The sequence below is a fragment of the Micromonospora sp. KC723 genome (assembly GCF_004348595.1).
Taxonomy (GTDB): Bacteria; Actinomycetota; Actinomycetes; order Mycobacteriales; family Micromonosporaceae; genus Micromonospora.
Window position 1 is genome coordinate 1 of record NZ_SMKD01000020.1, and the last position, 56,910, is coordinate 56,910.

The following is a 56,910-nucleotide window of genomic DNA, read 5'->3' on the forward strand; positions in this document are numbered from 1 at the left end:
CGCCCGCCCCATCCGCCTCCGAGCGGCGCAAACCGCGGTGTCCCGCGTCTGGATACCGCGACACGAGGCAGTCGACGACGGCGGGCAGCGCCGCGGGCTTCGGGCCGACAGGACCGGCCCGCTGTTTTCCGGTGGGGGAGAATGGCGGGCATGCTCCGACCGCCTCGCGCGCTCCTGTTGGACTTCGGTGGCGTCCTGGCCGACGCCCCACCCCAACCACCGGCCCCGCCGGACCTCGTCCGACGGCTGTCCGACGTGGTCGCCGGCGCGGTGCCCGACGAGCGGATCGCCGCGGACCTCGAAGCCGGGCACCGGGCGTACGCCCGGTGGCGCGACACCGAGGGCAGATCGGCCGAGCCCGTCGAGCTGTCACACGGGCGGGTGTGGGCGGAGTTCGTGACCCGGACCTGGCCCCGGCAGGCCCGGGAGGCGGTGGAACGGGAGGCGACGCCGCTGGCGTACGCCTGGAACTGGCGCCCGGAGTGGGCGCTGCGGCCCGGGATCTCCGAGGCCCTGCACGCCGCCGCCGAGGCCGGCCTGCCCATGGCGGTGGTCAGCAACGCGCTCTGCGGCGCCGCGCACCGGGACTTCCTCGCCGCCGCCGGACTGTCCGACCTGTTCGCGGCCGAGTTCTACAGCGACGAAGCCGGCCTGCGCAAACCCAACCCGAGGTTGGCGCTGCTGGCCGCCGACGCCGTCGGCGTCCCCATCGGCAGGTGCTGGTTCGTCGGCGACAGCCTCCACCGTGACATCGCCTGCGCCCGCCGTGCCGGAGCGCAGGCGGCGATCCTGATGCGTTCCCCACGCACCGACCGGGAACCCGCCCACGCCGAGGCCGAACCCGACGCGCGGATCGAGGACGGCCACGGCCTGCTCGCCCTGCTCCGGCAGAGCTGGGGCGCCACCGACCGGCCGTGACGGCGGACCGTGGGATCCCAGCGTCAGGACGCATGATCAGGATTCCTCGGTCACGGCGTCCTCCACCGGGGATCCGGCCGGCGGTTGGGCGCGGTCCTGGATGCCGACGGGCGCCGGTGACGTGGTGGGGCGTGACGGGCCCCGGTCCGCCGACCCTCGGTGCTCACCGCAGCAGTGACCGCTCGGTGGGTGCCAGCCGCAGTCGTTGCGCCGTCCCAACCCAGCGCGTAAGGGCGGGCAGCACCTCCTCGGACCAGCGTTCCGAGCGTTGTAGGCGATCCAGGTACTCGTCGGACCGACCTTCGTCGGCGAACCGCGCGAACCACACGAAGACCTCCTCGCCGGCCCGGACGGGCAGCGCCGGGAAGGTGTTCGGAAAGTGCGCCGACTGTAGATACGCCAGTGGCGCACCGCCGCTCTCGGCCAGCACGGGCCGGACCCGCCGCTCGAAGAACTCGACGAAGGTGGTGTCGAACGGGCCGACACCGTGCCAGATGGTGGCGAGCAGGAGCGACGGCGGGGACACCGATGCCGAGTCGCGGGCTGGCCGGGCGTCGACCGGCACCGGGAACCCGCCCCGCGTCGAGGCGGGCCGCAGCAGCAGGACGTCATCCGAGTCGATCATTGTCGCGTTCGCCTCGTCTCGATGCGCCTGCCAGACCGGCCCGCCGTAGAAGCTTGCCAGCGCCTCCGCTCGGCGCGGCATGTCGTCGAAGCCACGGAGCCAGACGAACCGGTCGGGGTCGTCCAGGTCGCGGAACTGCCCCAGGACGGTCATGCCCGCCGCCTCCTGGGGCTCGACGAACTCCCGGTCGAACAGGTCGATCAGCACGTCGCGTCGTCCCGGACGCAGTGTGTACTGCCGCAGCTCCACGATCGGACACCGTACGGTTACCACAGATTCTCCTCGATAAACGCCGAAACAATTCTTGTTACAGCAGTGGTCGCGGTCCGGTACGGCGGGCGTCGGAAGGCCGCTCCGCCGACTAGCTCCTCAACGTCTGACGGAGTACGTCGGCGATGGACGTGGCCGCCAACTCCCGCCGCATGGCCTGCTCGACCCGGCCGTAGGCCGCGCTCAGGGCGGGCCGGATACCCCGGCCGACCGGGCACTCCAGATTGGGCTCGGTGTGGTGCAGGCCGAATGGCGGCTGCGCCCCGACCGCTTCGTACACCTGGCGCAGGGTGATCTCCTCGGGCGCGCGGGCCAGGCTCCAGCCTGCGCCGGCACCGTGGCGGACCGTCACCAGCCCAGCCCGCCGCAGGTCACCGAGGCTGCGCCGGACGATCACAGGGTTCGTGTTCACGCTGGCGGCGACCTGATCCGAGGTCAGCACCTCCTGACCGCGTCGCTGCGCCAGCGCCAGCCACGCCAGCACATGCGTCGCGATGGTCAACCGACTGTTCGCCGCCATCACCCCTCCTTGCCGTAACATCTTCTGTTGCAGCCAGGTGGCGGTCAAGGGAGTGTTTCGGGACAAGGCTCGAGGTGCCGACCGAACCCGACCGACCGGCGGCAGGTCTCCAATCGGCGCCTCCGGGTGGCCAGGATCGGGGCGTCGACGTCGTGACGGCGCGAGGACCCGCCCTGACCATCTCCTTTCAGGCGAGACGGCCAGACCGGGAAGTGGTTGTGCGCCCGGCAGGATTCGAACCTGCGGCCTTGGGATTAGAAGTCCCCTGCTCTATCCGCTGAGCTACGGGCGCGCACCATGCATGTCGCGCCAAGAGGGTACCGCCGCGCCGCGAGCCCGCGCGGGAACGGGTGGCTGTGCCGGCGCGTGGTCGGCGTCGCGCCGCCGCCACCCGGTCACCCCGCGTTCCGGGCCGGTCGGTGGTGTGGCCGTCGCCGGAGGCGTCGGCGGGCCGACCCGTACCCTCGGGTGCGTGCTGCTGGAACCGGACGCCGAGAACGAGGTCGCGCCAGCTCCTCGGGCGGGCGATCCTGCCGCTGCGCCCGCTCGGGGACGGTCCGGCCGGCACCGCGTTCTTCTTCCGGCATGGGGCCGTGGAGTTCCTGCTCACCGCCGACGCCCTGACGTACCCGGAGGCTGTCGAGGTCGGGTTGCGGCCGAGCGTGACCGAGCCGGCCGGGGTGGCCGGCGACGCGCTGCTCCTGCCCGCCGGGCGGTGGGCGCACCGGCCCGGCGTCGGGGTGGCGGCGCTGCCCACCGGCGGGCTGCACGAGCGGGCGGCAACCGAGGGCTGGCGCTGGCGTACCCAACCGGTGCCCGCCACGGTCGCGGCCGACGCGGCCGACGTGGCCCGGATCGGCGTGGAGGAGATCTCGGCCGTGGTGCTCGCGCTCGGCGTGCGCGACGACGGATCCCGCCCGCTGGAGGTGGCGGTCGAGCGGGCGGTCCGCGCGGGCGGCGGGCTGCGCCTGACCGGTGGGCTGCCGGTCGGGTACGTCGGCGCGCCGGTCTTCGCGATCCGGCCCGACCAGGCGGGCGAGGTGGGGCTGCGCTGCCTGGGTGTGGTGCTGCCCGGCGAGGACGGCCATCCGGTGGCCACCTTCGACCGGATCATGATGGACCTGCCGGCGGCGGGCTGACTCAACCGGCCGGGGCCGGACTGCCCTCGTCGGCCGGAGACCGGTGGCCCGGCACCACGGTCCGTGTCGCGGTGGTCGGGCCACCGGTCTCCGTCGGGCCCGCGCCGAGAAACGCCTCTGCCCACCGGCCGACCTCGGCGAAGACCTTCTCGCGGACGGCGGGGCCGGAGAGCGTCAGGTCGTGCATGCCGCCGTCGAAGCGGGCCAGGGTGACGTGCCGGCCGAGCCGGGGCGCCCAGCGGACCATGTGCTCCACGTCGAGCACGGCGTCGGCCAGCGCCGCCGAGTCGTGCCAACGGGTGCCCTTGAAGCTGCGGGTCGAGCAGGCCAGCAGCACCGGCACCGGAATGTCCAACCCGGTGCGCAGTTGCCGCTGGGCGGTGCGGATCGCGTCCAACCAGCCGAGCCGGACCGGGAACCCGCCGAGTGGCTTCCACGCCAGGTCGTACGTCCAGGCGCCCCGGTGCGCGGCGTGCAGGCTCTCGCCGTACACCGTCCTCAGGCCCAGGGGGAGAACCCGGTGCGGCGCGCGGCGGCCCAGCCGGGAGACGGCGGCCGCGAGGGGTCGACGGAGCAGCCAGGGGACGTTGAGATCGAAGAAGGGGCTGTTGAGGACCAGCCCGTCGACCAGGCCGGCGTCGCGTCGGGCGTGCGCCCAGAGCGAGACGATCAGCCCGCCGGTGGAGTGGCCCATGACCAGCAGTGTGTCGTGGCCGTCGTCCGCCCGGATGATCTTCGCGGCGGTGTCCAGTTCCGGGAAGTAGTCGCTGAGGTCGCGGCAGAAGTTCGGGGTCTGGTGCGGCAACAGGCTGCGGCCGTATTTCCGCAGGTCGAGGGCGTAGAAGTCCCAGCCGCGCGCGGCGAAGAAGTCGGCCACGTGGGTCTGGAAGAAGTAGTCGACGTACCCGTGCACGTAGAGCACGGCCCGTCCGGTGGGCCGTTCGGCGCGCCGTCGCACCAGGGTGGCGACCACCGCGCCCTCGTCGTCCGCGCCCAGGTCGATCGTCTGCCGCTCGTACGGCGGCCCCAGCACGTCCTGTTCCACGGAGCCGACGGTACGCCCGCGACATACCCGGTGGTAGCCCCGCGGCGGCCCGCCTGCGCGGGTTGCGGCCTGCCGCGGTGTCCCCGGTCGTGGACACAGGGACGTGGACCTGTTCGCCGACGTCGAGGGCACGGCCGCGGCGGCGGTGCGGCAGGGCGTGGGTCGTCGCCACGGCCACTGCGCACACCGCCGGTGCGCGGACCGGTCAGGCGGTCTCGGCGTCGACCCGGGTGAGGTCGGCGTCGGCCGCCTGGTCCGGGCCGGGCTGGCCCATCTCCCGTACGTGCTTGTTGTGCCGGGGCTCCTGCCGGGTCTTGGCGTCGTTGAGCCGGCGGCGCAGGTCGTCACGGACGTCGTTGAGCGCCGCGCGGAGATCCTCCTCGCCGGAGGTGGTGACGATCTTCTGCCGGCCGGCGATCCAGCACTCCAGGGTCACCTTCTGCCCGCGTGCCTCCCGGTCCTTCACCGACACCTCCAACTCGGTGGCGTCGGCGTGGAACGCGGCCAGGCGCGCGTCCAGGGTCGCGAACTGTGCCACGATCCAGTTCCGGTCGCCCTGGGAGAAGCCGGCGCCGACGCGCAGGCACTCGGCAACGGTCGCCGGGTTCGTCACCGCGCTCATCGCCGCCCCTCCCGCTCGGTGCGGACGGAGCCGGTCGTACGCGGGTCGAGAGTCATCGTCGCTGACCTTTCTCATCGGATCCGGCACCGGGGCGCCCGATCGACGTGCCGTGCTGGCCGCGTCGGCATCGACGGGGCACTCTGGTTGATCAACTCCATACCCCGGCGGCTCCCACCTCACTCCGGCGAGGCCGCAGCCGATCTGCTCGTTCCCGGCCCGAGCAGCCGGGTCGGCTGCCCTAGCAGACGGAACGATGATCAGGTTCTTGTCCACAGGCGGTGCCCGTCGTCCACAGCGCGGGCCGTCGGTCTCCCCCGGGACGGTCGACCGGGCCAGGCTGGGCCCCGAGTCGACTCGCCCACGGCAGGCCCTGGACCCCGGGAGGGGACAATGTTTGACACCTATGTAACGATTGTCGGGAACGTGCTGACCGCGCCCGAGTGGCGTCGTACGACGCAGAGCAACACCCTGGTCGCCAACTTCAAGGTCGCCTCGACCGCCCGTCGCCTCGACCGGGACAGCGGCCGGTGGGTGGACGGCAACAGCCTGCGGGTCCGGGTCAACTGCTGGCGCAGGCTGGCCGAGGGGGTCGCCGCCTCGGTGATGGTCGGTGACCCGGTGGTGGTGGCGGGTCGCCTCTACACCCGCGACTGGACCGACGAGGCCGGCAACCACCGCACGCTCTACGAGCTGGAGGCGGTCGCGGTCGGGCACGACCTGTCCCGGGGGCGGGCCCGCTTCCTGCGCAACCGGCCCACCACGGCGACCAGCGTCGTCGAGGACGCCGAGACCGCCGCCCGGGTGCACGGCGAGCCGGCGGAGCCCGTACCGCACGGGCAGGCCCCGAACCTGCCGGACGACCGCCCCTTCGAGGAGGGGCCCGAGTTCTCCGGTTTCACCGCGCCCCAGTCCGGCTACGAGTCGACCGGCTACGAGTCGACCGGCCGGGCCGACGAGTCGGGCGTCGGCGAGCCACCCGGGGGCCACGGCCCGTTCGCCGGTGGTACCGCCGACCTGCCCCGACGCCTTCCGGGGGCAGCCGGACCAGATTTGTCGGCCGCCGGCCCCGGGAAGCCGGCCGGCGCCACGGACGACCGCCCCACCGACGACGAACTCGCCCCGGAACCGGGCGGTGGGGACGACGACGAGGCCGACGGCGGGGCCGGCGAGCTGGATCCGGCACCGGACGAGACCTCCGTCACCCCGCCCGGCCGGGGCCGCCGGGGCCGGGGGCGGGTGCCGGTGCCGGCCTGAGCCGACCACCGGGGGCCCGGTGACCTGCGGCGGAAAGTGGCTGCGGTCCGGCCGGGCCGACGTACGAACGGGGGCGGGGTGGCGACGGCGATGTGGCCACCCCGCGTACGGCTAGGCTGGCCGGCCGGAGGTGGTGACAGGTGCGTCAGGCGACCGCCGTGGCGAACGCGGCCGGGCTGGTGGTGGGGTACGCCCTGGACGCCCTCGTCGGCGACCCGGCCCGCTGGCACCCGGTCGCCGGGTTCGGCCGGGCGGCCGGAGCCCTGGAACGGCGGATCCACCGACCGCGCCGCCGCGCCGGCGCGGTCTTCACCTCGCTCGCCGTGGGCGCGCCGGTCCTCCTCGGCGCCGCCGCCACGGTGGCCACCCGCCGGCGTCCGCTGGCCCGGGCCCTGCTCGTCGCGGCGGGCACCTGGACCGTCCTCGGTGGGCGTACGCTGCGCCGCGAGGCCGACCTGATGGGGGCCGCCCTGCGCGGTGGCGACCTGCCGGCGGCCCGACGCCGGCTGAGCCACCTCTGCGGGCGTGACCCGTCCACCCTCGACGAGCCGGAGCTGGCCCGGGCCACCGTCGAGTCGGTCGCCGAGAACACCTCCGACGCCGTGGTGGCGCCCCTGCTCTGGGGTGCGGCCGCCGGGCTTCCCGGCCTGCTCGGCTACCGCGCCGCCAACACCCTCGACGCCATGGTGGGCCACCGCTCACCCCGGTACGCCCGGTTCGGCACCCCCGCGGCCCGCCTCGACGACGTGCTCAACCTGCTTCCCGCCCGGTTGACCGGCCTGCTCACCATCGCCGTGGCTCCGCTCGCCGGCGGGGACCGGAACCGGGCCTGGCGGGTCTGGCGACGCGACCGCAACGACCATCCCAGCCCCAACGCGGGGCAGTGCGAGGCGGCGATGGCCGGTGCCCTCGGTGTCCGGCTCGGTGGCCGCAACGTCTACTTCGGCCGATCCGAGGTGCGTCCCTACCTCGGTGACGGTCCCCGCCCCGAGGCGCGGCACCTCCGGCGGGCCGCCCGGGTCTCCGGCGCGGTCGGACTCGCCGCCCTGGCGATCGCGGCGTCCTGGCCGGTCACCGGAGGCCTGCTGGCCGGCACGGCGGCGCGGCGAGTGCTGCGCCGGCTCCGCGCGGAGGCCACCGTCCCGGACGGCCCGGGAGGCATCGCGCGCGCCCCGGCCGGCGGGCACGCCCCCGCAACCGGCGGAACGGTCGCGGGCCGGGGGAGGGGCCGGTGAGCGGGGGGCTGCTCGTCGCGGGCACCACCTCCGACGCGGGCAAGAGCGTGCTGACCGCCGGCATCTGCCGGTGGCTGCACCGGCGCGGGGTGAAGGTGGCCCCGTTCAAGGCACAGAACATGTCGAACAACTCCGCGGTGGTGGTCGGCTCCGACGGCCGGGGCGGCGAGATCGGTCGGGCCCAGGCGATGCAGGCGGCGGCCTGCGGGATCGCGCCGGACCTGCGGTTCAACCCGGTGCTGCTGAAGCCGGGCAGCGACCTGGCCAGCCAGGTGGTGCTGCTCGGCGAAGCCGTCGACACGGTCACCGCCGGCAACTTCCGGCACCTGCGCCCGCGCCTCGCCGAGACCGCGTACGCGGCACTGGCCGAGCTGCGCGCGGCGTACGACGTGGTGGTCTGCGAGGGCGCGGGCAGCCCGGCCGAGATCAACCTGCGGGCCGGCGACTACGTCAACATGGGGCTGGCCCGGCACGCCGGCCTGCCCACGATCGTGGTCGGTGACATCGACCGGGGCGGGGTGTTCGCCGCCATGTTCGGCACGGTCGCCCTGCTCGATCCCGCTGACCAGGCGCTCGTCGCCGGATTTGTGATCAACAAGTTCCGGGGTGACCTCGGCCTGCTGAGCCCGGGGCTGGACATGCTGCACCGGGTCACCGGCCGGCCCACGTACGGGGTGCTGCCCTGGCACCTCGACCTCTGGCTCGACGCCGAGGACTCCCTGGCGTACGGGCGGGTGCTCGGCCGGCCGGCCGCCCCGTACGGCACCGACTGGCTCGACGTCGCCGTGGTCCGGCTCCCCCGGATCAGCAACGCCACCGACGTCGAGGCGCTCGCCACCGAGCCCGGTGTCCGGGTCCGGCTGACCGTCGAACCCGCCGAACTGGCCGCCGCCGACCTGGTCGTGCTGCCCGGTTCCAAGTCCACCGTCGCCGACCTGGCCTGGCTTCGGGAGACCGGCCTGGCCGACGCGGTCACCGCGCACGCGGCGGCCGGCCGGCCGCTGCTGGGCATCTGCGGCGGCTTCCAGATGCTCGCCCGGGCCGTCCATGACCCGGTGGAGAGCCGCCGGGGCACCGTCCCCGGGTTGGGTCTGCTCCCCGTCGAGATCACCTTCGATCCGCGCAAGACCGTCCGGCGGTCCGCCGGCGCGGCTGACGGCGTCCCGGTACGCGGCTACGAGATCCACCACGGGTACGTCTCGACCGCCGATCCCGCCCTGCCGCCGCTGCTCAGGTACGCCGACGGCACGGGTGAGGGCGCCCGGCTGGGCGCGGTGTACGGCACCCACTGGCACGGCGCGTTCGAGTCCGACGAGTTCCGTCGTCGTTTCCTCACCGAGGCGGCCCGCACGGCCGGCCGGCACGGTTTCCGGGTGGCGCCCGACACCATCTTCGCCGCCGCCCGCGAACGCTCCCTGGACCTGCTCGGCGACCTGGTCGAGGAACACCTGGACACCGACGCGCTGTGGCGGCTGATCCAGTCCGGGGCCCCCGCCGACCTGCCGGTCATCCCACCCGGCGCGCCCCCCACGACCTGACGGCCGGGTCTCCGGTCGACCGGGCGGCGGTCGGGTCAGCTGCGGACGTCGGCGGGGCCGTCGTTGAGCGGCAGACCCGCCTCCCGCCAGGCCTGCACCCCGCCGACCATGTCGGTGGCGTTGCGCAGCCCCAGCGCCTGCAGGCTCGCGGCGGCCAGGCTGGAGCTGTATCCGTGCCGGCACACCACGACGATCTCCCGGTCGTAGCCGGTCGCCTCCGGGATGCGCCACTCGCTGGCCGGATCGAGCCGCCACTCCAGCACGTTCCGGTCGATGACGATCGCGCCGGGCAGTTCACCCTGCTCACGGCGCTGCGCCTCGGTGCGGGTGTCGACCAGCAGGGCGCCGGCCCGCACCGCCTCGGCCGTCTCCTGCGGGCTCAGCCGGCGCAGCCCGGCCCGAGCCTGTTCCAGCAGAGCGTCCACACCTGGACTCATCACGTCATTGAGCACGTCCAGATCATGCCCGTCCCCGGTGCCTCCGATCCGGCGAACGCCCGTCCCGACGGTGGAACCAGGCTCACGGGGGACACCCACTAGCGTCACGTCCGTGACGGTGGTGGTGGTCGAGGCGTACGCGACGCTGGCCCGGCGGGTGCTGGCCCGGCCGGCGCGGCTGGGGCGTACCCGACTGGTGGCGGTCGACGGGCCGAGCGGCGCAGGCAAGAGCCACTTCACCGCGTGCCTCGCGGACGCCCTCGCCGCGTCGGCCGGGGGGAGGCGGCCACCGGTGGTGCACACCGACGACCTGCTCGACGGCTGGGACGACCAGTTCACCTTCTGGTCCCGCTTGGAGGCGGGCGTGCTGGCCCCGTTGCGGGCCGGCCGGCCGGGGGCGTACCAGCGCTACAGCTGGGCGCGGCGGGCTTTCCTGCCCGGGGCGGTGCCGGTGCCGGTCGCGCCGGTGCTGCTGCTGGAAGGGGTGAGCGCGGCGCGGGCGGCCATCCGCGCGGAGCTGAGCCTGGCGGTCTTCGTCACCGCGCCCGCCGACCTGCGCCTGACCCGGGCGGTGGCGCGCGACGGCCCGGGCATCCTGCCCGAGCTGCGCCGCTGGCACGCCGGAGAGCGCGCCCACTTCGCCGCGGACGCCACCGCCGGCCACGCGGACGTGCTGGTCGACGGCGCACCCCGACTGCCGCACGACGCCGACCGCTACTACCTGCGCCTGAGCGGACCGGTGCCGGACTGGGCGGGTACGCACCGGTAAGGCCGGCATACCATGCCGGTCATGACCACTCCGATCATGTCCGAGTCCGAGATCCGGGCCGCCGTCGCGCGTGCGCTGCCCGGCGTCCGAGCCGACCTGGAACGCCTCGTCCGCATCCCCGGCATCGCCTTCGAGGGCTTTGACCACTCGCACGTGGAGCGTTCCGCCGAGGCCGTCGCCGAGCTGCTACGCGGGTGCGGCCTCGACACGAAGATCGTGCGGTCCGGCGGCCAGCCGGCGGTGATCGGGACGAAGCCGGCCCCGCCGGGTGCGCCCACCGTCATGCTCTACGCCCACCACGACGTGCAGCCGGTCGGAGACCTGGCGCTGTGGGAGTCCGACCCGTTCGAGCCGGTCGAGCGGGACGGCCGCCTGTACGGCCGGGGCGCCGCCGACGACAAGGCCGGCATCATGGCGCACGTCGCCGCGCTGCGCGCCTTCGGCGACCAACTCCCGGTCGGTGTGGTCCTGTTCGTCGAGGGCGAGGAGGAGTACGGGTCCGACTCGCTGGAGCGGCTGCTCGCCACGCACCGCGACGAGATCGCCTCCGACGTGATCGTCATCGCCGACTCCGCCAACTGGGACGTCGGTGTGCCGGCGCTGACCACCTCGCTGCGCGGCATCGTCAACTGCTTCGTCGAGGTGCGTACCCTCGACCACGCCGTGCACAGCGGCATGTTCGGCGGTGCCGTGCCGGACGCGCTGACCGCGCTGGTCCGGCTGCTGTCGACGTTGCACGACGACGCCGGTGACGTGAGCGTCGAGGGCCTGGTCGGCGGGGAGGAGGCCAGCGTCGACTACCCCGAGGACCGGTTCCGCGCCGAGGCCGGGCTGGTGGAGGGCGTGTCGCTCGTCGGCACCGGGCGGATCACCGACCGGCTGTGGAGCAAACCGGCCCTGGCGATCCTCGGCGTCGACGCCCCCGCCACCGCCGAGGCCCCGAACGCGCTGGTCCCGGTGGCCAAGGCCAAGCTCAGCGTACGGCTGGCGCCGGGTGACGACCCGAAGCGGGCGTACGACGCGCTCCGCGCCCACCTGGAGCGGCACGCCCCGTGGGGCGCCCGGGTCACGACGACCTTCGAGCACGACGGCGCACCGTGCGTCATCGACGCCACCGGTCCGGTGTTCGACGCCGCCCGGTCGGCGTTCCGCACCGCCTGGGACGGCACCGACCCGGTCGACATCGGTGTCGGCGGCTCGATCCCGTTCATCGCCACCTTCCGGGAGATGTTCCCCGAGGCGGCGATCCTGGTCACCGGTGTGGAGGACCCGCACGCCCAGGCGCACGGCCCGAACGAGAGCCTGCATCTCGGCGAGTTCGCCCGGGTGTGCCTGGCCGAGGCGCTACTGCTGGCGAGGGTCGCCGAAGCCGGCCGGCGCGCCGGTTGAGCCGGCTGCCCGGCACGGTCGGGGTGTGGTGGGCATCCTGGTCGGGCGGAGCGGGTGTGGTCGGTGTCGGCCGGACGGGGCGTCAGAGCGTCCGGCCACCCCAGGTCGCGGAACCGTAACGTCGCGGCGGATGTCGGAGTTTGCGGTGTGTCGGGCGCGCGGCTGTTATAGCCTCTCGAACATGCGTACGAACGAGGTGATGGTGCGGCTCGAAGCCGCCGTCAGTGCTCTGGGGGACGTCGACGTCTCCGCGTGGCCCGAGGACACGCTCAAGGACCAGCTCGGCGAGCTTTCCGCGGCGCTGGTCGCCCTCGACGCGGTGCTCTCCCGGGTCGCCGACGGGGTGCGCGCCCGTGGCCTGCGGATCGAGGAGCCCGTCTCCGCCTGACCCCGGCCCGCGCTGGCGTCGCGACCGACGGCCCGGGTACGGCAATACCCGGGTGGAGTCGGGGGTGGCTGGCAGGATGAGGGCCGTGCGGTTCCTCGACCTGGCAGCCACCTCCGCAGCCGTTGCCGCCACCAGCGGGCGACGAGCCAAGGTCGAGCTGCTCGCCGCCGCTCTTAGGTCGCTGGTCCCGTCCGAGGTGCCGGCCGGCGCCGGCTACCTCGCCGGTGAGCTGCGCCAGCGGCAGACCGGCGTGGGCTGGGCCGGTTTGCGCGATCTGCCGCCCCCGGCGACCGAGCCGACCCTGAGCGTCGCGGCCGTCGACGCGGCGGTGGAGGAGATCGCCGCGGTGCGCGGGCCCGGCTCGCAGGCCCGCCGCCGGGAGCTGCTCCGCGCGCTGTTCGCCGCCGCCACGGCCGAGGAACAGCGACTGCTGGTCGGGCTGTTCCGCGGCGAACTGCGCCAGGGCGCGCAGGCGGGGTTGCTCGCGGACGCCGTCGCCCGGGCGGCGGACGTGCCGGTCGCCGCCGTCCGGCGCGCCCTGCTGCTCGCCGGCGACCTGCGCGCCGTCGCGGTGGCCGCGCTCACCGGGGGCGCGGCCGCGCTGGCGGGGTTCGGGCTTCGGGTGGGCCGTCCGCTGGCCCCGATGCTGGCGCAGAGCGCACCGACCGTCGACGCGGCGTTGGAGGCCACCGGCGTCCCGGCGGTGGTCGACGTCAAACTGGACGGCATCCGCATCCAGGTGCACCGTTCGGGTGACGACATCGCCGTCTTCACCCGCAGCCTCGACGAGATCACCACCCGGGTCCCTGAGGTGGTCGCGGCCGTCCGTGCGCTACCGGCACGCGAGCTGGTGCTCGACGGCGAGGCGCTCGGGCTGGACGCGGCCGGCCGTCCGCTGCCGTTCCAGCAGACCTCCAGCCGGGCCGCCCGCCGCGCCACGCCCAGCACCACCGGTGGCACGCCGGTGGCTCCGGCGGTGCTCGCCGCCGCGCGGACCACAGGCGACGCGGTGCTCACGCCGTACTTCTTCGACCTGTTGCACCTCGACGGGGCAGATCTGATCCACCGGCCGGGCCGGGAGCGGTGGGCGGCGCTGGCCGGCACGGTCGACGAGTCGCTGCTGGTGGGGCGGATGGAGGTCGACGACGCCGAGCAGGCCGGCGCGGCCTTCGCGGCGGCGCTCGACGCCGGCCAGGAGGGTGTCGTGGTGAAGGCGCCGGACGCTCCCTACGACGCGGGGCGGCGCGGCGCGGCCTGGGTCAAGGTCAAGCCCCGGCACACCCTCGACCTGGTGGTGCTCGCGGTGGAGTGGGGCGGCGGCCGTCGGGAGGGCTGGCTGTCGAACCTCCATCTCGGCGCGCGCGACCCGCGCACGGGGAACTTCGTGATGCTCGGCAAGACGTTCAAGGGCCTCACCGACGAGCTGCTGCGCTGGCAGACCGAGCGGTTTCTCGCCCTTGCCGTCGAACGCGGCGACTGGGTGGTGCGGGTCCGGCCCGAGCAGGTGGTCGAGATCGCCTTCGACGGGGTGCAGACCAGCTCACGCTACCCGGGCGGGCTGGCGCTGCGCTTCGCCCGCGTGGTGCGCTACCGGGAGGACAAGACCGCCGCCGAGGCCGACACCATCGACATGGTCCGGGCCATCCACGCCGGCCGGGCCGGCGGCTGACGGGCCCGCGCCGTCAGGCCGGCGTGGCCGGTTCGGCGGCCCGGTCGACCGGGCCCTTCGGCCGCTCCGGGCCGGTCGCGCGGTGGGCCTCCCGGCGCGCCACCCAGGCGTAGCCGACCAGCGTCATCCCCGCGAAGATCCACCACTGGACGACGTAGCCGAGGTTCTGCCAGTTGTTGGCGTGCCCGATCGGCACCGCCTTGAAGGTCGGGTCGTGCGCCGGGGTCTGCTCGTCGAGCAGCAGGTACGCCCCGTGCACCGGGTAGGGCAGCTCCGCGGCGAGCTTGCCGACGGTGACCCGGCGGGTCTCCAACCGGCCGTCGCGCCGATCCACCCCGCTGCCGCCGGTCTCCGTGGGGTGCACCCGGCCGACCACGGTCACCTCGCCGGTGGGCACGGCGGGCACCTGCGGCGCGGTCATCGCCCCGCCGCCCCGCGCGGGCGGGATCCAGCCCTGGTCGACCAGCACGGCGGTGCCGTCGGCCAGGAGCAGCGGGACGATCACCTCGAAGCCGACGGTGCGGTCCACGGTCCGGCCACGGACCAGGACCACGTTTGCCGGGTCGTACCGGCCGGTGACGGTGACCCGACTCCACTCGTTCTCCTCGGCGGGGGCCGGGCCGGCCGTGCCGGCGCCGCCGGTGGGGGCCGGCACCCGGTCGCGCAGCGGCGCGGCGGCCCCCCGGCTGCCGGCGTCGATGCGTTCGTTGACCGCGGTGCGCTCCCGGTAGCGGTCCAACTGCCAGTTGCCGAGCAGCACCATCACCGCGGCGGCGACCAGGGTCAGCGCGAGAATGCCCAGCCAGCGGGGGGTCAGCAGGAACCGGTACACAGCACGAGGCTACCCGTACCGCCGCCGCCACCGGTCGCGGCGGCTCCGGGCGCCGTCCGCCCGGAGGCCGTCACCGGTCGGTCCGGGCGGGTATGGTCACGCGAGCGGATCGCCGGGTGGGTTCCTCCCGGTTGTCCGTGTGCCACTTCCTGTCGCCTGCGAGGAGTCGATGATGACCGCGGTGCCGCGCCTCGTGCTCAGCGCGCCGTCCTCCGGACACGGCACGAACGCTCTTGCCGTCGGGTTGCTCGCCGCTCTCGTCGAGCGGGGCGTCGAGGTAGCCGGTTTCAAGGTCGGGCCGGACCACGTCGACGCCGCCTACCTGGGGATGGCGGCCGGCCGGCCCGGGCGGAACCTGGACCCCCGGCTGGTCGGGGTCGACCGGCTCGGGCCGCTCTTCGCCCACGGCGCCGCCGGCGCGGGCCTGGCGGTGATCCAGGGCACGATGGGCCTCTACGATTCGGTCTCCGGCCACCCCGACGAGGATTCGACCGCGGCCGTCGCCACCGCGCTGCGCAGCCCGGTGGTGCTGGTGGTGGACGTGGCCGCGATGGGCCAGTCGGTGGCCGCCCTGGTGCACGGCTTCCGGTCGTACGACGAGCAGCTCTGGCTGGGTGGGGTGATCCTCACCCAGGTGGCCTCCCCGCGGCACGAGACGATGCTCCGCGAGGCGCTTGACGACATCGACGTACCGGTCTACGGCGCGCTGCGCCGCCACGAGCTGCCGCCGGTGCTGCCCGCCCGCCGGCACGGGGTGCTGCCGGTGGTCCGGCGTGACCCCGAGGCCGCCCGGGCGGTGCGTCGACTCGGCGAGGCGGTCGCCGCCACCGTCGAGCTGGATCGGCTGCTCGCCCTGGGCCGGTCCGCGCCGCCCCTGTCGGTCCCGCCCTGGTCGCCCGCGATCGGGGTGCCGGGGCTCGGCGACAGCGCTCCGGCCGGGTCCGCCACCGGCGACACCGCGACCGGGTCCGCCCCGGTGGTGGCGCTGGCCGGTGGGCCGGGCGGCGGCTACAGCTACGCGGAGACGGCCGAGCTGCTGGGTGCCGCCGGCGCCGAGGTGGTCATCCTCGATCCGCTGCGCGACGAGTCGTTGCCGGCCGGTACCCGGGCGTTGGTGGTCGGCGCGGGCCTGCCCGAGGCGTGCGCCGGGGACCTGTCCGCCAACCGGCGGCTCTGCATCGCGGTGGCCGAGCTGGCCCGCACCGGCCGTCCGGTGGTGGCCGAGGGCACCGGTCTGCTCTGGCTCTCCCGGGAGCTGGACGGCCTGCCGATGTGCGGGGTGCTGGACGCGACCGGCGTGACCCGCGACGGCCTGGTCGTGGGCTACCGGGAGGCGACCGCCCGGACGGGCAGCGTGGTCGCCGAGGCGGGCACGGCGGTGCGGGGTTACAAGCAGCACGCGGCGGTGCTCACTCCCCGCGCCGGCGAGCACCCGGCGTGGAGCTGGGGCGGTGGCGCGCCGGAGGGCTTCGTCTGGCGGGGCGTGCACGCCTCGCAGCTCGGCCTGCACTGGGCGGCGGATCCCACGGTGGCGGTCCGGCTGGTCGCGGCGGCCCGGCACGCCCAGGGCGTCGGGGCGCCGGCGTGATCGGGCAGGTGGCGGTGCGCCGCTTTCCGGCGCTGACGGTTTCCACCCCCCGGACGGAGGTTCGCCAGCTCGTCGCGGCCGACGCGGAGGCGGTGGACGAGGTGTTCGCCGACCGGCAGACCCAGCGGTGGCTGCCGCTGGCCGACTCCGCCGGGCGGATCGACGGGCTGGCCTGGTGCACCGACCTGGCCCGGCAGCGGCGGGACAGCGGCGACGGCGACCACTACGCGGTGCTGCGCCGGGAGGACGGCCGGGTGGTCGGCTGTCTGTGGACCCGGCGCACCGACTGGGGTGCCCGGCTCACCGAGGTGTCGTACGCCCTCGCGCCGCACGCCCGGGGGTTCGGCCTGGCGGCCGAGGCGGTGGACGCGCTGGCCATCGCGCTGATCCTGGAGCACGGCTTCCAGCGGGTGGAGTTGCGGGTGGCGCCGGGCAACACGGCGTCGCGCCGGGTGGCCGAGAAGGCTGGGTTCAGCTACGAGGGCCTGTTGCGCAACGCGGGGTTCGTCCGTGGCGCCCGGGTCGACCTGGAGCTGTGGTCCCTGGTCACCGCGGACCTGCACTGAACGTGCCGGTCGGCGCCCGGCCCGGCCCGGCGGGCGAGCCGGGGTGTGTGGAGGGCTCCGCGCCGGGAACCGCACCATCCCCGGGGCGGAGCCCCCGACCACTCCCCGGTCACCCCACGATCTGGTCCGACGGCGGGCTGAACTGGCGGACCGGGGTGCCCTTCAGGGCGGCCTTGAGCGTGTTGGCCACCGCGTGGATGGGAATCTGGGACTGCCCGTCACCCACGGCGTTGAACGGGTTGTCCGGGTCGGCGATGAAGCTGGCCGCCGCGAGTTCCGGGGTGTAGCCGACGAACCAGGCCGACCGGGTGCTGTCCGTGGTGCCGGTCTTGCCGGCGACCGGACGGCCCACCGTGCCCCGGACGCTGTCGGCGGTCGACCAACCGCCGCAGCTTCCCCTGGCCGGTGTGTCGCCGGTCGGGCACCGGGCGGCGTCGGTGGCGGCTCGGGCCGCGTCGGCGTTCACCACCTGCCGGCACCGTGGCTTGGCCACCTCGCGTTCGATCCCGCTGGCGGTCCGGTAGGTGGCGGGCGTGCCGTCCCGCTTGGTGATCGAGTTGACCGGGATCGCCTCGCAGTACCGCCCGTCGGCGGCGACCGCGGCGTACGCGTTGGCCATCTCCAGCGGGGTGGCGTCGGAGACGCCCAGGGTGAACGCGCCCCACTTCTTGGCCTTGGCCGGCGAGGCGTGCTCGCGGTCCACGTCGGTTCGCCAGCGCAGCCCGAGCTGTTCGGCCATGCGCACCGCCCGGTCCGCGCCGACCTGCTCCTCCAGCCAGACGAAGTACGTGTTCACCGACTTGCCGAAGCCGGACCACATGGTCTGCCGCCCGGTCATCGCGCCGCTGGCGTTCGAGGGCGACCAGCCGTCGTACACCTCGGAGTGGTAGCGGTGCGGCGAGTCGAACGCGGTCGACAGCGGCATGCCGGCGTCGAGGGCGGCGAGCATCGGGAACATCTTGAACGTCGAGCCCGCCTGGTAGCCGGGCAGGCTGCCGCCGCCGAGCAGGGGCGCGACGGTGTTCGGGTAGTTGGCCTTGACCTTCGGGCCGGCCTCCGGATTGGAGCTGGGGCCGTTCTCACTGAGGTCGAGTGAGTAGTTCCGGTTGACCGCCATCGCCTTGATCCGGCCGGTGCCCGGTTCGGCGACCACGATGCCGTTGGCGAACGGGCTGCCGACGTTGTCCTTGGCGCCGACGTTCTCCTCGGCCGCCGCCTGGACCTTCGGGTCGAGGGCCAGCACGATGCGGTAGCCGCCGCGGCGTAGTTTGTCCATCCGCTCCAGCCGGTTCTGGCCGAAGGCGGGTTGGGCGCTCCACCAGTTCTTCACGTAGTCGCAGTAGAAGCCCCAGGTGGTGTACTTGGGGTTGATGGAGGCGCAGTCGTTGGCCGGGGTGGTGACCTTGGTCCGGATGGGTTCGGCCCTGGCCGCCGCGGCGGCGTCGGGGGACAGGTAGCCGAGCTGAGCCATCCGGTCGAGCACGTAGTTGCGCCGTCCGGTGGCCGCCTTCTTGTCGGAGGTGATCGGGTCGTACTCGGACGGGGACTTGACCAGCCCGGCGAGGGTGGCCGCTTCGACGGGGGTGAGGGTGGCCGGGGTCTTCGAGAAGAAGATCTGCGCGGCGGCGTAGATGCCGTACGCCCGGTGCCCGAAGTATGCCGAGTTGAGGTAACGCTCCAGGATCTCGTCCTTGGTCAGTTCCTTCTCGATGTCCAGCGCCATGCGCATCTCCCTGATCTTGCGGATGCTGGTCTGCTGGGTGGCCTCCTGGACCTCCTTCGGGGTGGTGGCGCTGTCCCGCAGCGCCATCCGGACGTACTGCATGGTGATGGTGGAGGCGCCCTGGGAGACGCCGCTGGAGCGGGCGTTGGCCACGAAGGCGCGGGCGACACCCTTCGGGTCGACGCCGCGGTGCTGGTGGAAGCGGTTGTCCTCGGCGGCGATGATCGCCTGCTGGATGGTCGGCGACATGTCCGACAGCTTCGTGTACTGCCGGTACTCCTCGTAGAACATGGTCAGGATCGTCTTGCCGTCGGGGGCGTAGAGGTACGACGTCTCGGCCGGCATGGCGGTGCGCAGGATGTCGGTCTTGTGTTCCATGGCGTGTGCGGTGGCCTTGGCGCCCAGGCCGGTGGCGGCGGCCAGTGGGTAGGCCAGCGCGGCGACGACGAGGCCGGTGATCAGACCGGCACGAAGGAGTGGGAGGGAACGACCAGCGGCGGCAAGGGGTCGGTTGCTCACGGGGTTAAGTTATGACATTTCCGATTCGCGTATGAGAAGAACTCATGAACGGGGTCCGGTGGTGACGCGGCCCACGGTGGGATCGGCTGTCCAGTGGAGCGGCTTCCCGGCAGGATTCCGGACATGCGTGGGCAACTGATCGGCGCGGAGCCGACCACCCGGGACCAGCCGGCCGCCGACACCGGCCCGGGGCGCGGCACGGCCACGGTCGAACCCGACCTCGCCCACCACGGCGACGCCGAGGCCACCCCCGGCCTGGTGGACCTGGCGGTCAACGTCCGGCGGGACGAGATGCCCGACTGGCTGGCCGACCCGGTCACCGCGGCCCTGGCCGACCTGGCCACGTACCCCGACCCCCGGCCGGCCCGCGCGGCCGTCGCCGCCCGGCACGGCCGTCCCCCGGAGGAGGTGCTGCTCACCGCAGGTGCCGCCGAGGGCTTCGTGCTGATCGCCCGCGCCCTGACCGGGGTACGCCGACCGGTGGTGGTGCACCCGCAGTTCACCGAGCCGGAGGCGGCGCTGCGGGCCGCCGGGCACACCGTCGAACGGGTGTTGCTCGACCCGGCCGAGGGCTTCCGCCTCGACCCGGCACGGGTGCCCGCCGACGCCGACCTGGTGATAATCGGCAACCCGACCAATCCCACCTCGGTGTTGCATCCCGCCGCCGACCTGGCCGCGCTGGCCCGGCCCGGTCGGGTCCTCGTGGTCGACGAGGCGTTCGCCGACACGACCCTCGCCCCGGGCGTCGACGGCGAGCCGGAGTCGCTCGCCGGCCGGCGTGACCTGCCCGGACTGGTCGTGGTCCGCAGTCTCACCAAGACCTGGGGACTGGCCGGCCTGCGGATCGGCTACCTGCTCGGTGAGGCCGCGCTGCTGGCGCGCCTCGCGGCCGGGCAACCGCTCTGGGCCGTCTCCACTCCGGCGCTCGCCGCCGCCGCCGCGATCGCCACGCCGGCCGCGGTCGCGGCCGAGCGCGCCATCGCCGCCCGACTCGCCGCCGACCGCGACCACCTGGTGGCACGCCTGGCGGCCCTGCCCGGGGTACGCGTCGCGGGCCGCCCGGCCAGCGCCTTCGTCCTGATCCACCTGTCCGGCGCGGACCGGGTACGCGAGACGCTGCGCGAGCGGGGCTGGGCGGTGCGCCGCGGCGACACCTTCCCCGGGCTGGGCCCCGACTGGCTGCGGGTGGCCGTCCGCGACCCGGCGACCTCCGACGCGTTCACCCGGGTACTGGGCGAGATCCTGGAGGCATGATGTTGGAGACCACCATCGCGGCGATCCGGCCGCTCGACGAGCCGGCGATGGCCGCCGCCCGGGACCTCCAGGCACGGCTGACCAAGCCGGCCGGTTCCCTCGGGGCCCTGGAAGACCTTTCCGTACGCCTCGCCGGGCTGGCCGGGGCCTGCCCGCCACCGCTGCCCGAGCCGGCCGCGGTCGCGATCTTCGCCGGCGACCACGGCGTGCACGCCCAGGGGGTGACTCCCTGGCCGCAGGAGGTCACCGCCCAGATGATCGGCAACTTCCTGGCCGGCGGGGCCGTGGTCAACGCCTTCGCCCGGCAGGCCGGCGCCTCGGTCACCGTGGTCGACGTCGGCGTCGCCACCGCACTGCCGGTCGACACCGCCGGGTCGCCGGCCGGGCCGCGACTGGTGGCCGCGAACGTCCGTCGCGGCACCCGGGACATGGCCGTCACCGCCGCCCTCACCCGGGACGAGGTCCGGGCGGCGGTGGAGACCGGCGTCCGGGTCGCCGCCGAACTGGTCGACTCCGGTGCCGGCATCCTGCTCACCGGTGACATGGGCATCGCGAACACCACCCCGTCCGCCGCGCTGGTCGCCACCTTCACCGGCGTCGACCCGGCCGGGGTCACCGGGCGCGGCACCGGCGTCGACGACGAGACGTACCAGCGCAAGATCGACGTGGTGCGGGCCGCGCTGCGCCGGCACCGGCCCGACCCGGGCGACCCGCTGGGTGTGCTGGCCGCCGTCGGTGGTCTGGAGCACGCCGCGTTGGTCGGCCTGATCCTGGGTGGCGCCGCCCGCCGCGTCCCGGTGCTGCTGGACGGCGTGATCGCGGCCAGCGCGGCGCTCGCCGCGGCGGCCCTGGCCCCGGACGCCGTCGGCGCGATGGTGGCCGGGCACCGGTCGGCCGAGCCGGGCGCGACCGTCGCGCTGCGCCACCTCGGGCTGCACCCGTTGATCGACCTCGGGCTCCGGCTCGGTGAGGGCACCGGGGCGCTGCTGGCGCTGCCGGTGGTCACCGGCGCGGTGCGGGTGCTGCACGAGGTCGCCACCTTCGACGCGGCGGGGGTCTCGGAGAAGTGACCGCCAGTCCCTATCCCCTCGGGTTGCGGCTGACCGGCCGGCGGGTGGTCGTGGTGGGCGGGGGAGCCGTCGCCACCCGGCGGGTGCCGGCGCTGCTCGACGCGGGTGCCGACGTGTTCCTCGTCGCGCCGGAGCTGACCCCCGCCCTGCGCGCGTACGTCGACGCCGGCCGGCTGCACTGGGCACCCCGCCGCTTCACCCCGGACGACCTCGACGGGGCCTGGCTGGTCCAGGTCGCGGTGGACGACCGGCTCGCCGCGGCGGCGGTCAGCGCCGCCGCCGCCGAGCGGCGCGTCTTCTGCGTACGCGCCGACGACCGCGTCGCGGCCACCGCCTGGACCCCGGCGGTGACCCGGCACGGCCCGGTCACCGTGGCCGTGTTCGGCGGTGGGGATCCGCGCCGGGCGATGACCGTCCGCGACGCGGTACGCGACCTGCTGACTGTCCGTACCGGCCTGGCCGCGACGGCGGCCACCGGGGCCGAACCCGGGCGGGTGGCGCTGGTGGGGGCCGGCCCCGGCGACCCCGAGTTGATCACCGTCAAGGGTTGGCGGCTGCTCACCGAGGCGGACGTGGTGGTGGCTGACCGGCTGGTACCGGGGCTGCTGCTGGACGAGTTGCGCCCCGACGTCGAGCTGGTCGACGCCTCGAAGATCCCGTACGGGCCGTCCCGTGCCCAGGAGGAGATCAACCGCATTCTGGTGGACCGGGCCCTGGCGGGGAAGTTCGTGGTCCGGCTCAAGGGCGGCGATCCGTACGTCTTCGGCCGCGGCGGTGAGGAGTTGCTGGCCTGTGCCGCCGCCGGCGTACCGGTCACCGTGGTCCCCGGCGTGACCAGCGCGATCGCCGTGCCGGCGGTGGCCGGTGTCCCGGTCACCCACCGGGCGGTGGCGCACGAGTTCACCGTCGTCTCCGGGCACGTCGCCCCGGACTCGCCGGACTCGCTGGTGCGTTGGGAGGCCCTGGCCGGTCTGCGCGGCACCCTCGTGGTGCTGATGGGCCTGAAGAACCTGGCGGCGATCACGGAGACCCTCACCCGCCACGGCAAGGACCCGTCGACCCCCGTGGCGGTGATCCAGGAGGGCACCACCGGCACCCAGCGCAGCCTGCGGTCGACCCTCGGCGTCGTGGCGGCGGACGTGGTCGAGGCGGGTCTGCGTCCGCCGGCCATCGTGGTGATCGGGGCCGTGGTGGGCGCGCTCGACGCCTGACCCTGTCACTCGGTCGACTTGGTCGACTCCGGAGGCGGCAGGTGGCGGTGTAGTCGCCGGGGGACCGCTACGCGGCAACCAGGGGGCCTCGCCGGGGGTGGACGCGCGACGGCGGCCGGAGACGGGTGTCTCCGGCCGCCGTCGGTCAGGTCACTGCTTGAGCATGTTGTCCAGCAGCAGGGCGCAGCGGATCAGACCGAGGTGGCTGTACGCCTGCGGGTGGTTGCCCAGGCCTCGCTCGGCGAGCGGGTCGTACTGCTCGGGGAGCAGTCCCGTCGGGCCGGCGGTGTCGACCATCTGTGTGAACAGCTCCTCCGCGTCGGTGCGGCGACCGGTGCGCAGGTACGCCTCGACCAGCCACGCCGTGCAGATGTGGAAGCCGCCCTCCCGACCGGGCAGGCCGTCGTCCCAGTGGTACCGGTAGACGACCGGGCCGCTGCGCAGGTCCGCCTCGATCCGCAGCACCGTGGAGAGGAAGCGCGGGTCGTCGCCCGGAAGCAGCCCGGACAGGCCGATCCAGAGCGAGGAGGCGTCCATGTCCTCGTCGCCGTACGCGACGCTGTACGCCTCGACCTCCTCGTGCCAGCCGTTCTCCAGCACGTTGGCGCCGATCCGGTCCCGCAACTCCACCCACTCGGGCCGGTCCTCGCCGCCGTGCCGGCGCACCACGTGCAGCGCCCGGTCCACGGTCATCCACAGCATCACCTTGGAGAAGACGTGGTGCCGGGGCGGCAGGCGGGCTTCCCAGATGCCGTGGTCGGGCTCGTGCCAGCGGCGGCGGACCGCCTCGACCATGTTCTCCAGCACCCGCCACTCGTCCTCGCGGACCGAGCCGCGGGCGTCGGCCACGGCGGCGATCAGGTCGGCGACCGGCCCGAACACGTCGAGCTGAAGCTGGTGGTTGGCCAGGTTCCCGACCCGGACCGGCCGGGAGCCGGCGTACCCGGGCAGGGTGTCGATGACCGCCTCGGCGCCCAGCTCGTAGCCGTCGACCGTGTAGAGCGGGTGCAGCCGCTCCGGGTGCCCGCCGGTGCGCTCGATGACGCCGTCGACCCAGCGCAGCAGCCCCTCGGCCTCCTCGGTGGAGCCGAGGTCGACCAGCGCGCGGGCGGTCATCGCCGCGTCGCGCAGCCAGCAGTACCGGTAGTCCCAGTTCCGGACGCCGCCCAGTTCCTCGGGCAGCGAGGTGGTGGCGGCAGCGAGGATCGAACCGGTGGGCTGGTGGCAGAGCCCGCGCAGGGTGAGCGCGCTGCGGGCGACCAGTTCGCGTTCGGTGTTCGGCAGCCGCAGCGAGGCCACCCAGTCCTTCCACGGCTGCTCGGCCGCGGCCTGCCGCTCGTGGACCGGCACCAGGTGGTGCTCCAGGCTGTGCGTGCCGAAGCGTAGCTCCAGCACGACCTGCCCACCGGCGGCGCGCAGGTCGACCACGGCACGCGCCGTCTCGTACCCGCCGTCGTTGCCGACCTCCCACTCCACGCCGGGGGCGTACAGCGACACCGGCTCGTTGGAGCCGAGCACCAGCAGGCCGTCGTCCATCGGCTGGAGCTGGACCTGGACCTGCCCGAACTCGGGGCGCGGGGCGAACTCGATCCGGGCCCGCCCGGTGCCGGTGAGCACGCGGACCAGGGTGGAGTCGCCGCTGACCACGGCCGTGCCGTCCGGGGTGGTCTCGGCGGCCGGCAGGTCCAGCCAGTCGGTGACGGTGAGGCCGGACCAGCGGGTCTCGACGGTCATCGTGCCGTTGCGGTAGCGCTGCCCGAGCGGGATGCCGCCCTTCTCCGGCCCGACGGTGAAGTGGCCGGCCGGACTGCCGCCGACCAGGTCGGCGAAGATCGCCGCCGAGTCGGGTTTGGGGTGGCAGAGCCAGGTGACCTTGGCGTCGGGGGTGAGCAGGGCGACCGTACGGCCGTTGGCCAGCATCGAGTGCCGTTCGATCGGTACGGCCCGCTCGCCGAAGAGCCAGTGCCGGCGGGTCTCCAGCAGCAGGCCGAGCGCCCGGGCGGCGTCGAGCGGCTCGGCGACCCGGAAGTGCGCCTGGGTGTCCCCGGGGCCGATCTTGATGCCGATGTCGGGGCCGTGCAGGTTGCCGAAGGCGTTCTCGTCGGTGACGTCGTCACCGATGAACAGCACCGCGCTGGCCGACAGCTGGGTACGCAGCTGGTCGACGGCGGTGCCCTTGTGGGTGGCGACCACCGACAGCTCGATGACCTCCTTACCCTGGGTGACCGTGACGTCCGGCCAGGTGGCGGGGCCGTTGCGGACCGCCTCGACGGCTGCCGCGGCGACCTGCGGGTCCACCCCGCGGGTGTGCACGGCGACGCTGGCCGGTTTGCGTTCCAGCCGTACGCCGGGGTGGGCGATGGCGATCTCGCGCAGCGCGTCGCGCAGCCGGGTGCGGACGGCGACCAGCTCGGGGGAGAGCCGTTCGACGAAGCCGATGTCGAACTCGGAGCCGTGGCTGCCGACCAGGTGCACCTCGCTGGGCAGCCGGGACAGCGCGGCGAGGTCTCGCAGCGCGCGACCGGAGACCACCGCGACGGTGGTCTGTGGCAGCGCGGCCAGGGCGCGGACCGCGGCCACCGACTCCGGCAGCGGCACGGCCTTGCTCGGGTCGGCGACGATCGGCGCGAGCGTGCCGTCGTAGTCGCAGGCGACCAAGAGCTGCGGCACCCGGGCGATGCGCCCGATGGCCGCCCGCAGCTCGGGATCCATCGTCCCCGCGGGCGGGGTCACGATGTCGGTGGGCGCGTTCACTCGGCCTCCGCCCCGGGCGTGCCGAGTTCGGTCAGGAACGATTTCGCCCAGTGCCCCACGTCGTGGGTGCGTAGATGACGTTGCATGATCCGCATGCGTCGACGGGCCTCCGGCTTCTCCACGTGCACGGCCCGCAGGAGAGCGTCCTTGACGGCGTCGGGGTCGTGGGGGTTGCACAGGAACGCCTGGCGCAGCTCGGTGGCGGCGCCGGCGAACTCACTGAGCACGAGCGCGCCGCCCTGGTCGGCGCGCGATGCCACGTACTCCTTGGCCACCAGATTCATTCCGTCTCGCAGCGGGGTAACCATCATCACGTCGGCCGCGACGTACAGCGCGGCCAGTTCGGAGCGACTGTACGACTGATGCAGATAATGCACCGCAGGCACGCCGACTCGACCGAATTCGCCGTTAATCCGACCAACCTCTCGTTCTACCTTGACGCGAAGTGCCTGGTAGTGCTCCACACGCTCCCGGCTGGGGGTGGCGACCTGCACCATAACCGCGTCGGGAACTGTCAACTTTCCGTCAGCGAGAAGTTCGCGGAAGGCCTTGAGCCGAAGCTCGATGCCCTTGGTGTAATCCAGCCGGTCGACGCCCAGGATGATCGTCTTCGGGTTGCCGAGTTCCTCGCGGATCTGCTTGGCCCGGGCCTGGATCGCCGGGTCCTCGGCCAGCCGTTCCATCTCCCTGGTGTCGATGGAGATGGGGAAGGCGCCCGCCTTCACCTGGCGGCCGTCCACCTGGATCATCTGGCCCTCGTAGCGCAGGCCGAGCAGGTGCCGGGCCAGCCGGACGAAGTTCTGCGCGGCCAGCCGCTGCTGGAACCCGACCAGATCGGCCCCGAGCAGGCCGCGCAGGATCTCGGTGCGGAACGGCATCTGCATGAACAGCTCGATCGGCGGGAACGGGATGTGCAGGAAGAAACCGATCTTCAGGTCGGGTCGCAGCTCGCGCAGCATCGCCGGGACCAACTGGAGCTGGTAGTCCTGCACCCAGACCGTCGCGCCCTCGGCCGCGACGTCCGCCGCGGCCTCCGCGAAGCGGGCGTTGACCAGGCGGTACGCCTCGCGCCAGCGGCGCTTGTAGGCCGGTGTCTCGACCGCGTCGTGGTAGAGCGGCCAGATGGTGGCGTTGGACTGGCCCTCGTAGTACCGCTCCAGTTCCTCGGCGCTCAGCGGCACCGGGTGCAGCCGGATGCCCTCCAGGTCGAACGGCTCCGGCGCGGCGCCGGTGCCGCCGGCCCAACCGACCCAGGTGCCCTGGTGCTCGGCGAGGACGGGGTGCAGCGCGGTGACCAGCCCACCAGGGCTGCGTCGCCACTGCCGTCCCTCGGGTGTGCTCACCTCGTCGACCGGCAGTCGGTTCGCCACTACGACAAAGGAGCTACGGACGGTCACGATCGGCCACCTCCGGGTGCTGACGGGTCCACCGCGATGAGCGTACTGAGCGTAGCTGCGGCGTCTTGGCCCCCGTGCCGGACTCACCTACCCGTCCCAGAACCGCCGAACCCTAATCGTGATCTTGTTGACACTCCTGCTCCCGGGCTCCGGAGCGGCGGGGTGATGTGGGCGCGGCGGGCCGTACCTGTCAGGATTGGCGACGGCGTGCGCGCGGCCGGCCCCGGCCGGCGGCGGGCGGCGGTCGCCGCCCGCGCCCGCGCCCCACAAGCTCGCGACCGCAACCGACGGAGGTAGCCCGCACCGTGGCCCAGTTCATCTACGTCCTGGAAAAGGCGCGCAAGGCGCACGGCGACAAGGTCGTGCTCGACAACGTGACGCTGAACTTCCTGCCGGGGGCCAAGATCGGTGTGGTCGGTCCGAACGGCGCCGGTAAGTCCAGCCTTCTCAAGATCATGGCAGGGGTCGACCGGCCGAGCAACGGTGAGGCCCGGCTCATGCCCGGTTACACCGTCGGCATGCTCGCCCAGGAGCCCCCGCTCAACGACGCCAAGACCGTCCTCGGCAACGTCGAGGAGGCGGTCGCCGAGACCAAGGCCAAGCTGGAGCGGTTCAACAAGATCGCCGAGCAGATGGCGACCGACTACTCCGACGAGCTGATGGAGGAGATGGGCCGGCTCCAGGAGGAGCTGGACCACGCCGACGCCTGGGACATCGACTCCAAGCTCGAACTGGCGATGGACGCGCTGCGCTGCCCGCCGCCGGACGCCGACGTCACCCAACTCTCCGGTGGTGAGCGCCGCCGGGTCGCCCTCTGCAAGCTCCTGCTCGAGGCGCCCGACCTGCTGCTGCTCGACGAGCCCACCAACCACCTGGACGCGGAGAGCGTGCAGTGGTTGGAGCAGCACCTGGCAAAGTACGCCGGCACCGTCATGGCGATCACCCACGACCGGTACTTCCTCGACAACGTGGCCAACTGGATCCTGGAGCTGGACCGCGGCCGGACCTACCCGTACGAGGGCAACTACTCCACCTACCTGGAGAAGAAGGCCGCCCGGCTGGCCGTCGAGGGACGCCGCGACGCCAAGATGAAGAAGCGGCTCACCGAGGAGCTGGAGTGGGTCCGCTCCAACGCCAAGGCCCGCCAGACCAAGTCCAAGGCTCGTCTCGACCGCTACGACGAGATGGCCGCCGAGGCGGAGAAGACCCGGAAGCTGGACTTCGAGGAGATCCAGATCCCGCCGGGCCCGCGCCTGGGCAACACGGTCATCGAGGCGCAGAACCTCAGCAAGGGCTTCGGCGACCGGCTGCTGATCGACAACCTGTCGTTCTCGCTGCCGCGCAACGGCATCGTCGGCATCATCGGCCCGAACGGCGTCGGCAAGACCACCCTCTTCAAGACCATCGTCGGGCTGGAGCAGCCGACCGCCGGCCAGGTCCGCGTCGGCGACACCGTCTCGCTGTCGTACGTCGACCAGAACCGGCAGGGCCTCGACGGCGACAAGACGGTCTGGGAGGTCGTCTCCGACGGCCTCGACTACCTGATGGTCGGCAAGGTCGAGATGCCGTCGCGGGCGTACATCGCCGCGTTCGGTTTCAAGGGCCCGGACCAGCAGAAGCCGACCAAGGTGCTCTCCGGCGGCGAGCGCAACCGGCTCAACCTGGCGCTGACCCTGAAGATCGGCGGCAACGTGATCCTGCTCGACGAGCCGACCAACGACCTGGACGTGGAGACCCTCTCCAGCCTGGAGAACGCGTTGCTGGAGTTCCCCGGCTGCGCCGTGGTCATCTCCCACGACCGGATGTTCCTCGACCGGGTCGCCACGCACATCCTGGCCTGGGAGGGCGACGACGAGAACCCGGCCAAGTGGTTCTGGTTCGAGGGCAACTTCGAGGCGTACGAGAAGAACAAGATCGACCGGCTCGGCGCGGAGGCGGCCCGCCCGCACCGGGTGACCTACCGCAAGCTCACCCGCGACTGAGCATGGCGGACCGGTTCGTCTACCACTGCACGCTGCGCTGGTCCGACCTGGACGCGTACGGCCACGTCAACAACGCCCGCTTCCTCACTCTCTACGAGGAGGCCCGGGTGGCGATGATGTTCGCCGGCGGCCGGGCGTGGGGCGTCGACTCGTTCGCCGACGGGGTGGTCATCCGCCGGCACGAGGTCGACTACCTGCGTCCGATCGACTACGCCCTGGGTCGGGCCACCGCGGAGACGGCCCCGACCGTCCGTATCGAACTGTGGGTGGAGCAGATCCGCGCCGGCTCGTTCACCGTCGCCTACGAGCTGTACGACGGCGACGTGCTGGCCAGCACCGCCCGTTCCGTGCTGGTGCCGTTCGACCTGGTGGCGAAGCGGCCCCGGCGGATCAGCGACGAGGAGCGGGCCTTCCTGCTGTCGTACGCGCCCATCGGCGGGCCGGGGTGAGCGGGGCGGCGGTGACGCCGGGCCACGGTCTGGACGGGGTGCCCGACGCCGGCGCCTTCCTGGCCCGGCTGGTCCGCTTCGACCCGACCACCGTGGTCCGGCTCCGACCGGTCGACGGAGCCGGGCGGACGGCGTTGTGGGCTCGGCTGCCGTGGGACGTGCTGGTGGCCCGTACGGTCGCCGGCAGTGCCCCCGGCGACGTCACCGTCGTCGCCGCCGACCTGCTGGCCCGGCTGGAGTCGGCCGACGCCACGCTGCCGCCCCGGCGGGACGACCGGTGGCGCTGGCCGCTGCCGCCGGTGACGAGCCGCACGGTGGAGGAGGTGCCGGTCGGGGAGTTGCGCCGGATCGCCGAGGCGGCGGCGGGCACCCTGCGCAGCGCGGCGGCGCACGGGATCGGGGGGCGTGCGGTGGGGCAGCGGATGCTGCGCGACGCGTTGCTGGACCATGTCGCGGTCGTGGTGACCCCCGACGACGCGCCGGGTGAGCCGGTCGAGGTGAGCCAGCGGTTGGTGCAGGGGGTGGTCCGGATGGGTTTCCTCGGGCCGGTCGGCGCGGCCGGCGCGGTCCAGGTCCGGGTGGCCGGTCGGTGGGTCGGACTGGTCGGACCGTACGGAGCGGCATGGTCGCGGAAGGTCTCCGAACTTGCCATCCAACCGCGCAAGGATCACCCGAAAGTATGACCCACGGTCATTCTTCTAGGTTGGGGCTGCCGTTGGGGGGGTGTCTCAGGCCGGCTATCCGGGTACCGTCCATCCTCGGATCCAACGCACCGTAGGCGTCCGGATCCGCTGGGGAGTGAGGTGCGCGAGCGATGCCGTGGTGGTCATGGCGCCCGGGTTCCGCCGCAGGTGGCGACCAGGAAACTCGAAGCGGGATCACAGTGGACAGCACCGTCCGGGTTGGGCCTCCGTCCCCCCGGCAGCCGGGTGACGACTGCACGGCCAACGACCGGCCGGGGATCGGCGACAGGCCTCCCGCGGTCGCGCCGGTCACCCTGCGCCGGGTCTGCGACGCGCTCGACCTGCTCGACGTGCGCTACCTGGCCGACGGTGACGGCAACCTGCTGGCCATGTGGGAACGGCACGCGGTGCTGGTCACTCTGGAGGGCCCGGAGGACGAGATCCTGGTGATGCGCGCCCGTCCACACGCCACCGTCCCCCCGGACTGGGCGGACCGGGCCTACCGGGTGGTCAACGAGTGGAACCACACCCGCCGGTTCTGCAAGGCCTACGTCGGCGACCCGACCGAGCGCGGCCAGCTACCCATCTACGCCGAGCTCCAGGTGCCGCTCGGCGCCGGCACCCACGACGCGCTCCTGGTGGAGATGCTCGACTGTGGGGCGGCCGTCGCGACCACCTTCGTCGACTGGCTGCACGACGAGGGCGCGCTGCTGTAGGCCCGCCGGGCGGCGGGTGCGGGCCGCCAGCCGGCACGGCTAGCCGGCCGGGTCCTCCATGACGTTGACCATGAAGTAGGCCGCCCGCTCCAGGTAGTCCCAGAGCGCCCCGGCGATCTCCGGCGGCAGGTCCAGCCGGTCCACCGCGCGTCGCATGTGGTGCAGCCACGCGTCCCGCTCGGCGGCGCCGATCCGGTACGGCGCATGCCGCATCCGCAGCCGCGGATGCCCACGCTGGGACGAGTAGGTGTGCGGGCCACCCCAGTACTGCATGAGGAAGAGGGTCAGCCGGTCGGCGGCCGGCCCGAGGTCCTCCTCGGGGTACATCGGGCGCAGCAGGGGGTCGGTGGCGACGCCGGCGTAGAACTCGTCGACCAGCTTGCGGAAGGTGGGCTCGCCGCCGACCGCTTCGAAGAAGGTCGTCGACGGCTCGGTACGGTCGGACTCACCTGCGGGGTTCACCGTTCCATCCTGCCAGGCGTCCGGAGCCGGTGGTCGCCGCCCACCACATGGGGGCCACGATCACGTCACCGCGGGGCCGCGGCGGTCCGTTCGTCGGGCCGGCCGTCCGGGGCGGGCCGGCCGGCGGCGGGGTGGGCCCCGACGGCAGCGCGGGACGCGTCCCGGTCGGTCGCCTCGCCGGCGTTGGCCCGGCTGGCCTCCGCCACCGCCGCCTCGACGGTCGCCCCGTCCGGCCAGCGTAGTGCCGCGACGAGCATCAGCAGGACACCGGCGGCGCTCCACACGCCGACCACCACGGGAATGGAGAACCGGTCGGCGAACAGGCCGGTGACCAGTACGGCGGCCCCCTGGATCACCTGCATCCCGGTGGCCATCACCCCGAAGGCGCGGGCCCGGAACCCGTTGGGCAGGGCGCGGACGAAGAGCCCGTTGGCGGTCGGCAGCACCCCCGCGACGGCGAAGCCGCAGGCGGCGGCGAGCAGGGCCACCACCAGCGGCGGCGGGTCGAGCAGCGCGGGTACCAGCACCAGCGGAGCGGCCACCGCCAGGGGGCGCATCAGGGCGAGCCGGCGGACCGGCGCGACCGCCCGCCCGACCAGCAGTCCACCCAGGATGAAGCCGACCGGGCCGGCCGCCATGATCAGGGCCTGCGCCGGGCCGCTGCCCAGCCGGGCGTCGGCCCGCTCGCCGGCCCAGGCGGCGGCGAGCCCCTCGGGGACGATGGAGAAGAGCATGGCGCTGAAGACCAGCACGGCGATCGCCCGCAGGACGGGGTTGCCGAAGACGATGCGGAACCCCTCGGCGGTCTCGCGGAGCAGGTGACTGCGGTGGGCGGCACTCATCGCCGGGGCCCGGTCGCGGACGCCCCACCGGACCAGTACGGCCGATGCGGCGAAGGTCGCCGCGTTGGCCAGCAGCGCGACGGTCGGGTTCACCGCGGCCACGGCGGCCCCGAGCAGGTAACCGACGACCTGAGCGGCCTGGCCGGCGCTGGCGTTCAGCGACAACGCGACGACCAGCCGGTCGCCGCTGAGGATGGTCGGCATCAGCGCCGACCTGGCCGCCTGGCTGGGCGGGTTGGCGAGCGTGGTGGCGAAGAGCAGGGCGAGGATCAACCAGACCGGTGCGTGCGGCACCGCGATCAGCGCCATCAGCGTCATCCGGACCAGGTCGCAGACCACCATCACCCGGCGGTACGGGTAGCGCTCGGCCAGTGCCGCGAGCAGTGGCCCGCCGGCGAGCCAGGGCAGGTAGCTGACCGCGAACGCGGCGGCGGAGAGGGCGATCGACTCGCTCTCCCGGTAGACCAGGACGGTGACCGCGGCCTTCGCGAGGTAGTCGCCGACCCAGGACAGGAGGCTGGCGGCGAAGATCGCTCGATACTCGGGCTGGCCGAACACCTCACGGAAGGTTGCCGGAACGTCCGGAGAGGCTTGCTCGTCGGACACCGTCGCCTCCATCGGACCCGCCGACGGCCACTCGTGACGGCCTGGCGGGGCCTCGTCGTCAGATCTACGGATCAGCGAGGAAATGGTCACGCTCCGGCGGGAGCGCGTGCTCCGGATTCTGCCCGATCGTCTGAGAACTGGCTAGGGCGAACGGATTGATCGTCGCATCTCCGACTGAACGAACGGACGATACCCGAGGGGCCTTGTGGTCGGGAACCCCCGGAATTCGGATCATCGGCTCCGGCCGGCGCGGAAGCGCCCACATCGTCGCTGGTGGTCGCCGGGATCCCCGGTCAGGTGGCGCCGCCCTGGCCGGTGGGCGGGGCGGCCCCGCCGGCCGGACCGCCGCCGGGCGGCGCCGCCATCGGCAGGCCCGGGTAGAGCCGGGCGGCGGCGATCCTCGCGGTGATACCCGAGTTCTCCAGCGCCTCGGCGAGCCGGCGGCGCAGCTCCCGGCCGACGGCGAACTGACCGTCCGCCGTCGTCTTGACCACCGTCCTGATCACCGCGCCGTCGACCGTCATCTGCTCCACGCCCAGCACCTCCGGCGGCTCGACGATCTCCGGCGCCAGCTCCGGGTCCATGGCCACCGAGGCCGCGGCGGTACGCAGCACGGCGGTGGCCTCCTCGGTGCCGGCGAACCCGATCGGCAGGTCCACCACCACCAGCGCCCAGCCCTGGCTCTTGTTCCCGACCCGGACGATCTCGCCGTTGCGGATGTACCAGAGCACCCCACGCCCGTCACGGACCGTGGTGACCCGCAACCCCACCGCCTCGACCACGCCGGTGGCCTCGCCCAGGTCGACCGTGTCGCCCACGCCGTACTGGTCCTCGATGAGCATGAACAGGCCGGCGAGTAGATCCTTCACCAGGCTCTGCGCGCCGAAGCCCAGGGCCACGCCCGCGATGCCCGCGCTGGCCAGCAGCGGGGCGAGGTCGAAACTGAACTCCTTGAGCACCATCAGCAGCGCGATGCCGAAGACGAAGGCGGTGACCATGCTGCGCAGCACCGAACCGATCGCCTCGGCGCGCTGCCGGCGCCGCTCCGGGACGAACTGCTCCGGGTTGACCGCCGCGGACGGGATGCGCTCCCGCAGCGGTCGCAGCAGGGTGGGCACCGTGCTCTCACTGGTGGAGCGGACCAGTCGGTTGATGGTGCGGTGCAACGCCCACCGGGCGACGAGCGCCAGCAACAGGATCAGGACGATCCGCAGCGGCTTGAGCAGGATCCAGTAGCTGCCCTCGGCGAACCAGGTCGATCCGGTCACGTCCAACACACCCTTGCACATGAGATCGTCGAGACAGCTCTGCGACGGGGACGGGTCGATGATCGGCTCGGCGAGGATCGTCAGATCGGAGGTGCGCACCCTGCTTTCGTACCCCACGGCGAAGTGGGGCCGGCCGCCGACCCGCCGGCCGCCCCGGGTCGCCGTCCGGCCCATGAGCCGTCGGTGCGCCGGGTGACGTGGACAACTGGCGGCCGACGAGGGCTGTCGACCGACAGGCAACGGCAGGGTTCGACCACGCCGGACGGGCGATCCGTCCCGGTGCGGGTGATCCGCTTACCAGAAGCGAGATTAGTAGGTGCAATCCGGGGTCTTATCAGGGACGATTGGCGCAACGGACGTCGGTGATCCCGCCGGCGTCGGTCGAGGTCACCCTGTGTCCGGGGCCCGACCGGCGTGGCCAGCGGTGGGAGCGGCTGGACCGGGAGGGTGAGCACGATGCCTGACATACGACCCACGGTGGGCTCCGGCGCGCTGGTTCTCAACGCCACCTACGAGCCGCTGTGTGTCGTGTCGGTGCGTCGCGCCGCGATCCTCGTGCTGTCCGCCAAGGCGGTCTGCGTCGCCGACGGCGAGGGTGTCCTGCACAGCGCCCGAAGTGCCCTGCCGGTCCCGTCGGTGGTCCGGCTCACCCGCTTCGTCCGGGTTCCGTATCGCACCCACGTCGGGCTCTCCCGGCGGGCCATCTTCGCCCGCGACGGCGGGCGGTGCGCGTACTGCCGGGGGCCTGCGGAGACCATCGACCATGTCTTCCCGCGCAGCCGGGGCGGCCGGCACGCGTGGGAGAACGTGGTCGCCGCCTGCGCCCGGTGCAACCACACCAAGGGCGACAAGACCCCCGCCGAACTGGGCTGGCGGTTGCACAGCATGCCCGCCGCACCCAAGGGGACGGCCTGGCGGGTGCTCGGCCACCGCGCCCCCGACCCCCGCTGGGCGGACTGGCTCGACCTGCGGGAGTCGCTGCGCGAGACCGAGGCGGCCTGAGCCGGCCTGCTCACCCGTCGCTGGCGCGGACCAGCGAGGCGTACACCACCACGTTGTCGGCGTAGCCGGTGTCTCCACCCACCCAGCGGCCACCACAGGTGATCAACCGGAGGTTGGGGCGGCTGAAGTCGCCGTAGACCTCGTCCACCGGCAGCTTCTCCTTGCCGTGCCGCTGCACCTGGTCGACCTCGAAGACGGCCACCTTCCCGTCCTCGCGGGTCACCTCGACCTCGTCGCCGTCGCGCAGGTTCCGCAACCCGTGGAAGACGGCCGGCCCGGTGTTGGTGTCGACGTGGCCGACGATCACCGTCGGGCCGTACTGGCCGGGCGTGGGGCTCTGGTCGTACCAGCCCGCCTCCTGCGCGCGGGCGGCATCCGGCACCCCGATGCTGCCGTCCGGGGCGATGCCGACGTGGTGCACCGGTGCCCGCACGTCGATGCGGTCGATCGCGATCCTGGTCGGCGGGCTCGCCGGTAGCACCGGGAACCCTCTCGGCGGCGGGCGCAGTCCGGCGATGAACCGGTCCGGCAGCAGACTGAGGCCGGTCACCCGTTCGACGCCGAGCAACGCGACGATCAGCACCATCAGTCCGGCGACCAGCACGACCGGCAGCCCCGGTCCCGCGGCGACACTCCGCGCCGGGCGGGCCGGGCGGCGGGTCGCCGGCCGTACCTGAGCCGCGTGCGCGACCGGGTCGGTGGTGGTCACGCTGGCGGTGACGGCGTGGCCGGCCACCCGGCGCAGGCGGCCGGCCACGCGGGCCACCAGCTGGGCGACGGCCCGGACCCGGGGTGACCGTGGCGGGCGCGAACGTGCGCGGGCCATGGCGGCGTGGGGTCAGGAGCCGTTCCCGGCCCGACGGCGGCTACCGCCGAACACCCCGAGGCCGGCCACCACGGCGACCGCGACCAGGCCGCCGACCAGCAGCAGCGAGCCGGCCCCGCGGTCGTCCGCGGTGCCGCCGCCCCCGGTCGCGGGGCCCTTGCTCGGCTGGGCCATGTTCAGCACGGTGAGCACCGTCGAGGCGGTGTTGCCGTTGGCGCAGCGCAGGTCGACCGGATAGTCGCCCGCCTCCTTGCCGCTCGGGACGGTGGCCGCCCCGGTCAGGAAGCCGTTGTCCGGTCGCAGCACCACCCGGCCGAACGCGTCGGACTGCACGGTGGCCTGCTGGTTGTTGGCCTTGTCGCAGCTGGCCCGGATGTTCACCCGGCTGCCGGCCTGCGCGGTGTTCGGCGTGACCTCGACGAAGGTGTTCTCGCCCGCGCGGGCCGGTGTCGCCCCGATCAGCACGAACGCCACGACCAGCGCCAGTACGACGGAAAAGGCACGATGGTGCCCGATGAGCCCCCGCATGATTCTCCCCTCCCGGCACGTTCGCCGGAATCCTGCGACGGGTGTCCGCGCCTGCATTCCCGCTGCCGGGACGGCAAACCCGCGGTTGCCCGCGTCAGGGGTGCCGCTCGCGGGCCTTCCGGCCGGTCAGCGACGCCGGGTGGGGGCGGTACCGCCGCGGGACGGCAGCGGAGTGACCGGGTGCCAGCCCAGCGGGGTGGACAGCACCATGGTGCTGGACGGCTGCCCGTACGGGGCGAGCCGGTCGATGACGGCCTCGAAGCCCTCCATCGAGCCGGCGGCGACCTTCAGCACGCTGCACGCGTCGCCGGTGATCCGGTGGATCTCGCGGATCTCCGGCCAGCCGGCCACCTCCGGGTCGTGCAGGATGCAGCGTGGCCCGTAACAGGACATCCTGATCAATGCGAGCACGCCGCGGCCGACCCGGGTCAGGTCGACGTGGGCGTGATACCCGAGGATCACCCCGGTCTCCTCCAGCCGGCGCACCCGCTCGGCCACCGCCGGCGGCGACAGGTGCACCCGCCGGGACAGCTCGCTGTACGACAGCCGTGCGTCGGCCTGCAACTCCCGCAGCAGGGCCCAGTCCATCTCGTCCACGTTCCGGACCTTACCTTCCGCAGGCGAAACGGCAGTGACACCTTCAGGGCAGAAGGTGATCGGATCAGAGCGCCGTGGAATCTGCATTCCGTCCACCGTGCGTGTCGCGGGAACATGTCGTATCCGGCCACGGAGGTGACGAGACGTGAAGCAGACGGACCGGCGGGCGACGACGCTCACCGCGGCGGTACGCCCGGCCACCCCGCAGCAGCGGGCCGTACGCGCGGCCCGCAACGGCGGCGAGCCGACCCTGGAGTTCGCCGACCGGGTGCCGTACGACACGTACGTGCACGCCAGCACGCTGCACCGGTTGCAGCAGCCGCTCAGCGACGACCCGGGCGAGATGTCCTTCCTGATGGTCAGCCAGATCATGGAGCTCTACTTCGGACTGACCTGCCACGAACTGCGTCAGGCCCAGCGGGACCTGCGCGCCGACCGGGTCTGGGCCGCCCTGGCCCCGCTGCGTCGGGCCGCGCTGCACCTGGAGGGGCTCAACGCCGCCTGGCGTGGGCTGCGCTGGATGACCCCGGCCGACTTCAACCGGTTCCGCAACCTCCTCGGCGAGGGCTCCGGCTTCCAGTCGGCGATGTACCGGCGGCTGGAGTTCCTGCTCGGCCTGCGCGACCCGGCCCTGATCCGCCCGTTCCGCCGCCAACCGCAGGTGTACGACGAGCTGCGCGCCACCCTCGCCGCGCCGAGCCTCTGGGACGACGTGGTCGCCCTGCTCGCCCGGCACGGCCACGACCTCCCCGCCGAAGTGTTCGACCGGGACGTCTCCGTCGAGCACCACCCGCACCCGGCGGTGGAGGCGGCCTGGCTGGCGGTCTACGACGACGACGGGCCCGACAACCACCTCCGCCTGCTCGGGGAGGCGCTGACCGAGGTGGCAGAGCAGTTCGGCGACTGGCGGTGGAACCACGTCAAGGCCGTCCAGCGCACCATGGGCGCCAAGGTCGGCAGCGGTGGCTCCGCCGGCCTGGCCTGGTTGCAGCGCAGCATGGCCCGGGTGGTCTTTCCGGAGCTCTGGTCGGCCCGGACGGCGATGTGAGCGGGGGAGAGGACGTGCGCAGCGACGAGCAGGAGGCCCACCGCCTCGACAAGGCCGACCCCGGCCACCGCCACCTCTTCCTCGTGCCGCCGGCCGACGGTGGCCGTTACCCGGAGGCCGCCTACCTGGCCGGCAACTCGCTCGGCCTGCAACCCCGGGCCACCCGCCGCGAACTCCTCGCCGACCTGGACGCGTGGCGTCGGCTGGGCGTCGAGGGACACCTGGCGGCCGAGCGGCCGTGGCTGACGTACCACGAGCTGTTGACCGCGCCGGCCGCGCGACTGGTCGGCGCGTCACCCGCGGAGACCGTGGTGATGAACTCCCTCACGGTCAACCTGCACCTGCTGATGGTGAGCTTCTACCGGCCGGCCGCACAGCGGACCCGGATCGTCGTCGAGGACGCCGCGTTCCCCTCCGACAGTTACGCGGTGCGCAGCCAGGCCCGCTTCCACGGCCTCGACCCGGACACCACCGTGGTCCGGCTGGCTCCCCGCCCCGGCGAGGAGACCCTGCGGACGCGGGACGTCACCGACTTCCTCGCGGCCGAGGGCGACACGGTCGCGCTGGTGCTGCTCGGTGGCGTCAACTACCTCACCGGCGAGCTGATGGACATCCCTGCGATCACCGCCGCGGGCCGGGCCGCCGGCGCGGTCGTCGGCTGGGATCTGGCACACGCCGTCGGCAACGTGCCGCTGGCGTTGCACGACTGGGACGTCGACTTCGCCGCCTGGTGTTCGTACAAGTACCTCAACTCGGGGCCGGGAGCCCTCGCCGGCGTCTTCGTCCACCAACGCCACCTCGGCGACCCGGACCTGCCCCGGTTCGAGGGCTGGTGGAGCACCGAGGCGACCACCCGGTTCGAGATGGCCCCGGTCTCCCGGCCGCCGGCGACCGCCGAGGCGTGGCAGATCTCCAACCCGCCGATATTCGCGATGGGTCCGGTGCGTACCTCGCTGGAGCTGTTCGACTCCGTCGGCATGCCGGCGCTGCGGGCGCGCAGCGTCCGGCTCACCGGTTACCTGCACCGGCTGATCGACGAGGTGACCGCCGACCGGCCGCTGACCGTCATCACCCCACGCGACCCCGACCGGCGTGGCTGCCAGCTCTCGGTGCGCGTCGGCGCGGGCAGCGCCGCCGAGCTGACCAAGCGGCTGCGCCACGAGCACGGCGTGGTCGCCGACGCCCGGGAACCGGACATCGTCCGCTTCGCCCCGGTGCCGCTCTACTCGACGTACCACGACTGCTGGCGGGTCGCCGAGGCGCTGGCCGCGACCGTGGAGACGACCTCGTGACCAGCGGACGGGACGAGATCGCCGTCGTCGGAGCGGGGCTGGCCGGCTGCCTGCTGGCCTGCTTCCTGGCCCGGCGCGGGTACCCGGTCGCGCTCTACGAACGGCGACCCGACCCGCGTACCGCGACGGTGGAGCGGGGCCGCTCGATCAACCTGGCGCTCTCCGCGCGGGGCCTCGACGCGCTGCGCCGCATCGGCCTGCACGAGCAGGTGATGGCGGACGCGCTGCCGATGCGCGGCCGGATGATCCACCCGGTGGCCGGGGAGCCGCGCTTCCAGCCGTACAGCGCGGCCGGCGACCGGGCGATCAACTCGATCAGCCGGGGCGCGTTGAACAACGCCCTGCTCAATGCCGCCGCCGCGAGACCCGGGGTGCGGATCGCCTTCGACCACCGGTTGGTGAAGCTCGACCCGGCCACCGGCGACATGGCCTTCGAGACCCCTCGTGGCAGGGTCACGGCCACCGCCTCGGTCGTCCTCGGCGCCGACGGCGCCGGCTCCGCCGTGCGCGGGCAACTGCTCGGGTACGGGGTGCTGGACGAGAGCCTCGACTTCCTCGACTACGGCTACAAGGAGCTGACCATCCCGCCCGTCGACGGCGAGTTCGCCCTCGACCCGGCGGCCCTGCACATCTGGCCGCGCGGCACCTCGATGATGATCGCGCTGCCCAACCCGGACCGCTCCTTCACCTGCACGCTGTTCTGGCCCACCCACGGCACCGCCGCCTTCGCCTCGCTCAGCAGCCCGGCAGCCATCGAACGGCACTTCGCCATTCACTATCCGGATCTGCTGCCGCTCGCCCCGAACCTGGTCGACGACTACCGGCACAACCCGGTCGGGGTGCTCGGCACGGTCCGCTGCCACCCGTGGCAGGCGAACGGCCGGGTGGCCCTGCTCGGCGACGCCGCGCACGCCATCGTCCCGTTCTACGGCCAGGGCGCGAACTGCGCCTTCGAGGACGTGGTGGAACTGGACCGCTGCCTGGACGCCACGGGCGACGAGTGGTCCGCCGCGCTGCCGCGCTACCAGCGGCGGCGGCAGGAGAACGTCGAGGCGATCGCGCGGATGGCGCTGGCCAACTTCGTGGAGATGCGTGACCGGGTCGCCTCCCCGGTCTTCCAGGCCCGCAGGCGGATCGAACACGCCCTCGAACGGGCCCTGCCCGGCCGGTACGTCTCCCAGTACGAGCTGGTGTCCTTCTCCACCACCCCGTACGCCGAGGTACGCCGCCGGGTCCGCCGCCAGTACGCCGCGGTCGGCGCGGCGGCCGGGGCGGCGGCGCTGCTGGCCGGTGGGATCGGCGCGCTGTTCGCCCGGGGCAGACGCGGATGACGGCCTGGGACCCCCGGTTGACGACCGGGTACCCGCCGCGCGGGCCGCGGGGCGGGCGGGTGTCCCAGTGCCGCCGGCTGGCCGGTCCCGGGAGGGCCGGGCAGAGGAACGGTCCTCGACCGGCGGCGGTCCGGCCGGTGGTGGTGCTCGTGGGGTGGCGGAGCGGGTACGGGCTGCACGGCGATGCTCCCTGCGGGTGGCGGCGGGCGGTCCACGATCGACAGCCTGGTATCGACCATCGTTGATTGAAGGCCATCGTCCGCGCCGAGGCCCCACCGCCGGCAATCCCGGCCGGGTCATGTCAGCGCGATATGAGGCGCCACCGGCGGGCCGGCCCGCCCGGCCGTGTCGCCCCGCCGATCCGACCGCGAACCGGCAGGATGGCGGCATGGCCGAGCCGCACGACCTGACCGCGCTGCAACAGGCCGCCGCCGTCGCCCGCGGTGAACTCTCCAGCGTCGAGCTGGTCACCCACCACCTGACCCGGGTCGCCGCGCTCGGTGACACCGTCGGCGCGTTCGTCACCGTCACCCCCGAGCGGGCGCTCGCCGCCGCCCGCGCCGCCGACGCCGTGCCGGCCGGGCGGCGAGGGCCACTGCACGGCGTACCGACCGCGTTCAAGGATCTCACTCTCACCGCCGGCGTGCGGACCACCTTCGGCTCGGCCGCCTTCGCCGACTTCGTCCCGCCGCTGGACGCCGACGTGGTCCGGCTGATGGCCGCCGCCGGGCTGGTCAGCCTCGGCAAGACCACCACCTCCGAGTTGGGTTGCTCGCTCCACTCCGAAGGGTTGGTCGCGCCGCCCGCCCGCAACCCGTGGGACCTCGCCCGCACGGCCGGCGGGTCCAGCGGCGGCGCGGCGGCCGCGGTCGCCGCCGGGCTGGTCCCCGTGGCGCAGGGCTCCGACGGCGGCGGCTCGCTGCGCATCCCCGCCGCCCTGTGCGGGCTGGTCGGCTACAAACCCAGCCGGGGACTGGTCTCCGGCGGCCCGGTCGGCTCCGGCGGGTTCGGCCTGCCCGCCAACGGCCCGATCGGGCGTACCGTCGCGGACGTCGCCGCGCTGCTGGACGTGCTGGCCCAGCCGGTGCCCGGCGAGCCGTACCCACCGCCGCCCCGCCCCGACGGCGGCTACCTCGCCGTCGCCCGCCGGGCCGCCCCCGGGCGGCTGCGGATCGGCCGGTTCACCGCGCCGATGCTCGCCGACGAGCCGGTCCACCCGGACTGCCTGGCCGCCGTGGACCGGGCCGCCGCGCTGCTCACCGCCGCCGGCCACGAGGTGGTCGAGGTGGACCCGCCGTTCGGCCCGGCGGTGTGGCCGCTGTTCGAGACCCTCTGGTACGTGCTGGCGCTGGCCCCGGTGCCCCCGGAGCGGGAGGCCCGGCTGCTGCCGCTGACCCGGCTGCTCCGGTCCCGGGGCGCGGCCGTCGGCGCGGGCGCCCTGCTGGCCACCCTCGGTGAACTCCAGGCCCAGGTACGCCTCGCCGCCCGCCGCACCGCCGGCTACGACCTGCTGCTCTGCCCGACCCTCGCCGCGCCGCAGGCCCCCGTCGGCTGGTTCACCGCCGACGGCGACCCGGCGGCCGACTTCGACCGGCAGCGCCGGTTCTCCCCGTTCTGCGCCGTCTTCAACGCCACGGGCGAACCGTCCGTCTCGCTGCCGATCGGGCGGACCGCGACGGACCTGCCCGTCGGAGTGCTGCTGACCGGTCGGTACGGCGACGACGCCCGACTGATCGCCACGGCCGCGCAACTGGAGGACTCCAGTGACGGGTGGGATCGGCACCCCGCAATCTGGCGAGGGGTGGCCTCCGCTAACGTGAATGGCAGCGGAGTCGGGGGGTCGACGCCATGATCGTCTTTCCGAACCGGATGCTCTGGTCTCTCTTTCCGCCTGGGGGCGTTGGGATTGTCTGTCACTGAGACTGCGCTGATCTTCGCCGGCATCCCCGCAGCGGTGGTGCTGGTGATCGTCGGGCTGGTGTTCGCCGGCAACCGTGACGGTGGCGGCGCCAAGCGTTACCGGCCGGGCCGCCGCTTCGACTTCACTCCGGTCTGGTTCCTGAGCCGGCCGGAGCAGCTGGCCGACTCCGCCGGCATCGCCCTGTCCGCCGGGGCGCAGGCGCCGGCGCTGACCAGCCGCAAGCAGGAGCAGGCCGGCGTCGAGGCGCCGGCCGGTGGAACCGGAGGCGCAAGTGACCGTTGGTGAGAAGCGGGCGGAGGCCGGCGCGGCCACCCCGCCCGACGTGCTCGACGGGCCGTTCTCGACCCGCCAGCTGCTGCGCGTCGACGAGGCGCTGCGCCTGGCCGACCAGGGCACCGGTTTGGTCTTCTCGGTCTACGTGGGCGGCCTCGACGAGCCGGTCCGCGAACACGCCGAGCGGCTGCACCGCCAGCTCGCCGAGCCCGACCGGTCCGTGCTGATCGCCGTGTCGCCCAACCAGCGCCAGCTGGAGATCGTCACCGGCCGGCACGCCCGCAAGCGCATCCCCGACACGTACGCCAAGCTGGCCGCCCTGTCCATGGTGGCGGCGTTCGGCGGTGGCGACCTGGCCGGCGGGATCATCCAGGGCCTCGACCAGCTCGCCAGCCACGCCGGCAGAGGCTGACCACACTCGTCCGCCGAGAGCCCGGCCCGCGTACACGCGGCCGGGCTCTCGCCGTTCCCGACCGGGTACGCCACCCGCCGGCGGCCCGGGCCGGCGCGGGCTCCCACCCACGCCGGCCCTCCTCGCCTCTCAGGCGCTGCTGGCGTCCCGTTCGCGGGCCTTCAGGGCACGCAACACACCGTCGCGTCCCTCGGCGACCAGCCGGCGCAGCGGCGCCGGGTGGCCCTCCTGCGCCAACCAGGCGTCGGTGGCCGCCACCGTCTCCTCCTCGACCAGGTACGCCGGGTACGCCAGCTGCGCGAACTCCTGCGCCGGCTCGCTGTCCCGCCGCGCCCAGACCTGCGCCACGGCCGCGAAGTACCTCTCCCGGTACGGCGCGGTCAACTCGACCTGAGCCGGGTGGGTGAAGCCCTGCAACAGCGCCCGGTTGCGCCAGTTCGGCAGCGGCTGCGAGCCGGTGAGCTGCGCCCAGACCGCCGCCTTGTTCTCGGCGGTGGGCACCAGCGCGTGCGCGTACGCGGCCTCCCGCTCGCCGCTGGCGGTCCGGTCGCCGGCGAGTTCCGCCTCGATCTCGGCGGGGCCCGCCGCCCCGTTGGCCACCAGCGACTGCAACACCGTCCAGCGCAACTCGGTGTCCACGGTCAGCCCGGCCGGCACCTCGACACCACCCAGCCAGCCGCGCAGCGTCGCCAGGTCCTCCGCGGAGCGGGCCGCCGAGGCGTACGCGCGAGCCCACGCGAGCTGGAAGCCGCTGCCCGGCTCGGCGGCGGTCAGCGCCGCGTTGGCGGTGCGGGCCAGCTCGGCCCAGCCCGTCGGCGCCCACGCCGGGTCGGCGTAGAAGGTGAGCGTGCTGCTCGCCTGGCGCAGGGTGGCGGTGACCAGGTTGATGTCGGTCTCGGCGGGCAGCCCGGCCAACACCAGCGCCACGTAGTCGCGGGCCGACAGTTCCGCGTCGCGGACCATGTCCCAGGCGGCCGTCCAGCACAGCGCCCGGGCCAGCGACGACTCGAAACCACCGATGTGCTGCACCACCGTGGCCATGGAACGCTCGTCCAGTCGCAGCTTCGCGTACGTCAGGTCGTCGTCGTTGAGCAGCAGCACGTCCGCGGCGGGCCGGCCGGCCAGCACGTCCAGTTCGGTCAGGTCACCGGTGACGTCGACCTCGGCCCGCTCCCGGCGGACCAGCCGCCCGTCGGACAGGTCGTAGAGGCCCACCCCGATCCGGTGGGTCCGCAGCGTCGGGTGCCCGGCCGGGGCCTCCTGGCGTACCAGCACCTGCTCGTACGTCCCGTCGGCGCCGATCGTCACCTCCGGACGCAGCGTGTTGACCTGCGCGGTCTCCAGCCATTGCGTGGCGAACTTGCGCAACTCCCGGCCGGAGGCCGTCTCCAGCTCGCCGAGCAGGTCGTCGAAGGTGGCGTTGCCCCAGGCGTGCTTGCCGAAGTACGCCCGCAGACCGGCCAGGAACGGCTCCTCGCCCACGTACGCGACGAGCTGCTTGAGCACGCTGGCGCCCTTGGCGTACGTGATGCCGTCGAAGTTGACCTCGACCGCCTCCAGGTCCGGCATCTCGCAGTAGACCGGGTGGGTGGAGGAGAGCTGGTCCTGCCGGTAGCCCCAGTTCTTGCGGATGGACAGGAAGGTCGTCCAGGCCTCGGCGAAGCGGGTGGCGTGGGTGTTGCACCAGTGGCTGGCCCACTCGGCGAACGACTCGTTGAGCCACAGGTCGTTCCACCAGCGCATGGTGACCAGGTCGCCGAACCACATGTGGGCCAGCTCGTGCAGGATCGTGTTGGCCCGCTGCTCGTACTCGAAGTCGGTGACCTGCGAGCGGAAGAGGTAGTGCGACTCGGCGTGGGTGACGCAGCCGAAGTTCTCCATCGCGCCGGCGTTGAAGTCCGGCACCCAGAGCTGGTCGTACTTGGGCAGCGGGTAGCGCACCCCGAACTGCTGGTGGAAGAAGTCGAAGCCCTGCCGGGTGACGAGGAACAGGTCGTCGGAGTCGAGGTACGGGGCCATCGAGGCCCGGCAGAAGACCCCCAGGTCGATGCCGTCGTGACTGTCGCGCACCTCGTGGTACGGCCCGGCGCAGAGCGCGGTGATGTAGGTGCTCATCCGCACGGACTCGGTGAAGTGGACGGTCTTGAGCGCCTCGCCGGCGGGCTCCTCGCGCGCCACCGGCATGTTGGACACCACCCGCCAGTGCTCCGGGACGGTGGCGTGCCAGGTGTAGACGCTCTTGAGGTCGGGCTGGTCGAAGCAGGCGAAGACGCGCTGCGCGTCCGCCGTCTCGAACTGGCTGTAGAGGTAGGTCTCCCCGTCGACCGGGTCCACCGTGCGGTGCAGGCCCTGCCCGCTGTTCGAGTACGCGAATTCGGCGTCCACGACGAGGGTGTTCTCGGCGGCCAGCCCAGTCAGGGCCAGCCCCTTCTCGGCCGACCAGCCGGAGAGGTCGAGCGGCGTGCCGTTCAGGGTGGCCGAGCGCACCGAGTCGGCGGCGACCTCGATGAAGCTGCTGGCGCCGGGCTCGGCACAGCGGAACCGCACCTCGGTCACCGACCGGAAGGTGCGGCCCTCGGCCTGCACGGCGGTCGACAGGTCCAGGCTGATGTCGTACCCGGTCACCTCGAACAGGCGGGCCCGCTCGGTGGCCTCCACCTGGGTCAGGTTGCGCACTCCCGGCACTTTCGTCTCCATCCCACTCTCGCCGCCTGGCGGCTGCACCAGCCCGCCGGCCCGCTCGTGACGGCCGGCCCGAGCCGAGTCTTCCATGCACCACGCCCCCGCGGTGGCACAGGTCACGCTCTCATTTCCTGACCGGTCGATGCCGTCCGGGGTGAGGATCGGATGTGCCGGCGCTGGCCGGTGCACCCGTCGCGAAAGGACCTCACCGTGAGTGAACGTGTGGCCGTCGACATGTGGTTCGACCCCATGTGTCCGTGGGCGTGGATCACCTCCCGCTGGCTGCTGGAGGTGGAGAAGGTACGCAACGTGGAGGTGCGCTTCCACGTGATGAGCCTGTCGGTGCTCAACGAGGGACGCGAGCTGCCCGAGGAGTACCGGGACCTGATGGAGCGGGGCTGGGGGCCGGTGCGGGTCTGTGTCGCCGTCGAGCAGCAGCACGGCCAGGAGGCGGTGGCCCGGCTGTACACCGCCATGGGCACCCGCATCCACCTGGGCAAGGAGGAGTTCGGCCCGGAGCTGTACCGCGCCGCGCTCACCGATGCCGGCCTCGACCCGGCGCTCGCCGAGGTCGCCGGCAGCACCGCGTACGACGAGGCGCTGCGGGCCAGCCACGAGGCCGGGATGCGGCCGGTGGGCACGGACGTCGGCACGCCGGTGATCCACGCCCCGGGCCCGGACGGCGGAACCGTCGCCTTCTTCGGCCCGGTGGTCACCCCGGCCCCGAAGGGTGAGGCCGCCGGTCGGCTGTGGGACGGCACGTTGCTGGTCGCCGGCACGCCCGGCTTCTACGAGCTGAAGCGCTCCCGCGAACTGGGCCCGATCTTCGACTGATCCGGGTGGGGTGGGGCTGTCCCCGTGCCGTCCGGGCGGCCCCATCCCCGCTGACGGCAGGTGGGGGCGGCCGTTCATCTGGTGGACCCGACACGGGGTCCGCGTCGCGCGGGCCGCCGACGCCGGTAGCGTCAGGTCCATGACGGTCGTGCATCCGATCGCCCGGGCCTGGATCACCACTGGCGGCACCGGCGCGCAGAACTACGACGAGTTCGCCGACGACGCGGAGATCACCGCGATCATCGAGGCGAACCCGCACAGTGCCCTCGGCATCGAGATGCCCCACCGGGCGCCGGAGAGCCTCGGGAAGTCCTTCCTCGAGGCCCTCCCCGACGCGGTGGCCCGCCTCACCGAGGCCAAGGCCGACGGCAGCTACACCCCGGCCGAGCAGGTCGTCGTCCTCTACCGGATCACCGCGCCCGGGGAGGAGCCCGCCTACGGGCTCTTCGCCATGGTCGACACCGACCAGATCTCCACCAACGCCGACGAGCCGGGCCTGGTCATCCGCAACGAGGACGTCTTCATCGCCAAGGTCCGGGAGCGGGTGGCGCTCGCCGAGGCACTCGGGCACCTGCTCTCGCCCGTACTGCTGCTCCAGACCGGGCGCGGCGGGGAGCTGCACGCCGCGCTCGCCGAGGCGGCCGAGGTGGCCGGCGCGCCCGCCGCCACCGACACCGACCAGGCCGGGCGCACGCACGCGATCTGGCTGCTCGGCCCCGGCCCGGAGCAGGACGAGCTGACCGCGTTGGCCGGCGGCGGGGAGCTGGTGGTCGCCGACGGCAACCACCGCAGCCTGGCCGCCCAGACCGGTGGCCTGCCCCGCTTCCTCGCCGTGGTGACCACACCGGCGTCGGTCGCCATCCAGCCCTACAACCGGCTGGTCAGCGAGCTGACCGCCACGCCCGACGAGCTGCTCGACCGGCTCCGCGCCGCCGGCACGGAGATCGACCCGATCGACGGCCCGGTCGAGGTCCCGGCCACCGGCGGCACCGTCCACCTCCGGTTCGCCGGTCGGGGGTACGCGGTCCGGCTTCCCCACGACCAGGGTGCCGGTCGGCTGGAGAACCTCGACCACGCGCTGGTCGAGCGGCTGCTGCTGCGGGAGGCGCTCGGCCTCGACCCGGGCGACAAGCGGATCACCTACGTGGGCGGTGACTACCCGGCGAGCTGGCTCACCGGTGAGGTGGACGCCGGCCGCGCCGAGCTGGCCATCCTCATCGCCCCGGTCACCGTGGACGACTTCGTCGCGGTCAACCTGGCGCGGGAGAAGATGCCCCGCAAGAGCACCTGGTTCACCCCCAAGGCACGCGGCGGTCTGGTCGTCGCCGAGCTGCCCCGCTGAGCGTGTGACGAATCCGCCCCGGCACGCCGCCCCCGCGGCGCGCCGGGGCGCGGCCCTGACAGACTGCGCGTATGCGCGTCTACCTGGGATCCGACCACGCCGGTTTCGAGTTGAAGGTGCACCTGGCCAACCATCTGGCCAAGCAGGGCTACGAGGTGGTCGACGTCGGCCCCCACGCCTTCGACCCGGACGACGACTACCCGGCCTTCTGCCTGCACACCGGCCAGCGGGTGGTCGACGATCCGGGCAGCCTCGGGGTGGTCATCGGCGGCTCGGGCAACGGCGAGCAGATCGCCGCGAACAAGGTTGCCGGTGTCCGCGCGGCCCTGGCCTGGAACGTCGAGACCGCCCAGCTCGGCCGTGAACACAACGACGCCAACGTGGTGGCGGTCGGTGCCCGGCAGCACACCCTGGACGAGGCCACCGCGCTCGTCGAGGCGTTCCTCACCACGGCGTTCTCCGGCAACGATCGGCACGCCCGCCGGATCGCCCAGGTGGCCGAGTACGAGCACACCCGCAAGCTGCCCGACCTGCCCTGACCCACCCCCGATCCCGACCGGTCCCGTCCGGGCCGGTCGGGTCACCGACCGGAGCGGGGCAACTCCTCCCGGGGTACCCAGTTACGCCGGACGACCACGAGCCTGGCCTCGGCGGCGGCGAGATCATCCTCGGTGGGCCGGGCGGCGTCCCGGGCCCGCATCGCCGCGCGAACCCCCACCTGGGACGAACCGGAGCCGACCAGGCCCCGTAGCCCGCGTTCGCCCTCGTCCGCGCCGGGCCCACCGCGTCGGGTCCGGGGTGCCGGCGGGCCGTCGTGCACCTCGGCCGTCGCTGCCGTCGTCGCGGTGTCGGCCTCCCCGGCCTGGTCGCCGGGCTGGTGCCGCAGCCGGCGCCGCCGTCGTTCCACTTCCGCCATCAGCCGACCGTACCGCCGGGCTGGGGCGGGCGGCGACTGCTTCCGCTGGCTACCCTCGTAGGTCGGAGGCCGGTACCGGTCAGGGGGAGGACGACGAGATGGCAGACCAGACACAGCCGTGGGCGGAGCGGACCGTCGAGGTGCCGCCGCAGCCCGGTGTCGGGGTGCCGCCGCAGCGGGACGCGTTCCGCCGGGGCGTCGCCCCGGTCGGGCAGCCGCGTACGCCCCGCACCGAGCAGTTCCCGACGGTGGGCCCGGAGGAGCACGGCTGGGCCGGGCCCGACACCGCCCGCCGGCCGATGAGCTGGCACCTGGCGCAGTGGCGGCTGGGTCGGGAGTTCAGCGCCGCCGGCGCCCTCTTCGCGTTCGTCTGCTGGGGGATCTGGGCCATCTCCAACCACGGCGCCCTGGGCGCGCCGCTGCTCACCTTCGTGCTGAGTCTGCTGGTCGCGGTCGGCCTCTTCCTGCTCGCCCGGCTGCTCGGTCACCTGGTCTGGGAACGGCAGTTCGGCCGGGTCCGGCGCGGCGCGCGCGGGGCGCACCTGGTCACGGCGGCCTACCTGGTCGGCGTCGGGGTCGCCTACCTCCAGCAGACCAGCTGGGTCGTCTCCGCCTGGAACTTCCTGACCGGCAACTGACCGTCGGGGCCGGGGCTCGGCCGGCAGCGCCGCCGCGCGCCGTCGCCGCCGCCGCGGCCCCGGCAGGGCGGCCGGTCAGGCCGGGCCGCCCTGCCCCTCCGCGTCAGCCTTCGGCGACGCCACCCGGGCCGCCGGGTCCTCGACACCGGGCTCGCCGCCGCCCGGGGCGACCATGCCGTCGTAGTTGTAGACCGTGCCGTCGTCACCGTGCTGCTTCGTGGTGCGTACGTAACGGTGGATCATGTCGTCCAGCTCGACTTCGAGGAGGGCCGAGTCCGCCTCCCGGCTGCTGCCGTCGCAGGGACCACCGACCAGGTACGCCTTCGTGTTCGTGTCCATGCCGACAGCCGTACCCCTGCCGGCACGGCTGGAAACGACCACCTCGTGACGCCCTCCCGCCGCCACGGTCGGCTCCGTCCCACGAGAGACTCGAGCCGTGCCGAAGATTGTTGTGGAGATCCATGTCCCGCTGGTGGCGGCCCCCGACCTGGCCGATGACGACTACCCGTTCCCGTGGATCGATGACGTCGAGGACGTCCTGGCGAGCCTGGACGGACAGGGCGACGTCCAGGAGTACGACGACGGCGAGCAGGACGGGGACCACTACCTCTTCTTCGTCACCGGTACCAGCGAACCAGCCCTGCTCAGCGTTGCCGCCGAGGTGGCATCGCTCGACCGGGTGCCTGCTGGTGCCTTCGCCGTCGTCACCGACGACGAGGCGGCGGAGTTCGGCATGGGCCGGCGGGTAGCTCTTCCGCCGCCGGCACGGCATGGTTAGCCCCGGCATCCGACGCGCCGAAGGCTCACCTGCGCGCGCTCGGTGAGCGACCACTCGCCCTCGCGGGCGAGCAAGCCGAACGCAAGGGCAGCGTACTGCCGGTCGCGGCTGCTGGCCCATGGATGGCCCCGGGCATGATCGGGCCATGGACGCGGCGACCTGGCGGACGGTGGGACGGACGTTTCCTGGCCCGGTGGGACTGGCGGCGTGGATCGCGGTGACCCTGCCAGCACCGCTGCTGTTCTTCGAGGGAACCCACCGGTGGGAGGAACACCAGGACGTGTCGACGGCCCTTCGGTGGACGTTGGGAGCACTGCCGGTGCTCGCCGCCGTGGTGGCAGCGGGGTGGACCCGGTACACCGGCCAGCGGCGCACCAACTCGGCCTTCCGGGCGGCCGTCGTCGTGCCCACGCTGATCACGCGGTGTTCCTGGGAGCCTCCATGGCTGTCTACCGGTGGGTCATCCCGCTGCGGGGTGCGGCCGGATGGTGGGGCGTCCTGTCCAGCGGGGCTCTGTTGGCGGCCGGCGGTGCGGCCAGCGGTTACATGATCGGCCCAGGCAACGTGCGCCGCAGTCGGCTGTCGGATCGGCATGGCTACCTCATCGGCGGGATGGTCACCGTGGTGGGTGTCCTCCTTGCACAGGTGACGGTGCAGTTGGGGGCCGAAGGCAGCACCAGCCGACACGACGTGATCAGCTACGGCGGCGTCGGGCCGTACGCCACGGCGGCCAGTGGACCCGGGGCTGTGACCCTGCCAGCGGCGGGCCGGTACGCAATCCCGGCGGTGGGCTTCGCGCCGCGGGATCCTGACTGCCGGGTCACCGGCGTCGGCCTGGCCAATCGGTCCGCGGAGTTGGTCACGATCGCACCCGGCGACTACGGCACCGACGCCGCCTCTTACGCCTGGGTTGCCTCGTTCAACGTCCCCGGCCCAGGTACCTACTCGCTGACCTGCCGTTCCTTTGACGATCAGGCGTCCTACATCGTTGGGGGGACTCCCGATATCCGTGGAGCGGTTGGCGAGCTGGTCCACTGGCCGTTGGTCGCGATCTGGTTCCTCGGCGCAGTCCCCGGTTTGTTGATCATTGCCAACACCGCCACCAGACGCCGCGCCAGGCGACGGAAGTGCGTGCGTCCGCATGATCCGACCGGCACCCGGTCGTCGGGTCAGACCAGGGCGAGCTTGCCGGTGGTGCCGTCGGCGTCGTCGGCAGCGGCGTCGCTGGTCCGGTCCAAGGGCAGGTACGGGGTGATGTTGCGCCACGCGCGGGCGACGTACTCCTCCTTCTCGCCGACCGGGGCTACGTAGTGCAGGGCGCCTTCGGCTGCCTCCTTGCCGCGCAGGCGGATGATGAGCCACGCGGCCAGGTAGTGCGAGGCGAGGCAGCCGCCGGCGGTGGCGATGTTCTCGTTGGCGAAGAAGGGCTGGTTGAGGACCTCGACCCCGGCCGCGACGACCCACGGCTTGGTGGTCAGGTCGGTGCAGGCCGGAATGTCGTTGAGCAGGCCCAGCTTGGCCAGTACCAGCGCCCCGGAACACTGGGCGGCGATCAGCTGGCGGGCCGGGTCGAGCCGGCGCAGCACATCCATGATCGCCGGGTCCTCGACGACCTCGCGGGTGGCGATGCCACTGCCGACGATGACGGCATCGGCCTCGCACGCCTGCTCAAGGGTGGCCATCTGCTCGATGACCACGCCGTTCATCGACGTGACCTTCGCGGTGGGGGTGGCGATCGTGACGCGCCAGTCGTCGCCCCTGACGCGGTTGAGGACACCGAGCGCGATCAGCGAGTCCAGCTCGTTGTAGCCCTCGAACGTGAGGATGGCGATGTGCATCACAAAACTCCTCTCGGTCTGTGAGCTATGACGGTAGGCACCCTCACGCAGGACAGTCAAAGAATTGTCATGCATACAATCGGCGCATGGCTGTCCCGCGCTACAAGCCGTTGGTGGACTCGCTGGCTGCCGACATTCGCGCGGGCCGGCTGTCCGCCGGCACGCGCCTGCCGACTCACAGGCAGCTCGCAGCCCGTGAGCGGATCGCTGTCGTAACCGCCACTCGCGTGTACGCCGAACTCGAAGCGGCTGGCCTGGTCAGCCGCGAACAGGGCCGCGGCACCTTCGTCCGCGAGCTCGCCCTGCCTGCCGGGCACGGCATCGACCAACAGGCCGTCGCTGGCGACGTCATCGACCTGAACTTCAACTACCCGTCACTACCCGAACAAGCCGACCTGCTGCGGCAGGCGTTGCGCGAGATCGCCAGCTCCGGCGACATCGACGCGCTGCTGCGCTACCAGCCACACCGAGGCCGCCCGCAAGACAGAGTCGCGATCGCCCGGCATCTGGCACGGCGCGCCGTGCACATTGACCCCGACCGCATTCTGGTCGTCAACGGCGCCCAGCACGGCCTGGCCACCACCCTCATGGCCACCCTCAACCCCGGCGATGTTGTCGCAGTCGACGCGTTGACCTACCCGGGCTTCAAGATCCTCGGCCACGCTCTGCGACTCGAACTGGCTCCGGTGCCCGTGACCGCGCACGGCACCGACCTCGATGCGCTCGACGAACTCTGTGCGAAGCGGCCGGTACGCGCCATCTACACCATGCCGACCTTGCACAACCCACTCGGCGCGGTCATGAGTGAAAGCGACCGCGCCAGCCTGATCGACATCGCCCGCCGTCACGGCCAGCTTCTCATCGAAGACGCCTCTTATGCCTACCTCGTCGAAAACCCACCCACACCGGTGGTGACACTCGCGCCCGACATCACCATCTACGTGTCCGGACTGTCCAAAAGCATCGCCACCGGCCTGCGCGTCGGTTACCTCGCTGCACCCGACCCGCTGGTCCCCGCTCTCGAACGCGCCATTCGAGCCACCACCTGGAACACGCCCGCCCTGACTGTCACGATCGCGTGCCGCTGGCTCGACGACGGCACCATCGACCAGCTCGAAGCCCACAAACGCAACGACGCCAGAAGTCGCCAGGCCATCGCGCGCGAGGTCTTCACCGGACTGCCCCACATCAGTCACCCCGGGTCCTACTTCATGTGGTTGCCGCTGGCCGAGAACGCCCGGGCCGACCGCGTCGCCGCGACCCTGGCCCGCCAGCACATCTCCGTATCGACGGCCGAACCATTCACCACCACCACCCACACCCCACAGGCAATACGACTGGCGCTGGGCTCAACTGACCGGAACAACCTCTCCCGCACCCTGCGTACCGTGGCGGAGGTGGTCGGCCTCGACGCCGCCCGATAAAGAGCTCGTGCTACCCGATGTCACGGCGAAGCCTTGCCGAACGCCGCCATTCCGAGCTGACGTCGTGGCACCGACACCAGGCGTACCAACCATTGCGGTCGGCACGGAGGCGGCCCCGGACGGCAGGCCCGGCGTTACCGGCACGCCAGTGGCAGGCAAGATCAGAGCGAGCCGGAACGGGAACGGCCCAGGCTCGGCGACAACGCCGCTGACCTGGGCCGGAGTGGGTGGAGCGGGCGACGGGAATCGAACCCGCACCGTCAGTTTGGAAGACTGAAGCTCTGCCATTGAGCTACGCCCGCGTGCGTCCCGAGGGCCGCGCCGACAGCCTACCCGGTCCGGTCACCCGGCGCGCAGAGGCATGTCCCCGCGTTCCCTCACGACCCGTCACCAGAGTTGCGGCGAGGTGGGGTCTTCGGTACTCCGGACGGCGCATCTTGTCGCAATCCGCGCCCGCCGGCCGCCCCCGCCGGGGTGCGGCGGGGCCGGTTGGTTGGGGGTTCGGCGCGTTGGGGGACGCCCCGGCACCTTCGGCGCGCGCCGAAGGCATACACTTCTGGTCGCCACGGGGTGTGGCGCAGCTTGGTAGCGCACTCGCTTTGGGAGCGAGGGGCCGTGGGTTCAAATCCCGCCACCCCGACTGTCGTCCGCGCCGAGGTCGCCCGGGGCGCGCCGATTTCCGCGCGGTCCCCGGGCGCTGCCGGAGTCGCAGCCCGGCTCGCCTACACTCGATGCGCGCAATCACGCCCAGACTCAACTGAGATCCCGTCAAGGAGTACGCCTGTGAAGAGCACCGTCGAGACTCTGAGCCCGACGCGCGTGCGGCTCGCCATCGAGGTGCCGTTCGTCGAGCTCGAGCCGAGCCTCAAGAAGGCGTACCGGGAGATCGGCCAGCAGGTCCAGGTTCCCGGCTTCCGCCGGGGCAAGGTGCCGGCCGCCGTCATCGACCAGCGGGTGGGCCGGGGCACCGTCCTCAACGAGGCGGTGCAGGAGGCGATCCCGCAGAACATCCTCGCCGCGGTCCGTGAGCACGACCTGAAGACCCTCGGCCGTCCCGAGGTGGAGATCACCGAGTTCAACGACGGTGACTCCCTGAACTTCACCGCCGAGGTCGACGTCCGTCCGGAGATCGTCCTGCCCGACCCGGCCACCGTCGAGGTGACCGTCGACGAGCTCCAGGTCGACGACAGTGAGATCGACGAGCAGGTGAAGAACCTGCGGGAGCGCTTCTCCACCCTCAAGACCGTCGAGCGGGCCTCCCAGGAGGGCGACTACGTCCAGATCGACCTGAACGCCACCGTCGACGGCGAGCCCGTGCCGGGCGGCCAGGCGACCAACATCTCGCACGAGGTCGGCAGCAAGCAGCTGCTGCCGGGGCTGGACGAGGCCCTGGTCGGCCTCGCCGCCGGCGACAGCACCACCTTCACCACCCAGCTGGTGGGCGGCGACTTCGCCGGCCGTGACGCCGAGGTGGCGGTGACCGTCCGCACGGTCAAGGAGAAGGAGCTGCCGGAGCTCAACGACGACTTCGCCCAGATGGCGAGCGAGTTCGACACCATCGACGAGCTCCGTGCCGACCTGAGCGAGCGGGTCACCCGAAACAAGCGGGTCGAGCAGATCTACGCCGCCCGGGACAAGGCCCTCGAGCAGCTCGTCGCGGCAGCCGAGGTGCCGGCGCCGGAGGGCGTCGTCCGTGAGGAGGTCGAGAGCCGCAAGGCCGCCATGATCGACCAGCTGGAGCGGATCGGCGCCTCGATGGAGGAGTACCTCGCGGCCGAGGAGAAGACCGAGGAGCAGATCGACGCCGAGTTGACCGAGGCGGCGACCGAGGGCGTCAAGGTCCAGCTCCTGCTGGACACGCTGGCCGACGCCGAGGACGTCCAGGTCTCCGACGACGAGTTCGGTCACGAGATCGTCCACCGGGCGCAGCGGGCCGGCATGGCCCCGCAGCAGTACTACGACCAGCTGGTGCGCTCGGGTGCCGCCGCCGCCGTCTTCGGTGACGTCCGTCGCGGCAAGGCTCTGGCCGCTGTGATGGAGAAGATCAAGATCAAGGACACGGCGGGTAACGAGGTCACCCTCGACGCGCTGCGCGCCGAGAGCGAGCAGGCGCACGACCACGAGCACTGATCGTCCCTGGTAGGCCGTCGTCCGCCGGTTGCGGTGGACGGCGGCCGAAACCCTTTCCGGGTACGGCTTCCGGCGAGTGCGCTGATAGCGAACAGTGCCCCGACCGGGAGTCCGGCACCCGGGTGAGCGGTTAGTGTCGGGTACGACGGTACGGAGAGCGAAGGGCTGCCATGACCGACATGCACATCCCAGCGAAACCGCTCCGGGCGATCGACGCCCGCGGTGGCGACTCAATTGGCAACCTCGACGACTCGGTCTACAACCGGTTGCTCAAGGAGCGCATCATCTTCCTGGGCAGCGAGGTGAACGACCAGGTGGCCAACCGCATCTGCGCGCAGCTGCTGCTGCTCGCGGCGGAGGACCCGGACCGGGACATCTTCCTCTGGATCAACTCGCCGGGTGGCTCGGTCTACTCGGGCATGGCGATCTACGACACCATGCAGTACATCGACAACGACGTGTCGACCGTGGCGATGGGCATGGCGGCCTCCATGGGCCAGCTGCTGCTCTGCGCGGGCACCAAGGGCAAACGGTACGCCCTCCCGCACGCGCGGATCATGATGCACCAGCCGTCCGGCGGCATGGGCGGCACGGCCTCCGACATCGCCATCCAGGCGGAGCAGATGCTCTACACCAAGCGGATGTTCCAGGAGCGGGTCGCCTTCCACACCGGCCAGACCCAGGCCCAGATCGAGGCGGACTCGGACCGCGACCGCTGGTTCACCGCCAAGGAGGCCATGGACTACGGCTTCATCGACAAGGTGATCACCGGAGCCGCCCAGGTTCCGGAAGGCGCCGGGACCCTGAGCTGACCGAGGAGCTGACGATGACCGACCTGAGCCTGCCGCCCCAGTTCGCGGCCGTGCACAACCGCTACGTTCTCCCGTCGTTCGTGGAGCGGACGTCGTACGGGGTCAAGGAGTCCAACCCGTACAACAAGCTCTTCGAGGACCGGATCATCTTTCTCGGCGTGCAGGTGGACGACGCGTCGGCCAACGACGTGATGGCGCAGCTGCTGACGCTCGAGGGCACCGACCCGGACCGGGACATCATCATGTACATCAACTCGCCGGGTGGTTCGTTCACCGCCATGACGGCGATCTACGACACCATGCAGTACGTCCGGCCGGACATCTCCACGGTCTGCCTGGGCCAGGCGGCGAGCGCGGCGGCCGTGCTGCTCTCGGCGGGCACCCCGGGCAAGCGGATGGCCCTGCCGAACTCGCGGATCATCATCCACCAGCCGGCCACCGAGGGCGGCTACGGCCAGGGTTCGGACATCGAGATCCAGGCCCGGGAGATTCTGCGGATGCGGACCCAGCTGGAGGACATGCTCTCCCGGCACTGCAACCGCCCGA

Annotated in this window: 53 protein-coding genes and 3 tRNA genes (1 of these 56 only partly in view); 35 read left to right on the top strand and 21 right to left on the bottom strand. The window is 73.0% G+C overall.

The window, feature by feature from the left end; genetic code table 11:
* Positions 1–150: 150 nt before the first annotated feature.
* Positions 151–918: an HAD family hydrolase gene (locus E1165_RS07295; protein WP_207916700.1), complete on the top strand. Its 768-nt coding sequence runs from the start codon at positions 151–153 to the stop codon at positions 916–918.
* A gap of 163 nt (positions 919–1,081) precedes the next feature.
* Here E1165_RS07295 and E1165_RS07300 read toward each other — a convergent pair whose 3' ends face one another.
* From E1165_RS07300 to E1165_RS07310, 3 genes are all read right to left on the bottom strand, one after another.
* Entirely contained in the window at positions 1,082–1,792 is a 711-nt protein-coding gene (locus tag E1165_RS07300; protein ID WP_243704633.1) for an NIPSNAP family protein, read from the bottom strand.
* A 112-nt stretch (positions 1,793–1,904) separates the two neighbouring features.
* Positions 1,905–2,333 carry an Rrf2 family transcriptional regulator gene (locus E1165_RS07305; protein WP_132389020.1) on the bottom strand — a complete coding sequence of 143 codons (429 nt, stop codon included), beginning with the start codon at positions 2,331–2,333 and terminating at the stop codon, positions 1,905–1,907.
* Positions 2,334–2,552: 219 nt separating this feature from the next.
* A tRNA-Arg gene (locus E1165_RS07310) sits at positions 2,553–2,625 on the bottom strand.
* A gap of 301 nt (positions 2,626–2,926) precedes the next feature.
* On the opposite strand from E1165_RS07310, the gene E1165_RS07315 reads away from it, so the two are divergent.
* On the top strand, positions 2,927–3,472 hold the full coding sequence (locus E1165_RS07315; protein WP_243704634.1) for a hypothetical protein: 546 nt from the start codon (positions 2,927–2,929) through the stop codon (positions 3,470–3,472).
* Position 3,473: 1 nt separating this feature from the next.
* Here E1165_RS07315 and E1165_RS07320 read toward each other — a convergent pair whose 3' ends face one another.
* Together E1165_RS07320 and E1165_RS07325 are read right to left on the bottom strand one after the other, a co-directional pair.
* A complete protein-coding gene (locus tag E1165_RS07320) occupies positions 3,474–4,517 on the bottom strand; it encodes an alpha/beta hydrolase (RefSeq protein WP_132389022.1) in 1,044 nt (347 codons plus the stop codon).
* 205 nt (positions 4,518–4,722) lie between these two features.
* Positions 4,723–5,139 carry an HPF/RaiA family ribosome-associated protein gene (locus E1165_RS07325; protein WP_132389024.1) on the bottom strand — a complete coding sequence of 139 codons (417 nt, stop codon included), beginning with the start codon at positions 5,137–5,139 and terminating at the stop codon, positions 4,723–4,725.
* A 390-nt stretch (positions 5,140–5,529) separates the two neighbouring features.
* On the opposite strand from E1165_RS07325, the gene ssb reads away from it, so the two are divergent.
* The 3 genes from ssb to E1165_RS07340 all read left to right on the top strand — a co-directional run bounded on the left by ssb (position 5,530) and on the right by E1165_RS07340 (position 9,166).
* Entirely contained in the window at positions 5,530–6,393 is an 864-nt protein-coding gene (ssb, locus tag E1165_RS07330; protein ID WP_132389026.1) for a single-stranded DNA-binding protein, read from the top strand.
* Between the two features lie 140 nt (positions 6,394–6,533).
* Positions 6,534–7,628: a cobalamin biosynthesis protein gene (locus tag E1165_RS07335; RefSeq protein ID WP_132389028.1), complete on the top strand. Its 1,095-nt coding sequence runs from the start codon at positions 6,534–6,536 to the stop codon at positions 7,626–7,628.
* Positions 7,625–9,166 (top strand): cobyric acid synthase, encoded by a 1,542-nt coding sequence (locus tag E1165_RS07340; RefSeq protein ID WP_132389030.1) that lies wholly within the window; start codon positions 7,625–7,627, stop codon positions 9,164–9,166. The genes E1165_RS07335 and E1165_RS07340 overlap by 4 nt, the downstream gene beginning before the upstream one ends.
* 35 nt (positions 9,167–9,201) lie before the next feature.
* Here the strand turns inward: E1165_RS07340 and E1165_RS07345 are convergent, their stop codons facing one another.
* Positions 9,202–9,603 (bottom strand): rhodanese-like domain-containing protein, encoded by a 402-nt coding sequence (locus tag E1165_RS07345; protein WP_132389102.1) that lies wholly within the window; start codon positions 9,601–9,603, stop codon positions 9,202–9,204.
* Between the two features lie 112 nt (positions 9,604–9,715).
* Between E1165_RS07345 and E1165_RS07350 the strand changes: the two genes are divergently transcribed.
* From E1165_RS07350 to E1165_RS07365, 4 genes are all read left to right on the top strand, one after another.
* Positions 9,716–10,372: a uridine kinase gene (locus E1165_RS07350; protein ID WP_132389032.1), complete on the top strand. Its 657-nt coding sequence runs from the start codon at positions 9,716–9,718 to the stop codon at positions 10,370–10,372.
* 36 nt (positions 10,373–10,408) lie between these two features.
* Positions 10,409–11,761, top strand: a complete 1,353-nt coding sequence (locus tag E1165_RS07355; RefSeq protein WP_207916705.1) for a dipeptidase — start codon at positions 10,409–10,411, stop codon at positions 11,759–11,761.
* Between the two features lie 181 nt (positions 11,762–11,942).
* Positions 11,943–12,149 (top strand): hypothetical protein, encoded by a 207-nt coding sequence (locus tag E1165_RS07360; protein WP_132389036.1) that lies wholly within the window; start codon positions 11,943–11,945, stop codon positions 12,147–12,149.
* 76 nt (positions 12,150–12,225) lie between these two features.
* Positions 12,226–13,818, top strand: coding sequence for an ATP-dependent DNA ligase (locus E1165_RS07365; RefSeq protein WP_243704635.1), 1,593 nt, complete (start codon positions 12,226–12,228; stop codon positions 13,816–13,818).
* 13 nt (positions 13,819–13,831) lie between these two features.
* Here the strand turns inward: E1165_RS07365 and E1165_RS07370 are convergent, their stop codons facing one another.
* Positions 13,832–14,650, bottom strand: a complete 819-nt coding sequence (locus E1165_RS07370) for an SURF1 family protein (RefSeq protein ID WP_243704636.1) — start codon at positions 14,648–14,650, stop codon at positions 13,832–13,834.
* A 172-nt stretch (positions 14,651–14,822) separates the two neighbouring features.
* On the opposite strand from E1165_RS07370, the gene E1165_RS07375 reads away from it, so the two are divergent.
* Both E1165_RS07375 and E1165_RS07380 read left to right on the top strand, forming a co-directional pair.
* Positions 14,823–16,238 (top strand): cobyrinate a,c-diamide synthase, encoded by a 1,416-nt coding sequence (locus E1165_RS07375; protein ID WP_132389038.1) that lies wholly within the window; start codon positions 14,823–14,825, stop codon positions 16,236–16,238.
* A complete protein-coding gene (locus E1165_RS07380; RefSeq protein ID WP_132389040.1) occupies positions 16,235–16,804 on the top strand; it encodes a GNAT family N-acetyltransferase in 570 nt (189 codons plus the stop codon). Before E1165_RS07375 ends, E1165_RS07380 begins: the two co-directional genes overlap by 4 nt.
* 109 nt (positions 16,805–16,913) lie before the next feature.
* Here the strand turns inward: E1165_RS07380 and E1165_RS07385 are convergent, their stop codons facing one another.
* Entirely contained in the window at positions 16,914–19,046 is a 2,133-nt protein-coding gene (locus E1165_RS07385) for a transglycosylase domain-containing protein (RefSeq protein WP_132389042.1), read from the bottom strand.
* A 123-nt stretch (positions 19,047–19,169) separates the two neighbouring features.
* On the opposite strand from E1165_RS07385, the gene cobC reads away from it, so the two are divergent.
* The 3 genes from cobC to cobA are packed head-to-tail and all read left to right on the top strand — an operon-like array spanning position 19,170 to position 22,581.
* Positions 19,170–20,300, top strand: coding sequence for an Rv2231c family pyridoxal phosphate-dependent protein CobC (cobC, locus tag E1165_RS07390; protein ID WP_132389044.1), 1,131 nt, complete (start codon positions 19,170–19,172; stop codon positions 20,298–20,300).
* Positions 20,300–21,370 carry a nicotinate-nucleotide--dimethylbenzimidazole phosphoribosyltransferase gene (cobT, locus tag E1165_RS07395; RefSeq protein WP_132389108.1) on the top strand — a complete coding sequence of 357 codons (1,071 nt, stop codon included), beginning with the start codon at positions 20,300–20,302 and terminating at the stop codon, positions 21,368–21,370. The genes cobC and cobT overlap by 1 nt, the downstream gene beginning before the upstream one ends.
* A complete protein-coding gene (gene cobA, locus E1165_RS07400; RefSeq protein WP_132389046.1) occupies positions 21,367–22,581 on the top strand; it encodes a uroporphyrinogen-III C-methyltransferase in 1,215 nt (404 codons plus the stop codon). Before cobT ends, cobA begins: the two co-directional genes overlap by 4 nt.
* 150 nt (positions 22,582–22,731) lie before the next feature.
* Here cobA and otsB read toward each other — a convergent pair whose 3' ends face one another.
* The gene (gene otsB / locus E1165_RS07405; protein WP_371687311.1) at positions 22,732–25,293 is read right to left on the bottom strand and encodes a trehalose-phosphatase; all 2,562 of its coding nucleotides are present in this window, start codon (positions 25,291–25,293) and stop codon (positions 22,732–22,734) included.
* 38 nt (positions 25,294–25,331) lie between these two features.
* Entirely contained in the window at positions 25,332–26,732 is a 1,401-nt protein-coding gene (locus E1165_RS07410) for a trehalose-6-phosphate synthase (RefSeq protein ID WP_132389049.1), read from the bottom strand.
* Positions 26,733–27,037: 305 nt separating this feature from the next.
* Between E1165_RS07410 and ettA the strand changes: the two genes are divergently transcribed.
* The 4 genes from ettA to E1165_RS07430 all read left to right on the top strand — a co-directional run bounded on the left by ettA (position 27,038) and on the right by E1165_RS07430 (position 30,562).
* Positions 27,038–28,714 (top strand): energy-dependent translational throttle protein EttA, encoded by a 1,677-nt coding sequence (gene ettA, locus E1165_RS07415; protein ID WP_132389050.1) that lies wholly within the window; start codon positions 27,038–27,040, stop codon positions 28,712–28,714.
* A 2-nt stretch (positions 28,715–28,716) separates the two neighbouring features.
* Complete coding sequence (locus E1165_RS07420) at positions 28,717–29,163, top strand: thioesterase family protein (RefSeq protein WP_132389051.1); 447 nt, start codon at positions 28,717–28,719, stop codon at positions 29,161–29,163.
* Positions 29,164–29,174: 11 nt separating this feature from the next.
* Positions 29,175–29,846, top strand: a complete 672-nt coding sequence (locus tag E1165_RS07425; protein WP_132389052.1) for a hypothetical protein — start codon at positions 29,175–29,177, stop codon at positions 29,844–29,846.
* A 131-nt stretch (positions 29,847–29,977) separates the two neighbouring features.
* Complete coding sequence (locus E1165_RS07430) at positions 29,978–30,562, top strand: YbjN domain-containing protein (RefSeq protein ID WP_132389053.1); 585 nt, start codon at positions 29,978–29,980, stop codon at positions 30,560–30,562.
* A gap of 39 nt (positions 30,563–30,601) precedes the next feature.
* Here E1165_RS07430 and E1165_RS07435 read toward each other — a convergent pair whose 3' ends face one another.
* The 3 genes from E1165_RS07435 to E1165_RS07445 form a co-directional block, all read right to left on the bottom strand.
* The gene (locus tag E1165_RS07435; protein ID WP_132389054.1) at positions 30,602–31,024 is read right to left on the bottom strand and encodes a globin; all 423 of its coding nucleotides are present in this window, start codon (positions 31,022–31,024) and stop codon (positions 30,602–30,604) included.
* A 65-nt stretch (positions 31,025–31,089) separates the two neighbouring features.
* Positions 31,090–32,484: an MFS transporter gene (locus tag E1165_RS07440; RefSeq protein WP_132389055.1), complete on the bottom strand. Its 1,395-nt coding sequence runs from the start codon at positions 32,482–32,484 to the stop codon at positions 31,090–31,092.
* Between the two features lie 281 nt (positions 32,485–32,765).
* Positions 32,766–33,914, bottom strand: a complete 1,149-nt coding sequence (locus tag E1165_RS07445) for a mechanosensitive ion channel family protein (protein ID WP_132389056.1) — start codon at positions 33,912–33,914, stop codon at positions 32,766–32,768.
* Positions 33,915–34,196: 282 nt separating this feature from the next.
* Here E1165_RS07445 and E1165_RS07450 point away from each other — a divergent pair, with 282 nt between their 5' ends.
* The gene (locus E1165_RS07450; RefSeq protein ID WP_132389058.1) at positions 34,197–34,742 is read left to right on the top strand and encodes an HNH endonuclease; all 546 of its coding nucleotides are present in this window, start codon (positions 34,197–34,199) and stop codon (positions 34,740–34,742) included.
* A 10-nt stretch (positions 34,743–34,752) separates the two neighbouring features.
* Here the strand turns inward: E1165_RS07450 and E1165_RS07455 are convergent, their stop codons facing one another.
* The 3 genes from E1165_RS07455 to E1165_RS07465 form a co-directional block, all read right to left on the bottom strand.
* Positions 34,753–35,568, bottom strand: coding sequence for a class F sortase (locus tag E1165_RS07455; protein WP_132389060.1), 816 nt, complete (start codon positions 35,566–35,568; stop codon positions 34,753–34,755).
* Positions 35,569–35,580: 12 nt separating this feature from the next.
* Positions 35,581–36,096: a hypothetical protein gene (locus tag E1165_RS07460; RefSeq protein ID WP_132389062.1), complete on the bottom strand. Its 516-nt coding sequence runs from the start codon at positions 36,094–36,096 to the stop codon at positions 35,581–35,583.
* A 126-nt stretch (positions 36,097–36,222) separates the two neighbouring features.
* The gene (locus E1165_RS07465) at positions 36,223–36,693 is read right to left on the bottom strand and encodes an Lrp/AsnC family transcriptional regulator (protein WP_132389064.1); all 471 of its coding nucleotides are present in this window, start codon (positions 36,691–36,693) and stop codon (positions 36,223–36,225) included.
* A gap of 145 nt (positions 36,694–36,838) precedes the next feature.
* Here E1165_RS07465 and E1165_RS07470 point away from each other — a divergent pair, with 145 nt between their 5' ends.
* The 6 genes from E1165_RS07470 to E1165_RS07495 all read left to right on the top strand — a co-directional run bounded on the left by E1165_RS07470 (position 36,839) and on the right by E1165_RS07495 (position 42,970).
* Complete coding sequence (locus tag E1165_RS07470) at positions 36,839–37,741, top strand: tryptophan 2,3-dioxygenase (RefSeq protein ID WP_132389066.1); 903 nt, start codon at positions 36,839–36,841, stop codon at positions 37,739–37,741.
* A complete protein-coding gene (gene kynU, locus E1165_RS07475) occupies positions 37,717–39,033 on the top strand; it encodes a kynureninase (protein ID WP_207916708.1) in 1,317 nt (438 codons plus the stop codon). The genes E1165_RS07470 and kynU overlap by 25 nt, the downstream gene beginning before the upstream one ends.
* Complete coding sequence (locus E1165_RS07480) at positions 39,030–40,364, top strand: NAD(P)/FAD-dependent oxidoreductase (protein WP_132389070.1); 1,335 nt, start codon at positions 39,030–39,032, stop codon at positions 40,362–40,364. The genes kynU and E1165_RS07480 overlap by 4 nt, the downstream gene beginning before the upstream one ends.
* A gap of 388 nt (positions 40,365–40,752) precedes the next feature.
* On the top strand, positions 40,753–42,216 hold the full coding sequence (locus tag E1165_RS07485) for an amidase (protein WP_132389072.1): 1,464 nt from the start codon (positions 40,753–40,755) through the stop codon (positions 42,214–42,216).
* A 54-nt stretch (positions 42,217–42,270) separates the two neighbouring features.
* Entirely contained in the window at positions 42,271–42,570 is a 300-nt protein-coding gene (locus E1165_RS07490; protein WP_132389074.1) for a hypothetical protein, read from the top strand.
* Positions 42,557–42,970 carry a DUF5130 family protein gene (locus tag E1165_RS07495; RefSeq protein ID WP_132389076.1) on the top strand — a complete coding sequence of 138 codons (414 nt, stop codon included), beginning with the start codon at positions 42,557–42,559 and terminating at the stop codon, positions 42,968–42,970. The genes E1165_RS07490 and E1165_RS07495 overlap by 14 nt, the downstream gene beginning before the upstream one ends.
* Before the next feature lie 129 nt (positions 42,971–43,099).
* Here E1165_RS07495 and pepN read toward each other — a convergent pair whose 3' ends face one another.
* The gene (gene pepN, locus E1165_RS07500) at positions 43,100–45,646 is read right to left on the bottom strand and encodes an aminopeptidase N (RefSeq protein WP_132389110.1); all 2,547 of its coding nucleotides are present in this window, start codon (positions 45,644–45,646) and stop codon (positions 43,100–43,102) included.
* A 216-nt stretch (positions 45,647–45,862) separates the two neighbouring features.
* Here pepN and E1165_RS07505 point away from each other — a divergent pair, with 216 nt between their 5' ends.
* From E1165_RS07505 to E1165_RS07515, 3 genes are all read left to right on the top strand, one after another.
* The gene (locus E1165_RS07505; RefSeq protein WP_132389078.1) at positions 45,863–46,486 is read left to right on the top strand and encodes a DsbA family protein; all 624 of its coding nucleotides are present in this window, start codon (positions 45,863–45,865) and stop codon (positions 46,484–46,486) included.
* A gap of 139 nt (positions 46,487–46,625) precedes the next feature.
* Complete coding sequence (locus tag E1165_RS07510) at positions 46,626–47,828, top strand: DUF1015 family protein (protein ID WP_132389080.1); 1,203 nt, start codon at positions 46,626–46,628, stop codon at positions 47,826–47,828.
* A 71-nt stretch (positions 47,829–47,899) separates the two neighbouring features.
* Entirely contained in the window at positions 47,900–48,367 is a 468-nt protein-coding gene (locus tag E1165_RS07515; protein WP_132389082.1) for a ribose-5-phosphate isomerase, read from the top strand.
* Between the two features lie 41 nt (positions 48,368–48,408).
* On the opposite strand, the gene E1165_RS07520 is transcribed toward E1165_RS07515, so the two are convergent.
* Complete coding sequence (locus E1165_RS07520) at positions 48,409–48,744, bottom strand: hypothetical protein (protein WP_132389084.1); 336 nt, start codon at positions 48,742–48,744, stop codon at positions 48,409–48,411.
* 98 nt (positions 48,745–48,842) lie between these two features.
* On the opposite strand from E1165_RS07520, the gene E1165_RS07525 reads away from it, so the two are divergent.
* Entirely contained in the window at positions 48,843–49,382 is a 540-nt protein-coding gene (locus E1165_RS07525) for a hypothetical protein (RefSeq protein ID WP_132389086.1), read from the top strand.
* Positions 49,383–49,457: 75 nt separating this feature from the next.
* On the opposite strand, the gene E1165_RS07530 is transcribed toward E1165_RS07525, so the two are convergent.
* Positions 49,458–49,721, bottom strand: coding sequence for a hypothetical protein (locus E1165_RS07530; RefSeq protein ID WP_132389088.1), 264 nt, complete (start codon positions 49,719–49,721; stop codon positions 49,458–49,460).
* A 97-nt stretch (positions 49,722–49,818) separates the two neighbouring features.
* On the opposite strand from E1165_RS07530, the gene E1165_RS07535 reads away from it, so the two are divergent.
* Positions 49,819–50,160 (top strand): hypothetical protein, encoded by a 342-nt coding sequence (locus tag E1165_RS07535; RefSeq protein ID WP_132389090.1) that lies wholly within the window; start codon positions 49,819–49,821, stop codon positions 50,158–50,160.
* A gap of 1,169 nt (positions 50,161–51,329) precedes the next feature.
* Here the strand turns inward: E1165_RS07535 and E1165_RS07545 are convergent.
* A complete protein-coding gene (locus tag E1165_RS07545; protein ID WP_132389092.1) occupies positions 51,330–51,998 on the bottom strand; it encodes a DJ-1/PfpI family protein in 669 nt (222 codons plus the stop codon).
* 86 nt (positions 51,999–52,084) lie between these two features.
* On the opposite strand from E1165_RS07545, the gene E1165_RS07550 reads away from it, so the two are divergent.
* Positions 52,085–53,422 carry a PLP-dependent aminotransferase family protein gene (locus tag E1165_RS07550; protein WP_132389094.1) on the top strand — a complete coding sequence of 446 codons (1,338 nt, stop codon included), beginning with the start codon at positions 52,085–52,087 and terminating at the stop codon, positions 53,420–53,422.
* A gap of 228 nt (positions 53,423–53,650) precedes the next feature.
* On the opposite strand, the gene E1165_RS07555 is transcribed toward E1165_RS07550, so the two are convergent.
* Positions 53,651–53,724 (bottom strand) — tRNA-Gly (locus E1165_RS07555).
* A gap of 264 nt (positions 53,725–53,988) precedes the next feature.
* Here E1165_RS07555 and E1165_RS07560 point away from each other — a divergent pair.
* The 4 genes from E1165_RS07560 to E1165_RS07575 form a co-directional block, all read left to right on the top strand.
* A tRNA-Pro gene (locus E1165_RS07560) sits at positions 53,989–54,062 on the top strand.
* A gap of 143 nt (positions 54,063–54,205) precedes the next feature.
* Positions 54,206–55,552: a trigger factor gene (gene tig, locus E1165_RS07565; RefSeq protein ID WP_165945163.1), complete on the top strand. Its 1,347-nt coding sequence runs from the start codon at positions 54,206–54,208 to the stop codon at positions 55,550–55,552.
* Positions 55,553–55,722: 170 nt separating this feature from the next.
* A complete protein-coding gene (locus E1165_RS07570; RefSeq protein WP_091301297.1) occupies positions 55,723–56,364 on the top strand; it encodes an ATP-dependent Clp protease proteolytic subunit in 642 nt (213 codons plus the stop codon).
* A gap of 14 nt (positions 56,365–56,378) precedes the next feature.
* Positions 56,379–56,910: the 5' portion of an ATP-dependent Clp protease proteolytic subunit gene (locus tag E1165_RS07575; RefSeq protein ID WP_088960729.1), read on the top strand. It continues 131 nt past the right edge of the window; only the first 532 of its 663 coding nucleotides appear in the window; its start codon is at positions 56,379–56,381; its stop codon lies off the right edge, out of view.

Bases quoted from the DNA above. Each gene is read 5' to 3' on its own strand.
- E1165_RS07295 (WP_207916700.1), top strand. From the start codon at position 151: ATGCTCCGACCGCCTCGCGCGCTCCTGTTGGACTTCGGTGGCGTCCTG.
- E1165_RS07305 (WP_132389020.1), bottom strand. From the start codon at position 2,333: ATGGCGGCGAACAGTCGGTTGACCATCGCGACGCATGTGCTGGCGTGG.
- E1165_RS07325 (WP_132389024.1), bottom strand. From the start codon at position 5,139: ATGAGCGCGGTGACGAACCCGGCGACCGTTGCCGAGTGCCTGCGCGTC.
- ssb (WP_132389026.1), top strand. From the start codon at position 5,530: ATGTTTGACACCTATGTAACGATTGTCGGGAACGTGCTGACCGCGCCC.
- E1165_RS07345 (WP_132389102.1), bottom strand. From the start codon at position 9,603: ATGAGTCCAGGTGTGGACGCTCTGCTGGAACAGGCTCGGGCCGGGCTG.
- E1165_RS07355 (WP_207916705.1), top strand. From the start codon at position 10,409: ATGTCCGAGTCCGAGATCCGGGCCGCCGTCGCGCGTGCGCTGCCCGGC.
- E1165_RS07360 (WP_132389036.1), top strand. From the start codon at position 11,943: ATGCGTACGAACGAGGTGATGGTGCGGCTCGAAGCCGCCGTCAGTGCT.
- E1165_RS07365 (WP_243704635.1), top strand. From the start codon at position 12,226: ATGAGGGCCGTGCGGTTCCTCGACCTGGCAGCCACCTCCGCAGCCGTT.
- E1165_RS07375 (WP_132389038.1), top strand. From the start codon at position 14,823: ATGACCGCGGTGCCGCGCCTCGTGCTCAGCGCGCCGTCCTCCGGACAC.
- cobC (WP_132389044.1), top strand. From the start codon at position 19,170: ATGCGTGGGCAACTGATCGGCGCGGAGCCGACCACCCGGGACCAGCCG.
- cobT (WP_132389108.1), top strand. From the start codon at position 20,300: ATGTTGGAGACCACCATCGCGGCGATCCGGCCGCTCGACGAGCCGGCG.
- otsB (WP_371687311.1), bottom strand. From the start codon at position 25,293: ATGGATCCCGAGCTGCGGGCGGCCATCGGGCGCATCGCCCGGGTGCCG.
- E1165_RS07420 (WP_132389051.1), top strand. From the start codon at position 28,717: ATGGCGGACCGGTTCGTCTACCACTGCACGCTGCGCTGGTCCGACCTG.
- E1165_RS07430 (WP_132389053.1), top strand. From the start codon at position 29,978: ATGCCGTGGTGGTCATGGCGCCCGGGTTCCGCCGCAGGTGGCGACCAG.
- E1165_RS07440 (WP_132389055.1), bottom strand. From the start codon at position 32,484: ATGGAGGCGACGGTGTCCGACGAGCAAGCCTCTCCGGACGTTCCGGCA.
- E1165_RS07445 (WP_132389056.1), bottom strand. From the start codon at position 33,914: ATGGGCCGGACGGCGACCCGGGGCGGCCGGCGGGTCGGCGGCCGGCCC.
- E1165_RS07450 (WP_132389058.1), top strand. From the start codon at position 34,197: ATGCCTGACATACGACCCACGGTGGGCTCCGGCGCGCTGGTTCTCAAC.
- E1165_RS07455 (WP_132389060.1), bottom strand. From the start codon at position 35,568: ATGGCCCGCGCACGTTCGCGCCCGCCACGGTCACCCCGGGTCCGGGCC.
- E1165_RS07460 (WP_132389062.1), bottom strand. From the start codon at position 36,096: ATGCGGGGGCTCATCGGGCACCATCGTGCCTTTTCCGTCGTACTGGCG.
- E1165_RS07485 (WP_132389072.1), top strand. From the start codon at position 40,753: ATGGCCGAGCCGCACGACCTGACCGCGCTGCAACAGGCCGCCGCCGTC.
- E1165_RS07510 (WP_132389080.1), top strand. From the start codon at position 46,626: ATGACGGTCGTGCATCCGATCGCCCGGGCCTGGATCACCACTGGCGGC.
- E1165_RS07515 (WP_132389082.1), top strand. From the start codon at position 47,900: ATGCGCGTCTACCTGGGATCCGACCACGCCGGTTTCGAGTTGAAGGTG.
- E1165_RS07520 (WP_132389084.1), bottom strand. From the start codon at position 48,744: ATGGCGGAAGTGGAACGACGGCGGCGCCGGCTGCGGCACCAGCCCGGC.
- E1165_RS07525 (WP_132389086.1), top strand. From the start codon at position 48,843: ATGGCAGACCAGACACAGCCGTGGGCGGAGCGGACCGTCGAGGTGCCG.
- E1165_RS07530 (WP_132389088.1), bottom strand. From the start codon at position 49,721: ATGGACACGAACACGAAGGCGTACCTGGTCGGTGGTCCCTGCGACGGC.
- E1165_RS07545 (WP_132389092.1), bottom strand. From the start codon at position 51,998: ATGCACATCGCCATCCTCACGTTCGAGGGCTACAACGAGCTGGACTCG.
- E1165_RS07550 (WP_132389094.1), top strand. From the start codon at position 52,085: ATGGCTGTCCCGCGCTACAAGCCGTTGGTGGACTCGCTGGCTGCCGAC.
- E1165_RS07570 (WP_091301297.1), top strand. From the start codon at position 55,723: ATGACCGACATGCACATCCCAGCGAAACCGCTCCGGGCGATCGACGCC.